This is a genomic window from Ochrobactrum soli, assembly GCF_003664555.1.
GTDB lineage: Bacteria > Pseudomonadota > Alphaproteobacteria > Rhizobiales > Rhizobiaceae > Brucella > Brucella teleogrylli.
This window is the reverse complement of the sequence record NZ_RCHH01000008.1, coordinates 168,818-216,863: the sequence shown is the minus strand read 5'-3', so window position 1 is coordinate 216,863 and position 48,046 is coordinate 168,818. Positions and strand designations below refer to the sequence as shown.

Genomic DNA, 48,046 nt, shown 5'->3' with positions numbered 1-48,046 from the left:
GTCCTCACGCTGTCGCGGCTAAAGCCGCTTCGCTCCGGACAGGGCGCCGGAAAACCGGCGGCACGCAGTCGCGTGCTTATTGTTTATCAGTGCTCTATAAGAGCGTTGATGCCATCAGCACGAAAGACAACCAGCTTCTCAATTTGTGTTCTTCGCCGACCTGGTGGTTATGGCGGAGCGGCTGCACCCGATCCCATTCCGAACTCGGCCGTGAAACGCTCCAGCGCCAATGGTACTTCATCTTAAGATGCGGGAGAGTAGGTCGCTGCCAGGTCTGCAAAGCACACAAATCAAAACATCTTCTCAAATCATACAAAACACCGAAATTAAGCGACATTCGCCAAAAATACCGACTACAACAAATAAGTGAGACAGGCTCGGAGCAGCCCGTTCGGCCTAAAATCGATACTCAATCGATTTTTTAACGGCCTCACCTCATCAGGCTACGCCTGACTTCGCTCCCGGGCCATTGAGGTCTGCACTTAATAACGCGGGGTGGAGCAGCCCGGTAGCTCGTCAGGCTCATAACCTGAAGGCCGCAGGTTCAAATCCTGCCCCCGCAACCAAATCATCACAAAAGCCCCGCATAAACAATGCGGGGCTTTCCGCGTTCTAAGGGCGAACAAATAGTGGAGGGCTCTTTTGGTGTCAAAAAGACCAAAGCCTGAGCCATACCATGGTACTCAAAAGCGCCAGAGAACGCAGTGCCTGGCGTTTATTAAATACATCTAAAGAATTTGATGCCGAGATAGCTATACGGTATCAAGGTCCGTCGCCAACGAGATTTCAGATTGTGCAATGCCCGACGCGGTTAGTACCTCGCAGAGCGCTATAAGGCGCTCGTACTGACCTGAATCAGTACCTATCAACGTACATCAATGACTTGTTGACGAACCATAGTGTAATGACCTTTTTGATTTTTACTTAATAGGGGGCGCGCTCAGATGCGCGCGGTGCAATGCGATCGTTTCAGGGGATGTGCGCCTCTCTACGCTACGGCATGATCAGGGCCGGGCTTGAGGTGGCTGCTGTCCCCTTCGTTCGCTCGATCTTCCCAAATGCCGCCGGACGCGGCGTGATTTTTACCTTGCATCATGTTCGCCCTGCGGTCGCGGAGCCCTTTTCCCCAAATGCACATCTGTCGGTCACACCGGAGTTTCTGGAAGAAGCGGTCAGCGCGGCGATCGGTGAAGGGCTAACGCCCGTTCATTTGCATGACCTGCCAGCTTTGCTTGCTGATAAGGGCGACAGGCGCAAATTTGTGGCGTTCACCCTTGATGATGGCTATCGCAACAACGCCACGTTCGCAGCGCCGATATTCGCGAAATTTTCTGTGCCTTATACGATCTTCATCAATCCCGGGTTTGTGGAACGGCAGCGCAGCGCATGGTGGGAAACTGCCGAAGCCTTGACGCGTAAAGCGTCGCGCTTCGCGTTCGATTTTGGCAGAGGGATGGTCGATGTTCGCTGCGAGACACTCAGTGCAAAGCTAGCAGCTTTTGATCGGCTCACAGACTTTGTTCAGGCTATCGATGAAGATGAAGCTGTGCGCCGGATCGATGCGGCAGCGCAGCTCCATGGCGTGGCACCAATGGCGATTGTCGAAGATCTGGTGATGGATGAAGGCGAGTTGCGCTTACTGGCGAACGACCCGTTGGTTTATTTTGGCGCGCATACGGTCAATCACGTCAATCTGCGTCGTGTGGGTAATGACAGGCTGCATCAGGAGATAGAACGCTCCGCTTCAGCAATTGAACGCTATGCCGGGCAGCGGCCGCGTTCTTTCTCTTATCCCTATGGCTGGCCGACTGCCGTTGGTGAACGAGAGACGTCCGCAGTTGCAGATGCAGGGTTTGCCGTTGGGGTGACCACCCAGCCGGGCGTGTTGAGCTGTGACAGCGTTCAATCCCTTATGAGACTGCCGCGTGTGTCGCTGAACGGCTATTATCAGAAGAAGCGCTATGTGAAGGCGCTCATCTCCGGCGTTCCGTTCAAGTTCCTGAAAAACAACTGAGACAGTGGTTGCGGTTCGAGGCGGACTCAGACCGCTTATAAGCAAAAATCCCGGACGAAGCCGGGATTTTGAAAGCTAGACTGATCAGAAAACTGGAGCGGGCGAAGGGATTCGAACCCTCGACCCCAACCTTGGCAAGGTTGTGCTCTACCCCTGAGCTACACCCGCTCGCGCCAGTTGATTCTATCAAGAACCGATTCTGTCAGGCCCGCGCTATATGAACCAAGCAAACGCAGATTGCAACAGGTCGGCACTGCTAATTTTGCATTGTTTTCAACGCATCCGACTGATCATGCAGTTATCAGGTTGCAGGCGAATTTACCGCACGCTGGATGCACTTCCCTCCATCACAGCCGGTGCATTGGGCGCCAGCACATTGCAGGACGGAGCTGCTTCAGCTGTCTGCGATGTCGAAGCGACAACGTTTTCCTGTTCATATTTGTCGACCTTCATCGACTTGTTTTCGCGCCAGTTGCCGCGAAGATAAAGAACGCCCGCCATCAGCATGGTGGATAGCATGGCGACCGGAAAACTGAGCCAAAGTGCATCGACACCGAGCCAATCGCGCAAGCCAACCGCAACGCCGAGCCGAACCGGATACATTGATACGAACAGAATGATGAGTGGCCAGACCACCTGTCCATTGGCGCGGACCGTTCCGAACAGGACCATGGAGACACCAAAGGCGATGAACCCCCAGGTCGCCATTTTGCCGATATGCTGGCCGATCGGGATCGCAGAACTGTCAGCGCCGAGAAATATCTCCATCGCCTGCCGGTCGGCCATGAGCAGGATAACCACGAGAACGCCGGTCATCAGGATCGCATAGAGCACACCGGTTCGGGTGATGTTGCTGACACGGTCCCAGTTGCCGGCGCCGATATTCTGGGCGGCCATGGCGCTGACCGCCGCGCCAAGCGCCATGGCTGGCATCTGCACATAGGTCCATAGCTGCTGGGTTGCGCCGAAGGCAGCTGTCGTATCGACGCCTTCCTGATTGACCAGCCGCATCATGGTCAGCATAGCGCTCGAAACCACGATCATCTGGATTCCCATCGGCAGCCCTTTGCTGAAGATCAGTTTCAGCACTTTGAGGTCTGGTATGAGAAACCGCAGTTCCTCGCCTTTCAAACGCAAGGGGAGATCCTTGCGATAGATGTAGAACAGCATGGCTGCGAGGCTGATGTAATTTGCAACCGCAGTGGCGAGCGCCGAGCCGGATATGCCCAAGGCCGGGATCGGACCGATCCCGAGGATGAGCAGGGGATTGAGGACGATATCCAGGATGACCGCCAGCCCCATGAAAATCAAAGGCGTGATGGAGTCGCCGCTGCCGCGCAATGCCATCATCAGGATGGTTTGCATGAGAATGGCAGGCATGGCGACGAAGGTGACTTGCAGGAAGGCGCGGGCCAGAGGCGCGATTATGTCCGGCGTGCCCAACAGTGTCAGGACATGCGGCGCCAGAAACCAGCCAGCAATGGAAACAAGTATGCTGATCGGCACGAAAGCGCCAAGCGTGGTGCCCGTGATGGCACGCGCGGTTTCGAGATCGCGGCGCCCGAAAGACTGCCCGATCAGAATGGTCGATGCCATGCCGAAACCGAAGACAAAAGCCGTGAGCAGAAACATGACGAGATTGCCGTTGGTCGTGGCCGCCAGCGCATCCGTTCCGAGCAAATGGCCGATCCAGATCGTATCAATGGAACCGTTTGCGGATTGCAGGATCGACGATCCAAGCGTCGGCAAGGCGAAGAGCAATAGCGCTTGATTAATCGGCGCTGTCGTCAGATCCATCTGTGTCTTCATACGCCCTCAATAATATTATGAATTACGTTTTACGAAATGCAGCGTTTCCAAATTAAACCGAATTATCAAAACTGCTACAGCTTTATTGTTCGGCATTGTCGGGACCGCAAATCTGGCAGCTTTGCGGCAAGATTTTATGTAAGTTTAGCTTTGACGAATACATCGTAACGGGTGCTTTTGCCCGAGATTTGATGTGAGGGCTTGCGCAAGCCCGCCATCGGTTCGGCGCGCAACGGCCACTTTAGCACCACGCGATTAAGCGCTGCTTCCAGCGCCACCTGCATCAGCTTTTCCGCATCGGGATCAGTTCCCACAATCTCGCGGATTTGTCGCATTTCCTTTTTGACGAGAGCCGTGTTGCCGCGCGGCGGGTGCATCGGATCGACCAGCACCACCTGTGGTCGCAACGCTGGCAACAGCTCGCAGGAATCGCCGTGCAGCAAGGTCATGCGCGCCACCGTCTCAGCATATTGACCACCTTCTGCCGCGGCGCGCGCGAGGCCTTCCGCCAGCAAGGCATGCATTTTTTCCGAGCGCTCGATCAAGGTGACGCGGGCGCCAAGCGAAGCGAGCAGAAATGCGTCGCGTCCTAGACCCGCCGTCGCATCGGCAATCTCCGGTGTGACGCTGCCGGTAAAGCCGACGGCTTTGGCAAGCGCCTGCCCGCGTCCTTCGCCGGAGCGAAACCGGTGGCCGACAGCACCGCCGACGAAATCGACAACCAGCTCCGATGTATCTATTTTCTGCGACATCTATGATCTCAACACAGAATCAGAACGGGCAAGGCGCGGTGAATGTCACGTCGCGCCCGTCGGGATGGCGGAAGGCTAGCTGTTCCGCATGCAGAAGCAAGCGGTCGGCTGCTGCCAGTGCCGCGCCGTCCGCATAAAACTCGTCGCCCAGAATGACATGGCCGATTGCCAGCATATGGACGCGCAATTGATGCGTGCGGCCAGTCAGGGGAGAGAGACGCAGGCGCGTGCTGTTTTCACCGCGGCTCAAGACCTGCCAGCGTGTCTGCGCCGGTTTGCCATGCTCGTGGTCCACACGATGGCGTGGCTTGTTGTCGGGATCGATCGCCAGCGGCAGATCGATGAAACCTTCGTCGCTGTCCATGTGTCCCCAGACTTTGGCAATGTAGGATTTTTCGGTCGTCCGGGCCTCGAACTGCGCTGCGACATAGGCATGGGCTTTTTTGTTCAGCGACATCAGGACCAGACCGGACGTGTCCTTGTCCAGACGGTTGATCATCAGCGCGCGGGGAAACTGCTTTTGCACCCGCGTGGCAAGGCTGTCGGAGAGGGCGGGATGCCGACCGGGGACGGACAAAAGCCCGCTTGGCTTGTCCAGTACCAGAAGATCCGCATCGCTATGAATGATGGAGACATAGGGCTCCAGCGGCGGATTATAGATGGGGGCAACGGATGACAACACACTCATGCTGCCTTCTAGCATGGTTCATTGGGCACAGAGAAGTATTGCTGCGGCAGTAGGTTATGGATTTCGATGAAGAAAATGGCGGAGAGGGTGGGATTCGAACCCACGGTGGAGTTACCCCCACGCCGCATTTCGAGTGCGGTACTTTCGACCACTCAGCCACCTCTCCGCATTGTGCAATCCGGTAAAGCGATCTATATAATCGCACCGTCAAACAGCATCAAAAGCGAATGCTAAGTGTGTAGCGGCTCAATAGCGGGCTGATTGCAATTAGACAAGACCTAATTTGCATTCTCTCGTGAAAATTCTTGACTTTTCCCACGTTCCGAACCTATAAGCACCAGACCTTAGGCGTGGGGCAATCCGCGCCTATTGTTTTGATTGATGATTTCCGGGTTTTCCGGGGCGGCAATCAAGGGGCGCAAGCCCTTCACTTAACCGACTGATAAAAAGACGGCCCATCACTTCGGCGCTAATGTCGTGGAAATGAGAGCCGGACCGAACAACCGAAAGGACAACAAATGTTCGCAGTCATCAAGACCGGTGGCAAGCAGTACCGCGTTGCCGCCAACGATCTGATCAAGGTCGAAAAAGTTGCTGGCGAAGCCGGTGACATCGTAGAATTCGCAGAAGTTCTGATGGTCGGCTCGACCATTGGCGCACCAGTCGTCGCAGGCGCTCTCGTGACTGCCGAAGTCGTCGAACAGGGCCGTGCCCGCAAGGTCATCGCGTTCAAGAAGCGTCGCCGTCAGAATTCGAAGCGCACCCGCGGTCATCGTCAGGAACTGACGACGATCCGTATCTCGGAGATCCTCACCGACGGCGCAAAGCCTTCCAAGAAGGCCGCTGAGAAGAAGGCTCCGAAGGCAGAAGCCGCTGAAGGCGAAGCCGCAAAGCCGAAGAAGGCAGCGCCTAAGAAGGCTGCAGCCAAGGCCGAAACGGCTGAGTAAGTAGAGAGATTAAAGGAGAACACCAATGGCACACAAAAAAGCTGGCGGTTCCTCGCGTAACGGTCGCGATTCAGAATCCAAACGCCTTGGCGTGAAGAAGTTTGGCGGCGAAGCTGTGCTCGCTGGCAACATCATCGTGCGTCAACGCGGCACGAAGTGGCATCCGGGCGCCAATGTTGGCCTCGGCAAGGACCACACGATTTTTGCAACCACGAACGGTTCCGTATCTTTCCGTACGAAAGCCAACGGCCGCACGTACGTATCGGTAAACCCGATCGCGGAAGCAGCAGAGTAAGCCGGGCCTCTTAAAACCACCGGCGTCCCATCGGACCCGGTGTATATGGCAGCCTAGCCAAAAGATCGAAGGGAAGATGGGACCACCATCTTCCCTTTTTGCATCTGGAGGACAGAAAAATGGTTGTCGACGTTTTAGAAGAAGATTGTTACGCAGAAAGCTGTATGAGCCGGGATGAGGGTTTTGCCGATCTCTCCCCCGGTCTGGCGGCTGATCTGGAGCCTGAGTTGGCTCCCGTTTTAGATTGCCCCGTCTTGGTCACCGAAAGGCTGGTTCTGCGCCCGCCGCATGTCGAAGACGTAGATGCCATTTCCTATCTTGCCAACAATCTCCGTGTTTCGGGCATGCTCACTCGCATGCCGCATCCATATACGCGTGAGAATGCCGTCGATTTTGTTGATCGCGTGCGAAAAGGCGAGATGGGCAATTGCATCTACGCCATTACACAAGCTGAGACCGGCATCTTTATGGGTTGTTGCGGCATCCATGCGAATAAACATGGCGACGGGCTGGAGATCGGCTACTGGCTGGGCGAACCCTATTGGGGGCACGGCTTTGCAACTGAGGCCGCTCATTCGCTGATCGATCTGGTGTTCCGGGCAACGGCGGTCAACCGGCTGCATATTTCCTGCCGGGCGACCAACAACGGATCGCGCCGTGTGATTCACAAGTGCGGCTTCCAGTTCAGCAGCATGGGCATGTCGGATACGCTTGCCGCCGGAAACGTTCCGGTCGAACGCTATGTTCTCGACCGGCGCACCTGGATCGGCCTGAGAAGCTGGCAGTCATAAGATAATGAGGCCCTGCGGCCTTGTCCGCAGGGTCCGCAATTATCGGAGAGCGAAATGAATGATAAACATGGAAGCGCGCCAGAAAAGATCGTGCTGCGCGCCCTGGATAAGGGCGATCTGCATCGCTATCGCGCCATCAGACTGAGCGCACTGAGCCGCGCGCCACTGGCCTTTGGTTCGAGTTTTGAGGAAGAAAATGCCTATTCCGACAGCGTGTTTGCGCGCCGTCTGGAACAGGTGAATGGCAATATCATCTTCGGTGCTTTCGACGGTGAAAATCTGCTGGGAACGGCAGGCGTGTTTCGTCATGAACGCAAGTCCGAACGTCATCGCGGAACGCTCTGGGGCGTCTATGTGGCGCCGGAAGCGCGTGGACTGGAACTGGGCAAGGCTCTGGTTCAAAAAGTTATCGAACATGCTGCGGCGCATGTCATCGTTCTCGACGCCAAGGTGGTGGCGACGAACGAACCGGCAAAGCGGATTTATGAGGCGCTCGGCTTCAAGACCTATGGGACTGAGCCGAAGTCGCTTTTTGTGCAGGGGCAGTATCTGGATCAGGAACTGCTCTATATCGACTTCAGCGATCCGGTCTGGAAAGACAAAATCGGATGAAATCCGGCTACTGCAACTGTTTGCAGGAAACGGGTTTTGCTGTAATTGCAATTTGGCTCGCGCAATAGGTTGCGCGGGCCCGGGTTTAAGGCGTGAATGCGCCGCAAGAGGTAAGGTTCAATGAAATTTCTCGATCAGGCCAAGATCTATATCCGCTCCGGCGACGGCGGGGCAGGGGCCGTATCGTTTCGCCGCGAGAAATTTCTTGAATTCGGCGGTCCCGATGGCGGCGACGGCGGCCGGGGCGGTAATGTCTGGGTTGAAGGCGTGGACGGTCTCAACACGCTGATCGATTATCGCTATCAGCAGCATTTTCGGGCCAAGACCGGCATGCATGGCATGGGCCGCAACATGACCGGCGGCAAGGGTGACGATGTCGTTCTCAAAGTCCCGGTCGGAACGCAGGTTTTTGAAGAAGATGATGAAACGCTGATCTGCGATATCACCGAAGTCGGCCAGCGCTATCGTCTGGCCAAGGGCGGTAATGGCGGTTTCGGCAATCTGCATTTCACGACCTCGACCAATCGCGCGCCGCGCCGCGCCAATCCCGGACAGGAAGGCATCGAGCGCACCATCTGGCTGCGTCTGAAGCTGATCGCCGATGCCGGTCTGGTCGGTCTGCCCAATGCAGGCAAATCCACCTTCCTGGCCAGTGTGACAGCAGCCAAGCCGAAGATTGCGGACTATCCATTTACCACGCTTCACCCAAATCTTGGTGTTGCGCGCGTGGATGCACGTGAATTCGTGATCGCGGATATTCCGGGTCTGATCGAAGGCGCCAGCGAAGGCGTGGGCCTTGGCGACCGTTTCCTCGGCCATGTCGAGCGCACACGGGTTCTGTTGCATCTGGTGTCGGCGCAGGAAGAAGACGTGGCAAAGGCCTATAAGGTCATTCGCGGCGAGCTTGAAGCCTATGAACATGGTCTCGCTGACAAGACGGAAATCGTCGCGCTGTCGCAGATCGATACGCTCGATTCCGATGCGCGCAAGGCCAAGGCCAAGGCGCTGAAGAAAGCCTGCGGGCGCGATCCGCTACTGCTTTCCGCTGTCAGCCATGAAGGCCTGAACGATGCGCTCCGCCAGCTTGGGGCTGTTATCGATGCAAGTCGCGCACAGGAAGCCGGAACGGCGCAAGTCGAAGAATAAGACTGAATGCGGCGAGAGGAATGAGAGCATGCTGAAGCAATTGAAAGACTATCGCCGCATTGTTGTAAAAATTGGTTCCGCCCTTCTGGTGGATCGCGCCAAGGGGCTGAAGCGCGACTGGCTGGAAAGCCTGGGACAGGACATTGCCGCCCTCCATCACGCAGGCGTCGAGGTGCTGGTGGTGTCGTCGGGCGCGATCGCGCTGGGGCGCACCGTGCTTGGCCTGCCGAAGAAAGCGCTGAAGCTTGAGGAAAGTCAGGCCGCAGCCGCTGCCGGTCAGATCGCGCTCGCCAAGGCCTATGCCGACGTGCTCGGCGGCCATGGCATCAAGTCGGGCCAGATTCTGGTGACGCTTTCCGATACTGAAGAGCGTCGCCGCTATCTCAATGCGCGCGCGACCATCGAGACGCTTTTGAAGCTGAAGGCCGTGCCGGTCATCAATGAGAACGACACCGTGGCGACGACAGAAATTCGCTATGGCGACAATGACCGTCTGGCCGCCCGCGTGGCGACCATGATGGGCGCTGATCTTCTGATCCTGCTTTCTGACATTGACGGGCTTTATACGGCGCCGCCGCACAAGAACCCGGATGCCGCGTTTTTGCCACTGGTGGAAACCATCACGCCGCAGATCGAGGCGATGGCTGGTGCAGCTGCTTCCGAACTGTCGCGCGGCGGCATGAAGACCAAGCTTGACGCGGGCAAGATCGCCAATGCCGCTGGAACGGCGATGATCATCACCTCGGGTATCCGCATGGGGCCGCTTTCGGCGATTGATCGCGGTGAGCGTGCGACTTTGTTTGAAGCTGCCCGCGCGCCGGTCAACGCCTGGAAGACCTGGATTTCCGGCAATCTGGAACCGGCAGGCCGTCTGTCCGTGGATGCAGGTGCCGCGAAGGCGCTGAAATCGGGCAAGTCGCTTTTGCCTGCGGGGGTGAAGGAAGTGAGCGGCCAGTTCGAACGTGGTGACACGGTTGCCGTGCTAAACGAGGACGGTCGCGAGATTGCGCGGGGGCTCATTGCTTATGACGCCGAGGATGCACGCAAGATTGCCGGACATAAAAGCGATGAGATCAGCACCATTCTTGGCTATGATGCCCGGGCGGCTATGATCCATCGCAATGATCTCGTGGTGCGCGGCGCAGCCGTGGCTGCCGAGACCGAAAATGCCTGAACACTGAAAGGCGGGGAGAGGATGCTGAATAAAGTGGAAGCTGGAAGCGACATAGCCGCGATCATGGCCGAAGTGGGCCGCAAGGCGAAAGCCGCCGCAGCACCACTGGCGATTGCGGGTGCGGAACAGAAGAACAAGGCGCTTCTGGCCGCAGCCGACGCCATTCTCCAAAGCCGCGACGTCATTCTCGAAGCCAACAAGCTTGATCTGGCCAATGCCGCCGAGAGCGGAATGGCCGCTTCCTTCGTGGATCGCCTGACGCTGGACGACAAGCGCATTGAGGCGATTGCAGAGGGCATCCGCGCCATTGCAGCATTGCCTGACCCGGTTGGCGCGGTTATTGCCGAATGGGATCGTCCCAACGGTCTGCATATCGAGCGCGTGCGCACACCGCTCGGCGTTATCGGCGTCATTTATGAAAGCCGCCCCAATGTGACGGCGGATGCGGGCGCGCTCTGCCTCAAGGCTGGCAATGCGGTGATCCTGCGCGGTGGTTCGGATTCGGCCCATTCGTCAGCGGCTATTCACAAAGCCCTGGTGGCGGGACTTGAAGCGGGCGGCCTGCCTGTCGATGCCATCCAGATCGTGCCGGTGACCGATCGCGCGGCGGTCGGTGAAATGCTGAAGGGCCTCGACGGCGCTATCGATGTGATCGTCCCACGCGGCGGCAAAAGCCTCGTCGCGCGCGTTCAGTCGGAAGCGCGGGTGCCGGTTTTTGCGCATCTGGAAGGCATCTGTCATCTTTATGTCGACAAAACCGCCCAACTCGACATGGCGCGCAAGATCGCGGTCAATGCCAAGATGCGGCGCACGGGCATTTGTGGATCAGCGGAAACGTTGCTGGTGGATCGCGCCGTCGCTTCGACGCATCTGGTGCCAATCCTTGAGGATCTGGCCGCCAAGGGCTGCGAAATTCGTGGCAGCGAAGAGGTGAGGGCGCTCTATTCGGCAGCGATGGCGGCGACGGAGGAAGACTGGGCCACCGAATATCTGGACGCGATCATTTCCGTGGCGCTTGTGGATGGTGTCGATGGCGCAATCCGGCATATCAATCGCTATTCCTCGCATCACACCGAAGCCATCGTCGCCGAGGATGCGGAAGCGGTTGCGCGGTTCTTCAACGAAATCGACTCGGCCATTTTGCTGCACAATGCCTCGACCCAGTTTGCCGACGGCGGCGAGTTCGGCATGGGTGCGGAAATCGGCATCGCCACGGGCAAGATGCATGCGCGTGGCCCGGTGGGTGTCGAGCAGCTCACCTCGTTCAAATATCGCGTTCGCGGCAACGGGCAGATTCGAAGCTGATGCGCTTTGGCTTCGGTCTTTCCGCATTGAAGGAACAATATCCCGATGTGGGTGCGCATTATCTGCGCATGCCGCATGCCGAAAAAGGCATGGCGGTCGGCCTGTTTGGCGGTTCGTTCAATCCCCCGCATGGGGGTCACGCGCTGGTCGCGGAGATCGCCATCCGGCGGCTGAAGCTCGACCAGCTCTGGTGGATGGTAACGCCCGGTAATCCGTTGAAAGACCGTCGCGAATTGGCGCCATTGGCGGAAAGGTTGCGGTGGAGCGAGGAAATCGCCAGCGATCGGCGCATCAAGGTGACGGCGCTCGAAGCTGCCTTCAACGTGCGCTATACCGCCGATACGCTGGCCCTGATCCGCGACGCCAACCCGGGTGTGCATTTCGTCTGGGTGATGGGCGCCGACAATCTGGCTTCCTTCCACCGCTGGCAGCGCTGGCGCGAGATCGCCAATAATTTCCCGATTGCGGTGATCGACCGTCCCGGCTCGACGCTGGCTTACCTGTCGTCGCGCATGGCGCAGACTTTTTCGCATAGCCGTCTGGACGAGCAATATGCGCCGACGCTGGCGCGCCGCACACCACCGGCCTGGACCTTCATCCATGGGCCGCGTTCTTCGCTTTCATCAAGCGCCATTCGCAAGTCGGGTACACGATCTTGATGGTTTCGTGACTGTCTCAACAAGATATGCGCAAAAAAGAACAAAATATTGAAAAAGTGAACGGCCCTGTAAGGTCCTGACTCTTGAAACAAAACAGGGACTCTGCCTATCTTAGCTATGTACGGTGCTTTTAACTGCCGTAGCAGCTTGTTCTTGTTAGAAAGGCAATACACTGAGAACAGCACTTGAGAAGAAGGCTCACCACGCGCCTTCACCGGTCAGGATGAACGAGACAGATCTCGTGTCCCAGACCTTCGACGCGGCCTTGGCCAGTCTCGAAAACTCCAAGGCAGAATCCATCATCCCCATCGACATTCGCGGAAGATCAACGATCGGCGATTATATGATCGTCGCGTCGGGCCGTTCGCACCGTCATGTGACGGCTGTGGCCGACCATCTTTTGCAGGCGCTGCATCAAGCGGGCTGCAAGAACCTGCGGGTCGAAGGGCTAGAAAGTGGCGATTGGGTTTTGATCGACACGGGCGATATCATCGTGCACATCTTCCGACCGGAAGTCCGTGACTTCTACAATATCGAGAAGATATGGCTCGATGACGATTTCGACGACGAACGCGCGTTGGGAACCGTCCATTGATCTGTCGTCTGCTGCGACCCGGCAGGCTTTAACTCCTGCCATATTGAGGGCGCGATGCGTGTGAGTGTTTATGCCGTGGGCCGGATGAAAGCCGGCCCCGAACGGGAGTTGGTCGAGCGCTATTTCGACCGTTTTTCCAAAGCTGGCCCGCCTTTGGGGCTGGAATTCGCCGGTGTGAGCGAAATCCCGGAAAGTCGTGGCCAGACCGCTGATTTGCGCAAGGCCGAGGAAGCGCAACGCATCCATGAAGCGCTGGATAATGGCGCGGCGCTTATTCTTCTCGACGAACGCGGCAAGGCGCTGGGTTCCGAAGCCTTTGCCGAGCGCATCGGGCGCATGCGTGATGATGGCAAGCGGCAGCTGATCGTCGCCATCGGCGGTCCAGATGGGCACGACCCGGCATTACGGTCGCGCGCCGATCTGGTTCTGGCGCTGGGCGAATTGACCTGGCCCCACCAGATTGCCCGCATTCTGATTGCCGAACAGCTTTATCGCGCTGCAACCATTCTGGCTGGCCATCCTTATCATCGGTCGTGATAATCTTTGTTTCTTTGCTAAAGCGTTTCTTCTTGGGATTGCACTCTGCAACCAGAAGCGTGTAATGGTCTTACACCTTTGTTTTTATTAGAATATTCTGAAATGCACGAGGAAATGAGTAAGCCTACCGTCATCACGCTATCGACCATTCCGCCCCGGTTTGACCTTTTAAAGCCTACACTGCTGTCGCTTCTGTCGCAAAGGCTGAAGGCGGCTGAAGTTCGGCTTTATATACCGCACACATACAGGCGCTTTCCCGATTGGGATGGGCGGTTGCCGGAAGTGCCTGCGGGCATAACGATCGTCCGCTGTGACGAAGATCTCGGCCCTGCGACCAAGGTTTTACCCGCTGCCCGTGATCTCAAGGGGCGGGACGTGGATATCCTGTTCTGCGACGACGACAAGATTTACGATGCCGACTGGCACCGGCGCTTCAAGACGGAAGCTGAGCGCAAGCCGGGTCATTGCATTGTTGAAGTCGGTGAAACATTTCCCGACATTGCGGATGCAGGCAGGCCTGCCGACCGGCTTCCGCGCAGTCGCTGGAGGGTCAAGGACGGCAAATACAGAATGAAGCGCATTGCTTCGCTGTTTTTGCACAAGCCGGACCTAAGCACGCCGGGCTATGTGGATCAGATTTCCGGCTTCGCTGGCGTTCTCGTTCATCCCGATTGGTTCGATGAATTGTTCTACGATATTCCCGACATCATGTGGACCGTGGATGATCCCTGGATTTCCGGCCATCTGGAAAGACGCGGCATTCCCATCTGGATGATCGGTGAAAACAGCCGCCGCGCCGAGGGTAAGGGAAGCAGCGTGAGCGCGCTGCTGAACCATGTCGAAGACGGACAGGATCGCGTGGATGCGGACCTGCTGGTGATCGATTATTTCCGGCAGCAATACGGCATCTGGCAAAAAACCGAAACGGTTGACGAAAAGGCGAGCCATCGCACGGCTTCCATGCGCGAAATGATGCGGCGCAGAAAAGTCGAGCTGGGATTGATGGCTGCTTGATGTCGTTCTGGAAACGAACTCTTTTTTGCTAAGCAGGGTTTGCGATCATCGGGCTTATGGTTGATGTTTCGTTAACGGTATCGGGATAGGTTGGTCCCGATACCGTTTTCGGCTCTGAATTTGGCCTTGTTTCGTCCCGATAGAACACGCATGAGTCCTGTACGTCTTCTCAGCAAGCCCCGGCTGCTCGCTTTTATGCGGGTGGGCTTTTTTGCGACCGTCACTGTTATTGGCGCGGTTTGGTATCCGCTGTCCGGCATTGCGCAGGATGCCTTGCAGCAGCAGCGCGATCAGGCGGCAGGCGAATATGAGCAACTGACCAGCGAACTGACTGTGACCGGAGACAAGCTCAAGCAGCTGGAAGGCGAGGTTGCGAGCCTCAAGAAGGATCAGGACACGATCACCGCTGCCTTGATCCAGTCGGCCAAGACCGACAAGAAATTACAGCAGGACATTGCCGATATTGCCGAAAAGCTGGTCTCCCTGCATGAGCAGGAAGCCGGTATTCGCACATCGTTGCGGGCGCGGCGCGGGGTGCTGGCCGAAGTGCTGGCCGCTTTGCAGCGTATGGGGCTCAATCCGCCGCCTGCCATTCTCGTCCGGCCCGACGATGCGCTTGCATCGGTGCGCAGCGCCGTGCTGCTTGGCGCGGTGGTGCCGGAAATGCGCGGGCAGGTGGAAGAGCTGACCGGCGATTTGAAGGATATGCAGACGGTCACCGCTTCCATCACGCAGGAGCGCGAAAAGCTGCAACAGACCCGCACCACGCAGGCCGAGGAGCAGAAGCGCCAGTCGCTTTTGCTTGAAGAAAAGAAAAAGCTGCAGGCGCAGTCGGAACAGGAAATGGAAGCGCAGCGCAAGCGCTCGGCAGAACTGGCGGCGAAGGCGGGCAGCCTCAAGGAACTGATCGATACGCTTGACAAGCAGATGGCGGGCGTGCGTGACGCCGCCGATGCGGCGCGCAAGGCGGAAGCCGAGCGTCTGGCGTCGGCGCGGGAGCGCGCAGGCGAGGCAACGCCCGATGACAATCATCTGCGTGCGCAGACGAATTTCGCTTCCCTACAGGGAAAACTGGTACTCCCGGCGGCGGGCAAAACTGCACGCCGCTTCGGCGACAAGGACGGTGCTGGCGGCGCGATGATGGGGCAGGTGCTGGAAACCTTGCCTTCTGCCACGATTACGTCACCTTCCGATGGCGTTGTACTTTATGCGGGACCGTTCAGATCTTACGGGCAACTCTTGATCCTCGATGCTGGCAATGGATATCATATCGTGATGGCAGGCATGGGGCGAATCGATGTGGCGCAAGGCCAGTTTGTACTGGCGGGCGAGCCGGTCGCGGCGATGGGCGATAAACTTCTCGCGAGTGTTGCGCCGATAGAGGTGGGCAATGGTGCGCCGTTGCTTTACATTGAGTTTCGAAAAGATGGAAAACCCGTCGATCCGGCCCCATGGTGGACCGAGCGGCTTTCTGGAAGGACGTAAAAATGATACGTAAACTGTCGCTGCTGTTCGCCGGAGCCCTGATGGGAGCTTCCGCCATGGTGATGGTGCAGGGCGCTCCAGCTTCGACGGCTTTTGCAGCCGCCAAGGATGCTGACGTCTATAAAGACCTGGCACTCTTCGGCGATATTTTCGAACGTGTGCGCGCGCAATATGTGACGCCGCCAGATGACAAGAAGCTGACGGAAAGCGCCATCAACGGCATGCTGACCTCGCTCGATCCGCATTCGTCCTATCTCAATCCGGAAGCCGCGCAGGATATGCGCGTGCAGACCAAGGGTGAATTCGGCGGCCTCGGCATTGAAGTCACCATGGACAATGATCTGGTGAAGGTGATTGCGCCGATCGACGATACGCCCGCCTCGAAGGCCGGTGTTCTCGCGGGCGATCTCATCACCAAGATCGATGGTCAGGAAGTGCGGGGCCTCAGCCTCAGCGATGCGGTCGACAAGATGCGCGGTGAAATCGGGTCCTCGATTGAGCTGACGCTCATGCGCCAGGGCGTCGACAAGCCGATCACGCTCAAGATTGCGCGCGCCGTCATCAAGGTGAAGGCCGTTCGTTACCGTGTCGAAAACGATGTCGGTTATGTGCGCGTGATTTCGTTCACCGAACAGACCGCTGAAGATCTCGGCAAGGCGATCAAGGATATCCAGAGCAAGATCCCGGGCGACAAGCTGAAGGGCTTCGTGCTTGATCTGCGCCTCAATCCGGGTGGTCTGCTCGATCAGGCCGTCGCCGTTTCCGACGCTTTCCTCGACAAGGGCGAAGTGGTTTCGACCCGTGGTCGCGATCCGCAGGACGTGACGCGCTTTGACGCCCGCAAGGGTGATCTGACCGACGGCAAGCCGGTGATCGTGCTGATCAATGGCGGTTCGGCCAGCGCTTCGGAAATCGTTGCGGGCGCTCTTCAGGACCACCGCCGCGCGACGGTGCTTGGCACACAGTCCTTCGGCAAGGGCTCGGTGCAGACCATCATCCCGCTTGGCGAAAACGGATCACTGCGTCTGACCACGGCGCTTTATTACACGCCATCGGGCAAGTCGATCCAGGGCAAGGGCATCACGCCGGACATCAAGGTGGAACAGCCATTGCCGCCGGAACTGAAGGGTGAGGACGTCGTTCGCGGCGAATCCGAACTCAAGGGCCACATCAAGGGTAATGCCGAAGATGACAATGGCTCCGGTTCGTCGGCCTATGTTCCTGCCGATCCGAAGGACGACATCCAGCTCAACGAAGCTCTGAAGCTTCTGCGTGGTGAAGTGGCGAATGCCGCATTCCCGCCGGATCCGAAGAAGGGCGTGCTGAACTGATCGTTCCATGCTGGATCTGAACAGCCCGCTCGGACTGGACAAGAAACCGCGAAAGCGCGGGGGCGAACGCTCCCGCGCTTTTCGTTGGTCTTTGCTTGGCTTGGGCGCGGCAGTCGTACTGGGTATCGCGGGCGGTATGATGTTCACCGTCTGGCAGACCAACCGCGATGCTTTTCGCAAACCTGAAAAGGCGGCAATTGCCGAGGCGCAAACGCCGCCCGACGGCGCGGTCAAAACTGGGCAGCAGGCATCGACTGCGACCGGTAACACACCCGCGCCGGGCACCGCGCTGCGCGGAACCGGGGGGCAGCAAACCGGCCCGGCAATCATCAAGGTCACGCCTGATATGCCCAATGTCACTGCCGGGACGGCAGATGGCAATGTCGTCGTCGTGCAGAACCAGCACAAGGCAGGGCAGGACCAGCGGGTCGCGCATCTGCCGGAAAAGGCGCTGGTCGAGCAAAGCCCGACCGGACCATTGCCGGTGCGAGGGGCAGATGGTTTGCGCCCGATGGATGCCTATGCGGCGGGCTGGTCGGGTGCGCGGGGCGCAAGGATTGCGCTGGTTATTGGCGGGCTTGGCCTGTCACAGACCGGTAGCATGGAAGCTGTAGACAAGCTGCCATCGGAAGTGACGCTGGCCTTTGCGCCGCAGGGCAACAGTCTGCAGCGGTGGATGCAGGCGGCGCGCCAGAACGGCCACGAGCTGTTGCTGCAATTGCCGATGGAGCCATTCGATTACCCGCGCATCAACCCGGGGCGCAATACGCTGACGGTGGATGACGGGGTCGCCAAAAACCAGACGTCGCTTTTGTGGGCCTTGTCGCGCATGACCAATTATGCCGGGGTGATGAACTATATGGGCGCGCGCTTTACCGGCGAGGCGGATGCATTCGCGCCGGTGCTGGGCGAGATCGGCAGGCGCGGGCTTTATTATCTGGATGACGGCACGTCAGCGCGTAGTCAGGCCGACCGGATCGCACAAAAGGACGCCGTACCATTTGCTGCTGCCGATGTGCTGATCGACGCGTCACAGGACCGCTCGGCGGTGCTTGACCGTCTCGAAGAGCTGGAACGCATTGCACGCGCCAATGGCAGCGCGATTGGCACCGGCTCCGCTTTTGGCGTGACCGTCGATGCGGTGCGGGATTGGGCCAACGAGGTCAAGAAACGCGGCATCGAAATCGTTCCGGTTTCGGCGCTGGTCCGTGACCCGGAACGTCAGTAAAACTTACATATCACGGAGAATGTCATGTCGAAGCATAAAGGTCCGGTCGATCCTGAAAGCTTGCCATATCGCCCCTGTGTCGGGCTGATGGTGTTGAACAAGGCCGGTCTGGTCTGGGCAGGTCATCGCATCGTCATTCCGGGCGATGAGATGGATGGCGCGACGCAGCTCTGGCAGATGCCGCAGGGGGGTATCGACAAGGGCGAGGACCCGGTCGAAGCTGCATTGCGCGAGCTTTATGAAGAAACCGGCATGAAGTCGGTCTCGCTGCTTGCAGAAGCGCCGGACTGGATCAATTATGATCTGCCGCCGCATCTGGTCGGCCAGGCCCTCAAGGGCAAATATCGCGGCCAGACGCAGAAATGGTTCGCCTATCGTTTCGAGGGTGACGAGAGCGAGATCGCCATCAACCCGCCGCCCGGCGGTCATACGGCTGAGTTCGACCGCTGGGACTGGAAGCCGATGCAGCAACTGCCGGAGCTGATCGTGCCGTTCAAGCGGAAGGTCTACGAGGAAGTTGTCGCCGCTTTCCGGCATCTGGCGCCGTGATTTTTGGGCGCATTCTGTCGTAATTTCAGAGTGTGCTCAAATTTGCGCACCCCTCTTGTGCGTTGGACCAACATATTGTCAACTCACTCCAGTTGCGCCGGGTGACGGCGCTCCAACTGATTGTTTTGACGCACATCTCGCCCGAAAACCGTTTCACACTTTTCGGGATGTGCTCTGGAGGGAGAAAAGCGCATGGATGTTGGAAGTCTAATCGTATTTCTTTTTGTCGGCCTCGTCGCGGGCTGGCTGGCCGGTAAGGTTGTGCAGGGCGGCGGTTTCGGCATGATCGGCAATATCATTGTCGGCGTGATTGGCGCGTTCTTCGCGGGCTGGCTTTTGCCGCGCCTCGGCTTTTCGGTCGGCGGCGGTATCATTGCCTCGATCATCAATGCATTCATCGGCGCGGCGATACTTCTGATCATTCTGCGCATCGTCAAACGCGTCTAGAGTGTCAGCATGTTCTGCAAGGCCCGGCTTGTTGAAGCCGGGTCGTTCCATTCCCGAAGTCACGTGACATGACACCGAATTCCAAACTGTCGCTCGGTCTGGTTCTCACCGCATCGGCTGGTTTCGTTGATGCAATAGCCTTCCTGCAACTGGGCGGGTTCTTCGCTTCCTTCATGAGCGGCAACACCACGCAGCTCGGTGTCGCGCTTGCCGGTCAACCCGGCGTGCAGGGGACGGTGCTGGTCTGGTTTCCCGCCGTGCTGATCGTCCTGTTCTTCAGCGGCGCGTTTCTGGGCACGCTTGCCGTGCGCGCCTATGGTCGCTGGGGCAGCCTTTATGTCATGGCAAGCGTGGTAGTGATGCTCGTGCTAGTCAGTATCCTGCGGCGCGATGGGGCCATGCTCGTCCAGCCGGTGCTGCTGCTTGCCGCCGCCATGGGCGCGCAGAATGCCGCCGTGCAGCCGATCGGCGCGGCGCGTCTTGGCGTTACTTATGTCACGGGAACGCTATTCAATGCTGCCGCAGACCTCGCCGGTGCATTTCGCGGCGAAGTGCCGAAATGGCGCTGGGCGCAGCACGCCGCCGTGTGGCTGGCGCTGATGCTGGGCGCGGTGGGAGGCGGGTTGGGCCATTACTATATCGGCCTCGACGCCTTGTTCGTGCCGGTCGTGATGATTGTCGGTGTGATGGTTGCTTATGTCAAACTCAAGTGAATAGCGATTTTTCGCTTTCGACCAGTTCCGAGATCAAGGCCGATACCGCCGTCACACGGCGCAGCGTTCGGGCGGATTCATGATAGGCCAGCCAATAGGCGCGGCGGATGACCCGGTCCGGCAGAACCGGCACCAGATCGGGATCGGCGCGCGCGATGAAGGCATGCAATATGCCGATGCCCGCACCTGCGCGCACCGCTTCCACCTGGCCCAGCGCGCTCGACACTTCAAAAGCCGGTTTCCAGTCGCGACTGATTTCCGGCGCATAGGCGAGCGACGGGTTGATGACCAGATCTTCCACATAGCTGATCATGCGATGGTGGCTAAGGTCCTCGGCAGTTTCCGGCGTGCCATTGGCTTCCAGATAGCTGCGATGGGCATAGAGGCCGAGCGTATAATCGACCAGCCTGCGCGCGATAAGCCGCCCCTGATCCGGGCGTTCGACGGTGATGGCGATATCCGCTTCGCGCCGGGACAGCGAGAAGGACCGCGGCACCGGCACCAGCTGGATGGTGAGGTCTGGGTATTGCTGCGTCAGGCGGGCAAGGCGTGGCGCCAGAAAGGTCACGCCGAAACCATCCGGCGCGCCGATGCGCACCGTGCCGGATACGGCCACGTCCGCATTGCCCACTTGCGAGCGGGCGGAAAGCATTTCCGCTTCCATGCGCTCGGCGGCGAGCAAAAACTCCTCGCCTGCTTGTGTTAGCGTCGAGCCATTGGTGCGCCGCGTCAAAAGTGTGGTGGAGAGCGCGGTTTCGAGCGCCGTCAGCCGTCGCGCCACGGTGGTGTGGTTCAGACCAAGCCGCTTGGCTGCGCCCAAAATCTGGCCCGAACGCGCCACCGCGAGGAATATTCGAATGTCATCCCAGTTCATAATGTAAGAGTACTATAAAAAATGCACAACGGATACGCTTTTCAGCGTCTTGCAATCACGAATTTGCAGAGTCAGGATAGGGATAACGATGGGGACGATGCGAGTCCTCATAAACGGTAATCAGGGAGGTTTCTCGATGCGCAATATCGGACATTTCATCGGCGGCAAGCATGTTGCCGGTAATAGCGGTCGCACCGCCGACGTTTTCCAGCCGCTCGACGGCACGGTTCAGGCCAAGGTGGCGCTTGCGACCAAGGATGAAGTGCGCGCTGCCGTTGAAAACGCCAAGGCTGCCCAGCCTGCATGGGCCGCGACCAACCCGCAGCGCCGCGTCCGCATCCTGCGCAAATTCCTCGAACTCGTCGAAGCCGAATATGACAGCCTGGCCGAACTGCTGGCGCGCGAGCATGGCAAGACGATTGCCGATGCCAAGGGCGACATTCAGCGCGGTCTTGAAGTGGTGGAAGTCTGCCTCGGCTCTGCGCATATGCTGAAGGGCGAGTTCACCGACAATGCCGGTACGGGCATCGACACCTATTCCATGCGTCAGCCGCTCGGCGTCGTTGCCGGTATCACCCCGTTCAACTTCCCGGCCATGATCCCGCTCTGGAAGGCAGGTCCGGCGATTGCCTGCGGCAATGCTTTCGTTCTGAAGCCATCCGAACGCGATCCGGGCGTCCCGATGCGTCTGGCTGAACTGTTCATGGAAGCTGGTCTGCCTGCCGGCATCTTTAACGTCGTCAATGGCGACAAGGATGCTGTCGATGCGCTGCTCGACGATCCGGATGTGCAGGCCATCGGCTTCGTCGGCTCCACGCCGATTGCCCAGTACATCTACGGTCGCGGCTGCTCGAACGGCAAGCGCGTTCAGTGCTTCGGCGGCGCCAAGAACCACATGCTCATCATGCCCGATGCCGATATGGACCAGACCGTCGATGCGCTTATCGGCGCTGGTTACGGCTCGGCAGGCGAACGCTGTATGGCAATTTCGGTTGCTGTGCCGGTCGGTGAAGACACCGCCAACCGCCTGATGGAAAAGCTCATCCCTCGGGTTGAATCGCTCAAGATCGGCCCGTCCACCGACAATTCCGCCGATTACGGCCCGGTCGTCACGCAGGCTGCCCTTGACCGCATTCGCGGCTATGTCGATCTCGGTGTCGAAGAAGGCGCGAAGCTGGTTGTCGATGGCCGTAACTTCAAGATGCAGGGCTATGAAAATGGCTTCTACATGGGCGGCTGCCTGTTCGACAATGTGACGCGCGACATGCGCATCTATAAGGAAGAGATTTTCGGCCCGGTTCTCTCCGTTGTCCGCGCCAAGAATTACGAGGAAGCGCTCGCACTGCCGAACGATCATGAATATGGCAACGGCGTCGCCATCTTCACCCGCGACGGCGATGCGGCCCGCGATTTCGCAAGCCGCGTGCAGGTTGGTATGGTCGGTATCAACGTGCCGATCCCGGTTCCGATCGCTTATTACACCTTCGGTGGCTGGAAGGCTTCCGGTTTCGGCGATCTCAACCAGCACGGTCCGGATGCATTCCGCTTCTACACCAAGACCAAGACCGTCACCTCGCGCTGGCCGTCTGGCGTGAAGGACGGGGCAGAATTCGTCATCCCGACGATGAAGTAATTAGGCGCTACTCCTGCCTCATCCTGAGCTTGTCGAAGGATTTGGCAGGTGGCTATGGGCACCTTGTCCCCCGTAAAACCCCACCCAAGCGGTGGGGTTTTTGTTTTCCAGTGTTTTGCGGTAGGATTCCTCGTCCGACTGTGCTACGGCGACGCTGTCCCCTTTCCTGAATGCAAAACGCTTCAGCAACGAAGAGACCGTTTCCTATGGCTGTCAGCTCCAAGCATATTCCCGCTCCCGATCTTCATCGGGTGCGCCGCGCCCTCCTTTCCGTTTCCGACAAAACCGGCCTGATTGAATTCGCCAAGGCGCTCCATGCGCATGGCGTCGAAATCCTCTCGACCGGCGGCACTGCCAAGTCCATTGCGGCGGAAGGCATTCCGGTGCGCGACGTTTCCGAAATCACCGGCTTTCCTGAAATCATGGACGGGCGCGTGAAGACGCTGCATCCGGCAGTCCATGGCGGCCTGCTCGCCGTGCGCAACGACCCGGAACACGTTGCCGCAATGGAAGAGCACAAGATCGGTGGTATCGATCTTGCCGTGATCAATCTCTATCCGTTCGAGGAAGTGCGCTTCCAGGGCGGCGATTACGACACGACCGTCGAAAACATCGACATCGGCGGCCCGGCCATGATCCGCGCTTCGGCCAAGAACCACGCCTATGTCGCCACCGTTGTCGATCCGGCCGATTATGCCGAAGTGGTCACCGAGCTTGAAAAGCATGCCGGTTCGCTGCCGCTCGCTTTCCGCAAGAAGCTGGCCGCCAAGGCTTTCTCGCGCACCGCAGCTTATGACGCGGCGATTTCCAACTGGTTCGCCGAAGCCATCGAAGAAGAAACGCCAATCTGGCGCTCGGTTGCGGGCAAGCTGCATTCGGTCATGCGCTATGGTGAAAACCCGCACCAGACTGCAGGCTTCTATCTCTCCGGCGAAAAGCGCCCGGGCGTTGCGACCGCAACCCAGCTTCAGGGCAAGCAGCTTTCCTACAACAACATCAACGACACCGATGCGGCTTTCGAGCTCGTCGCCGAGTTCGATCCGGCGCGCACGGCTGCCGTCGCCATCATCAAGCACGCCAATCCGTGCGGCGTGGCGGAAGGCGCATCGATCAAGCAAGCCTATCTGAAGGCGCTGGCCTGCGATCCGGTTTCGGCGTTCGGCGGCATTGTTGCGCTCAACAAGACGCTGGATGAAGAAGCCGCCGAGGAAATCGTCAAGATTTTCACGGAAGTCATCATCGCTCCCGATGCAACGCCGGGCGCGCAGGCCATCGTCGCCGCCAAGAAGAATCTGCGTCTTCTGGTGACGGGCGGTCTTCCTGACCCGCGCGCCAAAGGCATTGCCGCGAAAACGGTTGCCGGCGGCTTGCTGGTTCAGTCGCGCGATAATGGCGTTGTGGATGATCTCGACCTCAAGGTCGTGACCAAGCGCAGCCCGAGCGAAGCCGAACTGAACGATATGAAGTTCGCCTTCCGCATTGCCAAGCACGTCAAGTCGAACGCCATCGTCTATGTGAAGGACGGCGCAACGGTTGGTATCGGAGCTGGCCAGATGAGCCGCGTCGACTCGGCGCGTATCGCTGCCCGCAAGGCGGAAGATGCAGCCGAAGCCGCCGGTCTGGCAGAGCCGCTGACCAAGGGTTGCGTGGTTGCCTCTGACGCATTCTTCCCGTTTGCGGACGGTCTGCTTTCAGCCGTTCAGGCAGGCGCTACGGCGGTTATTCAGCCGGGCGGCTCCATGCGTGACGAAGAAGTGATCGCTGCTGCCGACGAGCATGGCATCGCCATGGTCATGACCGGAATGCGCCATTTCCGTCATTAATTCATCGACTTAGAAATCTGAAAACGAGCCCCGAAACGAAAATTTTCGGGGCTTTTTGTTTTCATTGAGTTTCGAATTATTTCGTTTTAAATTCGTTTATGAGCGCTCACGTAAATACGGGAGCTGCTTTGCATCAGGGGGAGGACGCGGAGGCATAGCAAGCTTTTTCATACCTGATGTAAACTAAAAGCATTTTACACAAACATATTCGAACGGGAGGATACTGTGAGTACCAAGCAATTTATCGGCTCCATCGATCAGGGAACCACCAGCACGCGCTGCATCATTTTCGATCAACTGGGCGATGTCATCGCTATGGATCAGCGCGAGCATGAGCAGATTTACCCCAAGGCCGGCTGGGTGGAGCATAGCCCGCTTGAAATCTGGCGCAACACGCAGCACGTCGTCGCGGAAGCGTTGAAGAAGGCCAAACTGACGGCAGCGGATATCGCCGCGATCGGCATTACCAACCAGCGCGAGACGACGCTGCTCTGGGACAAGGCGACCGGCCAGCCGCTTTATAATGCGCTTGTCTGGATGGATACGCGCACCGCCGATCTGGTGGCGCAATATACGAAGAATGGCGGTGCGGATCGTCTTCGCGCCCGGACGGGGCTGCCGATCACCACCTATTTCGCCGGACTGAAGCTGCGCTGGATTCTCGACAATGTTCCGGGCGCGCGCCAAAAGGCCGAAGCAGGTGAGGCGCTATTTGGCACCATCGATACATGGCTGGCCTGGAACCTTACCGGCGGACCGGATGGCGGCATTCACATTACCGATGTCACCAATGCCTCGCGCACGCAGCTGATGGATATTGCAAGCCTGCAATGGGATGCGGAAATTCTGGACCTCTTCCATATTCCGCGCGCTTGTCTGCCGGAAATCCGCTCATCGAGCGAGGTTTATGGCGAGATTTCGGTTCGGTCCCTGCGTGGCGTCCAGCTGGCGGGAATTCTGGGTGACCAGCAGGCAGCTTTGTTCGGTCAGGCCTGTCTTGAGCCGGGCGCGGCCAAGAACACTTATGGCACGGGCTGCTTCATGCTGATGAATACGGGTGACAAGCTCGTTTCATCCGATTACGGCCTGCTGACCACCGTTGCCTATAAGATCGGCGATGCCCCGCCGTCTTATGCGCTGGAAGGCTCCATCGCTATTACCGGCGCGCTGGTGCAATGGCTGCGCGACAATCTCGGTATCATCCGCAACAGCAGCGATATCGAAACGCTCGCCCGTACTGTCGATGATAATGGCGATGTCTATTTCGTCCCGGCATTTTCCGGTCTTTATGCGCCGCATTGGGAATCGTCTGCGCGCGGCGTCATTGCCGGGCTGACGCGCTTTGCCAATAAGGGTCATATTGCCCGCGCGGCACTGGAAGCAAGCTGCTATCAGGTGCGCGAGGTGCTGGAAGCCATGGTGAAGGATTCTGGCGTGGAGATCGGTGAACTGCGCGCCGATGGCGGCATGACTGTTAATGAATTCGTCATGCAGTTTCAGGCCGATATTCTGGATGTCCCGGTGGTCCGCCCCAAGATCGTGGAAACCACGGCGCTGGGTGCGGCTTACTCGGCTGGGCTTGCTGTCGGCTACTGGAAATCCATGGAAGATGTTGTCGAAAACTGGCAGGTCGGCCATCGCTGGCACCCGAAGATGCCGAAGAAGGAGCGTGAACGCCTGTTCGCCTCATGGGAAAAGGCGGTTCAGCGCTCCCTGAACTGGGTGGATTAACGCCAATTCGCGGCGCTCTATAAGGCCGCCTTGTCGGCAGGATAGGGCGTCGCTTTCGTCAGACAGAGACCAGCGGCGAAGAAGATCACCAGCACCGCCATTCCAATGGCTGCCGACCCGCTGATGGCGGTGACGGTGGCGACCAGAAATGGCGCGAGGAAACTGGTGGCGCGGCCCGCCAGCGCGTAGATCCCGAAATAGCGTCCCGACTCTTCCGGCTCGATGCTGCGGGCAAACCATGAGCGCGACGAGGCCTGCACAGGGCCGAAGGCCGCGCCGATCATCAGGCCATAGATGAGATAGGCATGTTCGGCGGGCGTCGAAAAAAGCCCCTGCGCGGTGCTTTCCGCAAAGGGTAGCAGCCCGAAGAACGTATAATCGCGCCCTGTCGATACAATGCCGAGCGTGGCGAGCAGCAACAGGATCAGCGATGCGATGACCACGGCTTTTGAGCCGAAACGTGAATCGACGCGGCTGGCGACAAGGCAGCTGAAGATCGCCATCACATTAAGGATCATGCCGAACAGGCCGATCTCGGTAATCGACCAGTGAAACATGGCGGCAGCATAGCCGCCGCCCAATGCCAACAGCGCGTTGACGCCGTCCTGATAGACCATGCGGGCGATGAGAAAGCGCAATATGCCGGAGCGCTGATGCACCTCGCGCAGCGTGGCTTTCAGCTCAGAAAGGCCATGGCGTAGCGCCTTGCGCAGAGGTTCGCCGCGCGCCGAATCCGGGGTGAACAGGAACATCGGCAGCACAAAGATCAGATACCAGAGCGCTGCAAGCGGGCCGGTGATGCGAGCGTCTTCACCGGTGGTCGGATCAAGGCCAAAAAGCGGATCAACGCCGATGATCGTTTTGCCGGTTTGCGGCGACCCGGCCAGAAAAAGCACGACGAAAACCAGCACGATCATGCCGCCTAGATAACCAAGCCCCCATGCGATATTGGAAATGCGTCCGATATCTGCACGTGGCACAAGACGCGGCATCATGGAATCATTGAAGACGATGGAAAATTCAGCTGCCACCGAGGCGATCGCAAAGGCCAGCAGCACCCAGAACAGGCTTGCTCCCGGCTCCGCGAACCAGAGGAGCGACAAGCTGGCGATCTTCAGAACGGCGAAGAAGCCGATCCACGGTTTGCGCGCCCCGGTGCGGTCGGAAACAGCGCCGAGCACAGGCGACAGAATGGCGATGATAAAGCCCGCCGCCGCGATGCCATAGCCCCACGCAACTTGCCCGGCTTCCGGGCTTGCCGCCATGCGGGAGATAAAATAGGGGCCGAAAACAAAGGTCGTGACGACGGTAAAAAACGGTTGCGCCGCCCAGTCGAACAACATCCAGCCCCATATGCCGCGCCGTGACGCATAGCTGCGTTCGCTGACTGTCAGATCGCTCAAATGCCACTCCCTTGCGAATGTGGCCGGAGCTTATACGGCGAGCGACAACCTCACAAATGAAAAGGGCGGCCTTAAGCCGCCCTTCCATTTTTAATTGCCGGGCGCGGATTACTGCGCCAGATCGGACATCAGGCCCGCCGCAACAGCCAGCCGCGAGACGGTGAGGTCGCCGCCTTCGGTGAGCGCGACCATGCGATTTCTGACCTGCTCGATCCGGACGCCGTCCGCATCGAGCCAAGCTGCTGCCGGGTCTTTCTCCTTGGCGAAACGCTTCAGGGCCGCGATGGTGATTCCGCGTGCCGCCTGCGTGATGGTCTCGCTCGCACGCGACAGGGCCAGTCCGTCGTAATAGTCGGTGACGGGGATGGACCGTGCCGCATCTTCGATGCGTCCGATGCGGAAGGCTTCCGACACGCCGAAATAGGCCTTGGCGGTTGCCACCAGATCGGCGTTCGCCAGATGCGCGATCAGCGCGATATCCGGCATGATGCCCGCAAGCTGGAGATTGGCGAGACGCTGGGCCAGCTTTTCCGGTGCGCCCTTTTCCACGAAGGCAGCCTTGTCGGCACGCACCGTGTTGCGCAGGAATTCCGGCATCAGGCCTTCGAAACGCGGTTCCAGTTCGGCACGCGCCTTGACGATGGTGCCGACCAGTTCGGTGAGGTTTGCGCGGGTCGTATCATTGCGCAGTACCCATGCCGTCGTCGCCTGCAACATTTCGCCGACGAGATGGTAGAACTGGTTCTGCACATCGCCCGGCACGCGATTGTCGAGCGCATCGATGGCGTCATAGACTGCGTCGATCTCGAAACCGTCACGCACCGCGATATAGGCGCGAACAATATCCGAAGGCGACTTGCCGGTCGTGTCGGTCAGACGGCTGATGAAGGTGATACCGCCGCGATTGATGACATCATTTGCCAGCAAGGTTGCAACGATTTCCCGCTTCAGGCGGTGGCCCGAGATTTCCTCCGCGTAAGTTTTGGCCATACGCTTCGGGAAATAGCCGAACAGCAGCGACTGGAAGTAAGGCTCGTCTGGAAGCGCGCTTGCCACCAGATCGTCACTGAGCGACAGCTTGGCATAAGCCAGCAGAACCGCCAGTTCCGGACGGGTTAGCGGCTGGCCCGCCTTCTGGCGATCAGCCAGTACGGTGTCGGACGGCAGATACTCGACCTTGCGATCCAGCAGTTTGCGGTGTTCCAGTTCCGCCATGAAGCGGGCCTGATAGGGGAGCTCGGCAAGTCCCAAACGTTCGCTTAGCGAAAGCGCCAGCGGCTGGAGATAGTTGTTGCGCAGCACCAGTTCCGAAACATCGTCGGTCATGCTGACCAGAAGCTTGTTGCGGGCGGGGCGCTTGAGCTTGCCCGAACGCATGGCTGCGGCCAGAGCAATCTTGATATTGACCTCGACGTCCGAGCAGTTGACGCCAGCCGAATTGTCGATGGCGTCGGTGTTGCTGCGACCGCCTGCAAGCGCATATTCGATGCGCCCGCGCTGGGTCATGCCGAGATTGGCGCCTTCGCCGATCACACGGGCGCGAACATCCGAACCGGTGATGCGAATGGCGTCATTGGCGCGGTCGCCCACCTGCGCATCCGTTTCGCTGGACGCGCGGATATAGGTGCCGATGCCGCCGAACCATAAGAGATCAACCTGCGCTTTCAGGATGGTCGTCATGATTTCCTGCGGCGTCGCCGTGGTCTTGGCAAGGCCGATGGCAGCCGCTGCCTCGGCAGACAGGGTGATGGTCTTTTGGCTGCGGCTATAGACACCGCCGCCCGACGAAAGCTTCGAGCGATCATAGTCCTGCCAGCTTGAGCGCGGCAGTTCGAACAGGCGCTTGCGCTCGGCAAAGCCGTCCGCCGGAACCGGGTTCGGATCGATGAAGATATCGCGATGGTCGAAGGCGGCAATGAGCCTGATCTGCTCGGAAAGCAGCATGCCATTGCCGAACACATCGCCCGACATGTCGCCCACGCCGACAACCGTGAACGGCTCGGTCTGTATATCCATGTCGAATTCACGGAAATGCCGCTTCACGGCTTCCCAGCCGCCACGGGCGGTGATGCCCATGCCTTTGTGGTCGTAACCGGCAGAGCCGCCCGACGCGAAAGCATCGTCCAGCCAGAAATCATGCGCCTGACTGATGGCATTGGCCGTATCGGAGAAGGTGGCCGTGCCCTTGTCGGCGGCGACGACGAAATAAGGATCGTCATTGTCGTGGCGCACGACATTTTGCGGCGGCACCACAGCGCTGTCATGGATATTGTCGGTGACCGACAGAAGCGTCGAGATGAACACCTTATAGGCGTCGCGTCCCGCTTCGAAGACGGCATTGCGGTCGCCGCCCACCGGCAGGCGCTTCGGATAGAAGCCGCCCTTGGCGCCGACCGGCACGATCACCGCATTCTTGACCTGCTGCGCCTTGACGAGCCCCAGCACTTCGGTGCGGTAATCCTGCGCGCGGTCCGACCAGCGCAGACCGCCACGGGCGACCGCTCCGAAACGCAAATGCACGCCTTCGACTTCCGGGCCGTAGACGAAAATTTCGCGATACGGGCGCGGATCGGGCAGTCCATCGACCAGCCGCGGATTGAGCTTGAAGGCGAAGGTGACACGCGGCTTGCCTTCGGCATCCAGCGTATAGGCGTTGGTGCGCAGTGTCGCTTCGATCAGATTGCGGAACCGGCGCAGGATCTGGTCGTCGTCGATGCTCGGCACACCGAGAAGTGCGGTTTCGATGGCGTCGATCAGCTTCTTTTCCGCTGCGTCACGGCGCTTGGCCGATGGGTTGAAGCGCAAATCGAACAGCGAATAGAGATCGCTGGCGATTTCCGGATAGCGATTGAGGGCGGCAGCGATGAAGCCTTGCGAATAGGCGATACCCGCCTGCTGCAGATAACGGCCATAGGAGCGCAGGATCATGATCTGGCGCGCGGTGAGACGTGCCGTCTGCACCAGCGCATTATAGCCGTCATTGTCGGCAAAGCCGTCCCAGACAGTGCGGAACACGTCTTCCAGCATTTCGCCGTCATCGGAAAGATCGACGGGCGCACCATAGGCGTTCACAAGCTGCATGTCGTGCATATAGACCGGCGCGCCATCTTGACCGGCATGGGGCAGATCAATGGTCTGTTCGCTGACGACGCGGAAGCCCATATTTTCCAGAAGCGGCACGCGCTGCGACAGCACCACCGGCGCACCGTGATGATAAAGTTTTAGCGAAACCGCATCCGGTCCATCGGTGCGATAACGGTAGAAATCCACGAAAAGCGGTGCTTCCGGGCTGAGACCCGCAATGCGCTCCGCATCGACCAGCGCTTCCGGTGCGGTGAAGATTTCGCGATAGGATGGCGGGAAGCTCGCGGCCAGCGCCACGACACCAGCATCGGCGTTTTCCACGCTTTCACGCACCGCATCTTCCCAGGTGCGGACGATGGAACGCACTTCCGCCTCCAGCGCTTCGCGATCCACATGCGGCGTGGAGCGTTCGTGACGGCGAATGACGAACTGAACGCGCGTCAGGCCGTTTTGAAGGAAGACCGGATGGAATTCAAAGCTGTCGCCGCCATAGACGTCGACGAGATAGCGACCGATCTTTTCACGTACGACCGAGTCGTAACGGTCGCGCGGTATATAGACCAGCACGGTCGCGAAACGGCCAAAACGGTCGAGGCGCGGAATGGCGCGCACACGCGGACGCTCGCCCAGCGCGAGGATGAGTTCGGCATTGGCCGTTAGGCTTTCCGTGTCGATCTGGAAAAGCTCGTCGCGCGGATATTCTTCCAGCACGTTGATCAGCGCCTTGCCGGAATGGTCTTCCCGGTTGAAGCCCAGATGCTTGATCACTGCATCGGCCTTCGAGCGAATGAACGGGATGCTGGCCACCGAGCTTATATAGGCGACCGAGGTGAACAGGCCGACGAGGCGCAGTTCGCCAATGGCTTCGCCCTTCGGTCCGAAAATCTTCACGCCGATATAGTCGAGATAGGAGCGGCGATGCACCAGTGACAGCGTATTCGCCTTGGTGACGATCAGCGGCTCGTTGCTGTCGAGGAATTCGGTAACCTCGCGCGGCGTGACGGTATCGTCGTCGTCCTTGCGCAGCACGCGCACTTCATTGTCGCCAAGGATACCCAGCGGCTCCTTGACGGCGACGAGGCTGCGCTTCTTGCCCGAACCTTCAAAAGCAAGCTCACGCATGCCGAGGAAGATGAAATGATCGTCGCGCAGCCACTCGAGGAAAGCGATGGCTTCCGGCATGGCGGCATTGCCGTTCAGCTCGTAAGCGCGCTTGTAATCTGCGATGGCGTCATCGAGACGCTTCAGCATCGGCTTCCAGTCGCCGACGGCAAAACGCACCTGTCCGAGAACGCGCTTGAGCCCGTCCGTCAGGTCGGCCTTGGCCTGCTTGCCGAGCGCTGGCAGATGAATCTGTACAAGGCTGACGCGCTCAACGCCCTTGGCGGGTGCGAGCTGCGATGCTTCGCCGAGAATAACCAGCCCATCCTTTTCCCGGGTAACATCGAGAACCGGGTGCACGACCATGAAAATCTGGCCGACGTGATTGTTCAGCTCGCCCAGAATGGAATCGAGCAGGAACGGCATATTGTCGTTGACGATGGTGATGACGCTGACCGGGCGACCATGGCGTTCGATACCGTTATCGACGCTGATGATGCTTTTGCCCTTGCGGTAGGATTCAAGAGCCGCATAGCCATGACGGGCTGAACTGTCGAGCGCTTCGGCGTCGTAAGCTGCCAGATCTTCTGGCGGTGCCCACTCGAAGAGAAGCTGCGAGAAGGCTGCCAGCGCCTTGGGCTTCCCCCCCTTTTTGTCCTCTTTGCTTGCCTTGGAATTCTTAACTTTGCTCGACCGATCCTGCTTTGCAGTCACGTCGGATACTCCTGTCATGATGGCAATGCGCGCCAAACTAGCAGATCAGACATTTCTTTCGATGACAAATTGCTGCGACTATCGAAAAAAATCCTGAAAAGTCAGAAAAATGGCATCTAATCCATTTAATTTGGAATAAAATATCGAAAACTTTGGGCGATTTTTCTAAAAATACCGGGGAAATTCCCGGCGCGCTAAAAATTGGCGTCAGCCGACGGCGGAATTGCCACAATTCAGACCAAAGTCGTAGATGATTCTGAGATGCTGGCGCTGTCAGAGCTCGATCAGATGATCGTCCAATTCGTTCATATTATCGGCGCCTGCGGGGAAGTGCTTTTCCAGCAACGTGCCGGCCTGACCAATCGCCATGACGAAGCCCTCCGCCATTTGTGACCGCGATGCGTGATGGATCAGCGTCGCGACAATGGCGTTCCATTCGTCCTGCTCAACGCGGGCATGGATGCCTGCATCGGCAATCACTTCGGCATAATGCTCGGCCATGGAAACAAACAGCAGAATGCCGGTGCGGTTTTCGGTGATGTGAACATTGCGCGCCAGAAACTGTTGCAGCGCATTGAGATGGGCGCGCTTGTAGCGGATGCGGCGCGGCACCAGCAACATGCGGATCGATGGCAGCAGCCAGAGAACCAGCATGGCCGAAATGAACGCGGCGAGAATGGACAGGCCGAACATCGGCAGGCTGATATCAAACCAGTACCAATGGGCGAGGCAGGCTGCGATCACCGAAGCAAGCAGGATGCCGCAGGTTGCGACAAAGCCGGCTGCGAAGAAATAATCGTCGCTGCTGCGCGCCAGCACGGCGTAGATTTCGCCACTGGTGCCTGCTTCCGCTTGCCGGATGGCATCAGCAATGCGGGCATGGTCTTCGGCGCCGATCAGCGTATGGTGCTTCATCGCTACCTCTCCCTACCAGCTTCCAGAGGCGCCGCCGCCCCCCGATGAGCCGCCGCCCCCGCCAAAGCCGCCACCGCCGCCGCCGGATGACCAACCACCGCCACCACCCCAGCCGCCGCCGCGACCGCCGGAGCTGCCGCTTGAATTGGTGTTCAGCGTCATGCCCAGCCATTCATAGCGTCCGGGGCCGAGCTTGCGTCCGAAGATCGGGGCAAGCACTGCGAAGCCGAAGCCGCCGAAGAAAATCAGGCACCAGAAGGTAATGAAGATGACCGCAACCCAGTCCACATCGTCACTACTGGTTTGCGCATTACGCTTGGCGCGCGCTTCCAGTTCGGCGGCGTCGCCGGAGAGAACGGAGAGAATGCCGTCCACGCCCTGCACGATGCCGCCACTATAGTCGCCGGTGCGGAAGGCTGGAATGATGGCGCCATTGATGATGACGCTCGACAGCGCATCGGTCATGGTGCCTTCAAGCCCGTAGCCGACCTCGATGCGCACCTTGCGGTCGTTCGGGGCGACAACGAGCAGGATGCCGTTGTTTTCCTGCTTCTGCCCGAGAGCCCAGCTGCGGAACAGGCGGTTTGAATAGGATTCGATGTCCTCGCCATTGAGGCTCGGCACCGTCAGCACCACCACCTGATCGGAGGATTTAGCCTCGAAATCCGCCAGTTTCTGGGTCAGTTGCTGCCGTTCAGCCGGATCGATGATGCCCGCATTGTCCACGATGCGCCCGGTCAGCGCCGGTGTCTGCTTTGCCGTGTCCTGCGCATAGGCAACCGAGGCCTGTTGCAGCGTCAGGGCAGAGGAAAACAGCAGAACGATGAACGCAAACAGGTATCGCGGCCAGCGATGGCCGCGATGATCACGTGAAAATGCTGCGCCCGCCGCCACGGTAGCGACCGTCAGTTGAACTTGACTTGCGGTGCTGCCTGGCTGCCAGCATCAGCGCTGAAGGTCTGCATCGGTTGCGCGTCGCGATACCAGATCCAGGTCCAGATCATGGTCGGCATGGTCCGCAGCGTGGTGTTGTAGACGCGAACCGCCTCTATATAGTCGCGGCGCGCCACGGCGATGCGGTTTTCCGTGCCTTCAAGCTGCGATTGCAGCGCAAGGAAATTCTGGTTGGCCTTGAGGTCCGGATAGCGCTCGACCACCACCATCAGGCGCGACAGGGCGCTGGTGAGGTTGGCCTGATTGTCCTGAAACTGCTTGAAAAGTTCAGGATTGTTGAGCGTTTCCGGCGTGATCTGCACCTGCGTCGCCTTGGCGCGCGCATCGATCACCGCTTGCAGCGTTTCCTTTTCGTGGGCGGCATAGCCTTTCACGGTCTCGACCAGATTTGGCACGAGATCGGCGCGGCGCTGGTACTGGTTCTGCACCTCGCTCCAGGCGGCCTTGGCCTTTTCCTCATTGGTCGGAATCGTGTTGAAACCGCATGCCGAAAGCAGCGGAACCAGAAGGGTGAGACCAAGGGCGATGAGAATACGGCGGAAAGAAAAAGAAGAGGCAACCGTCGCAGCCGACATGGGTTTCTCCTGAAAAAAGACGCTTTGCGAAGCGCCCGAATACGGATGTCGTGGCCCGAATATTCGCATTCACGAAAATGCGAGCCGTCAAATCAACAAGATAGCGTAATTTCGCGCCTCGTCCAGCCCGTTTGCAACACTGTTCCACCGCTGTCCGGGCACAGAGGGCGGGTGGGCCAGAACAGGCTTCGCGCTTGCAATGGTGCAACTATATGTTGACTCTATCAACATCTTCAATATTGATAGAGTCAACATAGGGGAGGCGCCGAACCACGGCGTATGCAGCAATGACGGAACCGACCAATCAGGCTGACATCGGCGCATTGCGCGCCTTCAATCGAGCCTATACGCGTCGTCTCGGCCTGTTGAACGCGCATCTCGACAAAAGCCCGTTCACTCTGACCGAAGCGCGCATTCTCTACGAGATCGCAAACCGCACCGCGCCGACGGCGGCGGACATCATGCGGGCGCTGGGGCTCGATCGCGGCCAGCTCAGCAGAACATTGAAGCGCTTCACCGAGCGCGGACTGATCGAGACGGAACAGCACCCGGATGGCGGTCGCAGCCGCCCCATTCTGCTGACCCAAGCTGGCCGCAAGACGTTCAGCGCTCTGGAACGCAATACCTGTGATGCAGTGGGCGAACTTCTGGATGGCTTACAGCCCGACCGCCGCCGCGATCTGCTGACGGCTGCCGGGGTAATCATGCGCGCTTTCGACGAGGGGCAAAACGGGCCGGTGCAATTGCGTGATCTCAAAGCCGGTGATCTCGGCTGGATCATCCATCGCCAAGCCATCCTCTATACCGGCGAATATGGCTGGAACAATGAGTATGAGGCGCTTGTCGCCCGCATTCTTGCTGATTTCACGGAAAATTTCGACCCTGCCCACGATGCCGGCTGGGTGGCGGAAATCGACGGTCGCGTGGTCGGTTCAGTCTTTCTGGTCAAGGGCGGTCAGCCCGGACTTGGCAAGCTGCGCCTGCTCTATGTCGAGCCGGATGCGCGGGGCGCAGGTGTGGGGGCGAAACTCGTCAACGCCTGCATCGAGCGCGCGCGGGCCGTCGGTGATGAGCGTCTCACGCTCTGGACGAACAGTGTGCTGACCGCCGCTCGGCGTCTTTACGAGCGCGCCGGATTTCGGCTTGTCGAAGAAGCGCCGCACCATTCCTTCGGTGTCGATCTGATCGGCCAGACATGGGAACTGGACCTTCCGGCAAGCCTTCACGGACAAATGAAGGCCAGCGCATAAAAGAAAAGCGGCGGATTGCTCCGCCGCTTTCTCAAAACGCAAACTGCGCGAAAGATTATTCGCTTGCAGCAGCTTCTTCAGCCGGAGCGGCTGCGGCTTCAGCGGCAGCAGCAGCAGCTTCTGCAGCCTTCGCAGCAGCTTCTTCTTCAGCCTGCTTGGCCAGAGCGATACGCTCCTGAGCCTTCTTGCCCGGCTCACCCTTGGTCGGGTTGCTGCGGGCCGGACGCTTGGCAATGCCAGCCTGGTCGAGGAAGCGCAGAACGCGGTCGGTCGGCTGTGCGCCCTGGGCGATCCAATGCTGGATGCGGTCGGCGTCGAGCTTTACGCGTTCAGCGTCCTTGGCCAGCATCGGGTTCCATGCGCCAACGGTTTCGATGAAACGGCCGTCACGCGGGCTGCGGACGTCGGCAACAACGACGTGGTAGTAAGGACGCTTCTTGGAGCCAGCGCGGGCGAGACGAATCTTGAGGGACATTTTTTCTTTCCTTTAGACAAATTGTTCGGCCCTGACGGGCTATCGGTTGTTCTGCCCATCTGGGCAATGGATCGAGCCGTTATCGGCTATTTATTTTCCGCTGTGGTTGGCAGCGGCATGCTCATGATGCCGAATGACTTCCTTCACGATGAAGTTCAGGAATTTTTCGGCGAAATCGGGGTCGAGATGGGCATCGACAGCCAAAGCGCGAAGACGCTCGACCTGACGCTTTTCGCGAGCCGGGTCAGCCGGGGCGAGGCCCCGTTCGGCCTTCAGCACGCCCACTGCCTTTGTGCAGCGGAAGCGTTCAGCCAGCATATGGATCAGCGCCGCATCGATATTGTCGATGGAGGCGCGCAGTGACAGAAGTTCGGCGGGTGCAGTGTTCTGTTCGTCGCTCATAATGCTCACTTTTTCTTCGGCAGACCCGGAAGGCCGCCACCGAGACCCGGAAGCTTGGGTCCGCCCAAACCGGGAAGACCGCCGCCCGAAAGCCCAGGCAAACCGCCGCCTTTCGTCAGACCGGCTGCTTCCGCCTGCTTGGCAAGCGCCTCAAGCTGCTTCGGGTCCATCTTCGACAGATCCGGCATGCCGCCGAGGCCGCCCATGCCGCCACCCAGACCGCCAAGGCCCATCTTGCTGGCAAGACCGCCCATCATCTGCTTCATCATTCCGCCTTTGCCCTTGCCCATGACTTTCATCATGTCGGCCATCTGGCGGTGCATCTTGAGAAGCTTGTTAATGTCGGCGGCGTTGGTGCCGGAACCCTTGGCGATGCGCTGCTTGCGGCTGTGCTTCAAGAGGTCCGGATTGGCGCGCTCAGCCTTGGTCATGGAACCGATAATGGCAAGCTGGCGGTCGAACACCTTGTCGTCGAGGCCGGCTGCAGCAACCTGATCCTTCATCTTGCCCATGCCGGGCATCATGCCCATGATGCCGCCCATGCCGCCGAGCTTCTTCATCTGGCCCAACTGGTCGGCGAGATCGTTGAGATCGAACTTGCCGGACTGCATTTTCTTGGCCATCGCAGCGGCTTTTTCCGCGTCGATGTTTTCAGCAGCTTTTTCGACGAGCGAAACAATGTCGCCCATACCCAGAATGCGGTCGGCGATGCGCTTCGGATAGAATTCCTCAAGCGCATCCATTTTTTCGCCGGTGGCGATCAGCTTGATCGGCTTGCCGGTGATGGCGCGCATCGAAAGCGCTGCGCCGCCGCGACCGTCTCCGTCCATACGGGTCAGAACGATACCGGTAATGCCGACGCGTTCATCGAAATTGCGCGCCAGATTGACGGCGTCCTGACCGGTCAGGCTGTCGGCGACAAGCAGAATTTCATGCGGATTGGCGGCCTTGCGGATATCCGCCATTTCCACCATCAGCGGCTCGTCGATATGCGTGCGGCCTGCGGTGTCGAGAATGACGACGTCATGGGCGCCGAGCTTTGCAGCCTGAACGGCGCGCCTGGCTATTTCGACCGGCGACTGACCGGCGATGATCGGCAGCGTGTCGACGCTGGTCTGGATGCCCAGCTGACGAAGCTGCTCCTGCGCTGCTGGACGGCGCGTATCGAGCGACGCCATCAGCACTTTCTTGCGCTGGCGTTCGGTGAGGCGCTTGGCGATCTTGCCGGTGGTGGTCGTCTTACCCGAACCCTGCAAGCCGACCATCATGATGACGACCGGTGCCGGTGCGTTGAGATCGATGGAAACGCCTTCGGTGCCGAGCATCTCGATAAGCTCGTCATGGACGATCTTGACGACCATCTGACCGGGCTTGATGCTCTTCAGGATTTCAGCGCCGACGGCCTTCTCACGAACGCGGTCGGTGAAGGAGCGAACCACTTCCAGCGAAACGTCGGCTTCGATGAGCGCACGACGCACTTCGCGCAGCGCCGCCGTCACGTCGCTTTCGGAGAGAGCGCCGCGTCCGGTGAGGCCGTTCAGAATGGAGCCAAGACGCTCCTGAAGTGATTCAAACATCGCGTTTCCTTATATCCGGGAATAGGCGGGAGGCTTCATCCGGGATAGATCGTCCCGCGTGTCTGCCAGTTCAAGAAGCACCCAAAGCGATACAGCACCCGAGGGCGCATCGCGCTGTCGGATGTGGACCTCCGGGATCGTTTTATACCATAATGGGTCCCGGTCGGTGGCTCGCGTTCTGAAGATCGCGGATAGATTGAGGGGTGGATAGGCGTCAAAGAGCCGAATGTCAAGCAAAACTCGGTCAAATTGCCGTTCTTTCACCCAATTTAGCGCATATCCGCCGATGACAATACAGCGTGGTAATGGCAAATTCCCGCATAAGGCGAATCAATTTCGCTAAACAGTTCACAGCTGATCACTTCACAAGGAGAAAAGAATGGCGTTGACTGCCAAGGGCCGGATTTGGGCGGCGACAGTTCTTGCAGCAGGCATGTTTGCGGGTGCAGGCGCGGCTGAAGCCGCACAATGCGGCAACAATGCTGCCGGCTACAATGCGTGGCTGCAGCAGACCCTGAAGGAAGCGCCGTCGCGCGGCGTTGGCAAGGCGGGCCTCAGCGCGCTGGCCAGCACCAAATATGCGCAGGCCACCATCAATGCCGACCGCAACCAGAAGAGCTTCAAGCTCTCCTTCGAAGACTTCATGAAGAAGCGCGGCGCGGATACGATCATCAAGCGCGGCAAGGCCATGAAAGCGCAGAACGCGACTCTCTTCGCCAATATCGAAAAGCGTTATGGCGTTCCTGCCGGTCCGCTGATCGCGATATGGGGCATGGAAACCGGCTTCGGCAACTATCTGGGCAAGCAGCACACGATTTCAGCCGTTGCAACGCTGGCCTATGACTGCCGCCGCACCGAATATTTCACCGGTCAGCTTTATGCGGCTCTCAAGCTGGTCGATCAGGGCGATCTCAGCCCGCAGGCAGTTGGCGCCATGCATGGTGAAATCGGCCAGACGCAGTTCATGCCGGCAAACGTCCTGAAATACGGCGTCAGCGGTTCGGGCAGCGCCCATTTCGACCTGAAGAACAAGGCGGATGCTCTCCACTCGACCGCCAACTTCCTGGTCGGCCACGGCTGGAGCCGTGGTGCAGGCTATCAGCCGGGTGAGTCGAATTACGGCGCGATCCAGGGCTGGAATGCAGCGCAGGTTTACCAGCGCGCCATTGCCGTCATGGGCAAGGCCATCGACGGGAATTAACAGAAACCACGGAGCGCTGCCAAAGCGCTCCGCTCGGTCTGGAAACAAAAAAGCCCCGGTCGGACCGGGGCTTTTTATTGCCGTCTGGCAGGAATTACAGAATAGGCTCACCGGCTTCGGGGCGTTTGAAGTCGCCGCTCTGCTGGTCCATGACCCAAAGCTCGCCGGTTGAAATATCGAACCATGCGCCGTGCAAGGTGAGCTTGCCCTTCTTCTCCAGGATATCGACGCAGGGGAACGTGCGCAGATTATTGATAGAGTAGCGGATGGAAATGCGCTCCAGCGCCGTCTGACGCTCGGTCGGCGTCATCAGGCTGTTGCCGCTGACGGCTTCAGCCGCAGGTGCAATCAGGCTCATCCACTTGCCGATGAAATCACCGGGCGACAGGGGCGCGCTTTCCGTATCGAGCGCAGCCTTGATGCCGCCGCAGCGTCCATGGCCCATGACGACGATGTGCTTGACCTTGAGGCTTTGCACCGCAAATTCCAGCGCAGCCGATGCCGCATGAAACTCGCCGTCAGGCTCGTAAGGGGGAATGAGATTGGCAACATTGCGCAGGACAAACATTTCGCCCGGCGCAGAGTTGAAGATTGTTTCGGGAGCAGCGCGGGAATCGCAGCAGGCAATAACCAGAGTTTCCGGTGATTGTCCTTTTTCCGCCAGTTCGCGATAGCGCGCGGTTTCCCGCGCGAAATGCTCCGTCATGAAGGTTCTGTAACCTGAGAGGAGTGTGTCCGGAAGATCAGCCATAACGTTCCAATATCCCTAACGAAAACCGAGATCAATCAAAATGATCATGCCGCAGAAAGGTCGCTGAGGCGTCAGGCGCGCAATCCCTTGGTCGGGTGCACAAGACGGCGCGTCTGCACCATGGCCATCGGCGAGGCGAGGCTGGAGGCATCGGCTTCCAGCATCAATTCGTCGGCGCCGCGTTTTGCCGACCGCGCCATGATTTCGAACACGGCAGCGGTGGTGCTTTGCAGAGTCTTTTCTTCCGACAATCCTGAAAGGCGGCGCGCAAGAAACACCGCCGATGTCAGGTCGCCGAGTCCGTTGGTGGGGCCGTCTACCTTGCGATGTTCTGCCATCAGCGCCATGGTCGGCGTCAGCAATATATTGCCGATGCTGCCCGCCATCAGCGGGAAGGCGGAGGTGACCAGCATGGTTGCTGGGCCAGCGTCCAGGGCAGCTTCCATCAGTGATTTGTTGTCTTCGAGCGGCACGCCGGTCAGCCAGGATAGTTCAAACCGGTTGGGGGTGGCGATATCCGCAAGCGGCATAAGTTTGTCGCGAATGCCGATGGCGGTTGCCTCGGGCACATAGAGACCCTTTTCATCGCCGATGACCGGGTCGCAGAGATAGACGGCGTTCGGGTTGAGCGCCTTGACGCCTTTGACCAGCTCAGCGACAGCTGCCGCCTGTTCCGGGTGACCCAGATAGCCGGTCAGGATTGCGCCGACTTCGCCCAGCCACGGGGCGCGCTGGAGATCCCCCATCAGGCGGGAAAACTCTTCGGGCGGTGGCACGATGCGTCCGGCAGGACCATGGCCGGGATGCCAGGGCAGGACAACCGTTGGCACCGCCCAGACCGGAAAGCCCAGCGTTTCCAATGCGAAGACGGCTGCCCGGTTACCCACCGAACCGCGCACGACATGGCTTGAAATGACAATAACGGTTGTCGCGTCCGAAGGCGCAGAAAGCGTCATGTTAGACCTAGCTTTGCATGAGATAAAAGACGAGCCAGACGATGATCGCCAGCGTGATGAGAAGGCCAAGCGTCCGCCCGATGCGGGTGGCCCAGAGTTCGATGCGGTCGTTTTCAGGTGTGTCCCCGGCGGCAAGGTGTGTGGCGGTGCGGGCAAAACCACGACGGACGATACCTTCCGCGCCGGTTTGCTCGCGTTCCAGCCGCTCCAGAATACGGCGCGCTTCTTCCTGGCGCTCGCGTCCCGGACCGCCGGCGCCCTCGCCTATGCCAGCCTGCTGGCGCTCACCCATGATCTGCCTGCCTTGCCGAAGTGACTCACATCCGAAACCCGGCATAGCATCGTGCCCGAAATGATGTTCTGCAAGCGGAATAGTTGCATTCTATGTGAGCTTGACGACAAGCTTGCCAAAATTGCCGCCGTCGAGCATCGAAATGAAGGCTTTCGGTGCGTTTTCGAGCCCCTCCACAATGTCTTCGCGATAGCGGATTTGTCCGTCAGCGATCCATTTCGCCATATCGTGATAAAAAGCGGGGCGCTGATCGGCAAAGTCGCGCTGGATGAAGCCGCGAATGGTCAGGCTCTTGGACAGGATATCACGCATCACAAGCGGCAGGCGGTCGGGACCGTCGAATGGGCCGCTCTGGTTATACTGCGCGATAAGCCCGCAAACCGGCACACGGGCAAACTGGTTGAGAAGTGGGAAAACTGCTGCAAAGACCTTGCCACCGACATTTTCGAAATAGACGTCGATGCCGTCCGGGCAGGCCAGCGCCAATTCCTGCGCGAAATTCGGGCTGCGATGGTCAACCGCAACATCGAAGCCGAATTCGTCAATCAGCGCCTTGCATTTATCTGCGCCGCCGGCAATGCCGATGGCCCGCGCGCCTTTCAGTTTGGCGATCTGACCGACCGCAGAACCGACAGGACCTGTCGCTGCCGCAACGACCACCGTTTCGCCTTCCTTGGGCTGGCCGATGGTCAAGAGGCCGGAATAGGCGGTGAAGCCCGGCATGCCGAGAACGCCAAGGGCGGTGGTGAGCGGTGCCTGTTCAGGGTCAAGTTTGCGCAAGGTGGAGGCATTGGCCACCGCATAGCTTTGCCAGCCGGAATGAGACAAGACGAAGTCACCGGGCGCGAAGCCCGCGCTGCGGCTTTCCACCACTTCGCCCACCGTGCCGCCTTCCATGACGGAACCGATTTCCACCGGGGCGGCATAGGATTTGGCAGCGCTCATGCGACCGCGCATATAGGGGTCGAGCGAAAGATAGCGCAGCTTCAGAAGCACTTCGCCTTCGCCAGCGCTCGGAACTGCCGTTTCTTCCAGCCGGAAGTTTTCCGCCGTGGGGCGTCCGTCTGGACGCGATGCAAGCACGATGCGCTGATTGATCTTTTCGCCCATGGGATAAACTCCTGTTGTTGAGGACCGCCTTAAACCGGAACGGCATGCGATGCATCCGGTTCCGCGACGGTTACTCACTTTTGAAGACGGCTTGGTGAAGAACTGCTATGGAATGATGTAACAGTGATTTGTAAATCCATTCGCTTTGAGGCCAAAGCAAAATGACCCAAGATTCGTTGTTTCTTTTGACCCCGGGTTTCAAAGATCCGGCCTATCCCGGACAGGAATTCTATTGCTGGCACTGCGCGCTGATTGAGGGTGTTCTGGCGTCTTTTCCGTCGCTCGGTGGTGATCTGAAGATCGAGCGCGTCGCATTTTCCCGGCCACGTGAGAAGGTGATCCAGCTTGCGGGTGAGGAAAACCAGTCGCTGCCCTTGCTGATCTTGAAGGACGGCGACCGCTCGCCGCTGGAAACGGGCACCTATCTGGGGCGTTCGCTGATTGCCGATCCACACAAAATTCTGGCCGCGCTGACAGAGCGGCACGGTTTCCCAACGCCGCATCCGTGAACGTGTAAAAGCGTTAGACGTAGCTTCCGAGCGCCACGCGGCTGAACTGCCAGTTGACCTCCGGCAATTCGGAGGCCGGGAAGGACAGCACGATCTGCTTGGATGTGACAGGCCCGCGGAACCCAGCGAAGAAGATCGTGTCTTCCAGTTGCGGCACGACTTCGAAACAGGAGAACACCCAGGTGTCGTCCCGGTCGGCAGACAGGACGATCAGGCCGTTCTCATCATAGGAAATATCGACCGACGGGTGCAGGTGGAACCGCACCGCAATATTGTCGCGTCCATTGGCTTTCAGCGGTCGTCCGTCGCCACGATAAAAACGGTCTGCCCCCTGAATGACACTGCCATTGTGCGACAGCACAAGACGGCGCTCATGATAAATGCCGAACAGGCGCGCATAGCCGTCATGGCTCGCAACAAAACCTTGTCGCCCCATTTCTTCGATGCGGTCACGCTGTACGCGCGTCGGTCCGGCAATGATCGGCGTACCGATCATGTTGGAGAGGCCAGCATTGAGGCTGAACCGGCACGACGATGTGTCGTTGATGGTCGCTGTCGAATGGGCAGCCGTGGAGCGTCCCAATGGACGAAATTCCGGCGGGCCGAAACGGTCGATGCCGGAATTGACGATATAGCGCTGGCGTCCGGAGGACATTTCAAAGGCAAGGCAGCCCGCATGGGCGTCGCGCGAGGCAGTGACCGGCGGCGGCAGGCCGGTATCGGCGATGATGGTCGTCGATCCCATGGAAAGCCGTTCATAGCCGGAATAGGGCGCGTGGGTCAGCGGCGAACCGGCGGTTTCGTCATGACGCAGCACGGAAATGATCCGTTCCGGCATGGTCGGGCCCACGCCGTTGAACAGTGCAAGGCTGCCATCCTGATGACGGAAGAAGCGCAGCGCAGGCAGCATGCGCTCGACCGCTTCGATCAGGGCCTTGGGCGGCGATTCCGTGCCGTTGGCATAGGTCTGGCGCAGCGGCAGAAGATCGGCCAGCAGCTCCAGAACGGTTACCGGATTGCGCGAAATATGCCCGCCATCGGGCAAAATCTGGCGCTTCAGCTCATATTCGAGATTGCGTCGGGCGGCGCGGGCAGTCGGCGGTGAGACCGGCAATGCAAGGGCGGCGAAAGCGAGCGCGATACGCGCGCGCAGACGCTCTTCGCCGTCGTCCATCGCGCCTGCAACGGTGCGCAAGTAGCGGACCTGCATGGCGAGAGACCGCATGAATTTGCGATAGGCCGGCATTTCTGCGCCGGAGAGGATCAGGTTGGAATGCTGCAACCAGGCGATGATGCGCTGTGCTGTCACTTCCGGCGCCCATGCGAGACCGCCGATGCGCTTGCCGAACATGCGCATCCAGTCATCGACCAGCGCCCGCGCATTTGCGGTCGCCAGTTCGCTGTTGGCGCTTTTTAAATGGCGCAGCCAGCCGAAGCTTTGAAGCGCTGCTTCCCATTCGGGGGTCGGCGGCTCAACGGCAAATGGCGAAAGCCCGCCGGTTTCGACAAGGCGACCTGCCAGCGCGAAGCGCCCGTGATAGAATTCCTGCGCCAGCTGCGGGTCGGCGACGCGCAGATCGGGCGGTGCAATCAGGATACGGTCGGGCGTAAAGCCGGTGAAGCGCCAGCTGTAAAGCGGCCCCATACGCAGGCGGCGGCTGAACTTGCGCCACGCCTGTGCAACGGCCAGTCCCCAAAGGTGAGGGGTTTCGCTCAGCGCGACTGCCACCCGGTCTTTCTCCGTGTCGTTTGTCATTGTGTCTACGCATTATCCAACGCAAAACCGCTTCGCACTTTTGCTGGAAATGCTCAAATCCTTTAGGCCAGATCAGAATTCCAGCCTTCTTTACAATTCTATAGAATGATGAATCGAGCGTTAACCATAACGGGTATCGCACCCCGTTATGACAATTTTTACGATTTAGTTTGGCTTACGCGCGCCGCTTGAAGCGTGCTGCGAAGAAACCGTCCATGCCCGCCCTATGCGGATCGCCGTTGAAACGCTCGGGCGGAAGATCGGCTGGCGTGGAACGAAGATAGCCTTCGCTGGTGATCAGACCTTCCAGACCGGCGCAATCGTCCACGGTGATCGGGAAAGGCTCCAGCAGCGGATTTTCTGCCGCCTTGCGCGCCATTTCCTCGCCTTCGAGCGGATGCAGCGAGCAATTGGAAAAGACGATCACGCCGCCGGGCTTTACCAAGGTTGCAGCATGGGCCAGCAGCTTGCCCTGAAGATCGGCAAGCTTGGTGATATCCTGTGGCGTCTTGGTCCACGGAACGTCGGGATGACGGCGCACCGTACCGGTGGAAGAGCAGGGCGCATCGAGCAGAACTGCGTCGAAAAGCTCTTCCGGCGCAAAATCCATCAGATTGGTCGCAACGGTCTTCGCCTCGTAACCAAGCCGTTCCAGATTACCGCGCAAGCGCTTCAGCCGGTTCTCGGACATGTCGAGCGCCGTGACGTCTGCACCTTGCTGCACGAGTTGGGCTGTCTTGCCGCCCGGTGCCGCGCAAAGATCAGCGACGCGTTTGCCATTGATATCGCCCATCAGGCGTGCAGGCAGGCTTGCCGCCACGTCCTGCACCCACCAGTCACCCTCGGCGAAGCCCGGAAGGTCGGTCAGCGCACCCTCCACCGTCTGCACACGGACAGAACCGTTCGGCAGCGCAATGCCGCCCAGTTTTTCGGCCCATAGCTCCGGGTCGCTCTTCACGGTGAAATCGATTGGCGGCTCATAGGCATGCATGGCGAAGATGGCCGCAGCTTTTTCCGCGCCGTAAGCATCGACGATGCTCTTGGCGAACCATTCGGGCAGGTTGCCTTCCGGTAGCAACGTGTGTGCCAGCGCGCGTTCCTTGTTGCGCGACAGGCGACGCAGCAATGCGTTGACCAGACCGGCATATTTGCGATTGCGCGGATCGGCATTGGCGGCTTCCACCGCCAGATCCACCGCCGAATGGTCGGGAAGGTTGAGATAGAAAATCTGCGCCACGGCGACATGCAGCAAATGCTTCAGCGCAACGGCATTTTCCGGCAGCGGGCGGTCGAGACGTTTTGAAATGGCCCGTTCGATGGCACCGCGATTGCGCAGGCTTGCACCCAGAATCGCACGTACCAGCGCGCGATCACGCGGTTCCAGTGCCAGATATTGCGGATGGCCATGGCTGTTGTCGGTGAGACCGTCCAGCGAGGTGTTCTTTTCGATCACCGCACCCAGCAGGCGCGCCGCACATTGACGCGCGCTCAAGCCGGGGCGTTCCACCGCGTTGTTCTGCACCGATGGCTTGTTGTTTCCGCGCTTTGGCGCGGGCTTCTTATCGTTCACGCTATTCTGCTTTTATGAGATGATTTTCAGGACCATGGCCCCCGATAACCGGAACCGCCACTGTTGTTATCGCCTGCATTACCACTTCTTTGGCCCCAGGGACCACTGTTTTGTGACGGGGCAGCAGCGCGGGGAGCCATTCCGGTTGAGCGAATGCCCATTTCTCCGGCCAATTGTTCAAGCGCCGCGATGCGATTGTCGGTGTCCGGATGGGTTGAGAAAAGATTGTCGGCACCCCGTCCGCTCAGCGGATTGATGATGAACATATGCGCCGTTGCCGGGTTGTGTTCGGCATTTTCATTGACGGTCGCCTTGGCGCTGCGGGCGATCTTGTTAAGCGCCGAAGACAGCCATAGCGGATTGCCGCAGATTTCTGCGCCACGTTTGTCGGCGGCATATTCGCGGGTACGGCTCACGGCCATCTGAACGATCATCGCGGCAAAGGGCGCGACGATCATCGCCAGAATGGTGCCGATAACACCAATGACACCATTGCCGTTTTCACGGTTGCCGCCGAGGAAAAAGGCGAAATTGCCGAGCATCGAAATGGCACCGGCCAGCGTCGCCACGATGGTCATGGTGAGTGTATCGCGATTTTGCACATGCGCCAGCTCATGCGCCATCACGCCCGCGACTTCTTCCGGTGTCAGGCGCTGGAGAAGACCCGTGGTGGCGGCGACAGCCGCATTTTCGGGATTGCGCCCGGTGGCAAAGGCGTTGGGCTGGTCCTCGTGGATGATGAATACCTTCGGCATCGGCAGACCGGAATTGGCGGCAAGGCCGCTCACCATGCGGTAATAATCCGGGGCCGTGCGCTCATCCACCTGCTGCGCATTGTACATGCGCAGCACCATCTTGTCGGAATTCCAGTAGCCGAACAGATTCATGCCGATAGCGAAGACGAGCGCGATCATCATGCCGCCGCCGCCGCCCAGCAAATAGCCGATGCTCATGAACATGACTGTCATGAGAGCAATCAGCATGGCAGTTTTCGTCATATTCATGCGTCGTGATCTCCAATTCAGCGAGAGTTTATCTCAAACAGGGTTTTGCGTCCCACCTATTCCTGCCTATATGATGGGTATCAAAAGCCTGCGCTTCAATAATAGGACTTCAGCGGATGACCGATAAACGCAACGAAACCGACATCGACGAGAACGCTGCGCCGCGCAAGTTTGACGATCTGCCTCCGGCTGCCCAGCGCGCCCTCAAGGAAGCGGAAGAACGCCGCGCTGCCGAAACCAGTGCCAAGGCTCCGCGTGAAATCGGCGGGCGCGGCGGCAAGGACCCGGCGCGCTT

At 59.0% G+C, this 48,046-nt stretch carries 44 protein-coding genes, 3 tRNA genes and 1 rRNA gene (1 of these 48 only partly in view); 27 read left to right on the top strand and 21 right to left on the bottom strand.

Features of this window, described 5'->3' with window-relative positions; all coding sequences use genetic code 11:
- The first annotated feature begins 159 nt into the window (after window positions 1-159).
- The 3 genes from rrf to D8666_RS15690 all read left to right on the top strand — a co-directional run bounded on the left by rrf (window position 160) and on the right by D8666_RS15690 (window position 2,014).
- Window positions 160-274 (top strand): 5S ribosomal RNA (gene rrf, locus D8666_RS15700).
- A gap of 215 nt (window positions 275-489) precedes the next feature.
- Window positions 490-566, top strand: a tRNA-Met gene (locus D8666_RS15695).
- A gap of 392 nt (window positions 567-958) precedes the next feature.
- Complete coding sequence (locus D8666_RS15690; protein ID WP_121538705.1) at window positions 959-2,014, top strand: polysaccharide deacetylase family protein; 1,056 nt, start codon at window positions 959-961, stop codon at window positions 2,012-2,014.
- Window positions 2,015-2,107: 93 nt separating this feature from the next.
- On the opposite strand, the gene D8666_RS15685 is transcribed toward D8666_RS15690, so the two are convergent.
- The 5 genes from D8666_RS15685 to D8666_RS15665 form a co-directional block, all read right to left on the bottom strand.
- Window positions 2,108-2,182, bottom strand: a tRNA-Gly gene (locus D8666_RS15685).
- A gap of 150 nt (window positions 2,183-2,332) precedes the next feature.
- Entirely contained in the window at window positions 2,333-3,823 is a 1,491-nt protein-coding gene (locus D8666_RS15680) for an MATE family efflux transporter (RefSeq protein ID WP_121538703.1), read from the bottom strand.
- Between the two features lie 134 nt (window positions 3,824-3,957).
- Window positions 3,958-4,575 carry a class I SAM-dependent methyltransferase gene (locus tag D8666_RS15675; protein WP_121538701.1) on the bottom strand — a complete coding sequence of 206 codons (618 nt, stop codon included), beginning with the start codon at window positions 4,573-4,575 and terminating at the stop codon, window positions 3,958-3,960.
- A 19-nt stretch (window positions 4,576-4,594) separates the two neighbouring features.
- On the bottom strand, window positions 4,595-5,263 hold the full coding sequence (locus D8666_RS15670) for a pseudouridine synthase (protein ID WP_121538699.1): 669 nt from the start codon (window positions 5,261-5,263) through the stop codon (window positions 4,595-4,597).
- 76 nt (window positions 5,264-5,339) lie between these two features.
- Window positions 5,340-5,429 (bottom strand) — tRNA-Ser (locus tag D8666_RS15665).
- 352 nt (window positions 5,430-5,781) lie between these two features.
- Here D8666_RS15665 and rplU point away from each other — a divergent pair.
- From rplU to D8666_RS15580, 17 genes are all read left to right on the top strand, one after another.
- Window positions 5,782-6,210, top strand: a complete 429-nt coding sequence (rplU, locus tag D8666_RS15660) for a 50S ribosomal protein L21 (RefSeq protein WP_109369861.1) — start codon at window positions 5,782-5,784, stop codon at window positions 6,208-6,210.
- A 25-nt stretch (window positions 6,211-6,235) separates the two neighbouring features.
- Window positions 6,236-6,505, top strand: coding sequence for a 50S ribosomal protein L27 (gene rpmA, locus D8666_RS15655; protein WP_109369860.1), 270 nt, complete (start codon window positions 6,236-6,238; stop codon window positions 6,503-6,505).
- Window positions 6,506-6,624: 119 nt separating this feature from the next.
- Window positions 6,625-7,296 carry a GNAT family N-acetyltransferase gene (locus D8666_RS15650; RefSeq protein ID WP_109369859.1) on the top strand — a complete coding sequence of 224 codons (672 nt, stop codon included), beginning with the start codon at window positions 6,625-6,627 and terminating at the stop codon, window positions 7,294-7,296.
- Between the two features lie 54 nt (window positions 7,297-7,350).
- Window positions 7,351-7,908 carry a GNAT family N-acetyltransferase gene (locus D8666_RS15645; RefSeq protein ID WP_121538697.1) on the top strand — a complete coding sequence of 186 codons (558 nt, stop codon included), beginning with the start codon at window positions 7,351-7,353 and terminating at the stop codon, window positions 7,906-7,908.
- A gap of 120 nt (window positions 7,909-8,028) precedes the next feature.
- Complete coding sequence (gene obgE, locus D8666_RS15640) at window positions 8,029-9,054, top strand: GTPase ObgE (protein WP_121538695.1); 1,026 nt, start codon at window positions 8,029-8,031, stop codon at window positions 9,052-9,054.
- A 28-nt stretch (window positions 9,055-9,082) separates the two neighbouring features.
- Window positions 9,083-10,228 carry a glutamate 5-kinase gene (proB, locus tag D8666_RS15635; RefSeq protein ID WP_121538693.1) on the top strand — a complete coding sequence of 382 codons (1,146 nt, stop codon included), beginning with the start codon at window positions 9,083-9,085 and terminating at the stop codon, window positions 10,226-10,228.
- A gap of 21 nt (window positions 10,229-10,249) precedes the next feature.
- On the top strand, window positions 10,250-11,533 hold the full coding sequence (locus tag D8666_RS15630; RefSeq protein ID WP_121538691.1) for a glutamate-5-semialdehyde dehydrogenase: 1,284 nt from the start codon (window positions 10,250-10,252) through the stop codon (window positions 11,531-11,533).
- Window positions 11,533-12,192: a nicotinate-nucleotide adenylyltransferase gene (locus D8666_RS15625; protein WP_121538689.1), complete on the top strand. Its 660-nt coding sequence runs from the start codon at window positions 11,533-11,535 to the stop codon at window positions 12,190-12,192. The genes D8666_RS15630 and D8666_RS15625 overlap by 1 nt, the downstream gene beginning before the upstream one ends.
- A 223-nt stretch (window positions 12,193-12,415) precedes the next feature.
- Window positions 12,416-12,787, top strand: coding sequence for a ribosome silencing factor (rsfS, locus tag D8666_RS15620; protein ID WP_109369853.1), 372 nt, complete (start codon window positions 12,416-12,418; stop codon window positions 12,785-12,787).
- Between the two features lie 54 nt (window positions 12,788-12,841).
- Window positions 12,842-13,324: a 23S rRNA (pseudouridine(1915)-N(3))-methyltransferase RlmH gene (gene rlmH, locus D8666_RS15615; protein WP_121538687.1), complete on the top strand. Its 483-nt coding sequence runs from the start codon at window positions 12,842-12,844 to the stop codon at window positions 13,322-13,324.
- Window positions 13,325-13,438: 114 nt separating this feature from the next.
- The gene (locus D8666_RS15610) at window positions 13,439-14,338 is read left to right on the top strand and encodes a glycosyltransferase family 2 protein (RefSeq protein WP_121538685.1); all 900 of its coding nucleotides are present in this window, start codon (window positions 13,439-13,441) and stop codon (window positions 14,336-14,338) included.
- Window positions 14,339-14,488: 150 nt separating this feature from the next.
- A complete protein-coding gene (locus D8666_RS15605; protein WP_121538683.1) occupies window positions 14,489-15,823 on the top strand; it encodes a murein hydrolase activator EnvC family protein in 1,335 nt (444 codons plus the stop codon).
- A gap of 2 nt (window positions 15,824-15,825) precedes the next feature.
- A complete protein-coding gene (locus tag D8666_RS15600) occupies window positions 15,826-17,154 on the top strand; it encodes a S41 family peptidase (protein WP_121538681.1) in 1,329 nt (442 codons plus the stop codon).
- Between the two features lie 7 nt (window positions 17,155-17,161).
- Complete coding sequence (locus D8666_RS15595) at window positions 17,162-18,382, top strand: divergent polysaccharide deacetylase family protein (RefSeq protein ID WP_121538679.1); 1,221 nt, start codon at window positions 17,162-17,164, stop codon at window positions 18,380-18,382.
- Between the two features lie 24 nt (window positions 18,383-18,406).
- Window positions 18,407-18,931: an RNA pyrophosphohydrolase gene (locus D8666_RS15590; protein WP_121538677.1), complete on the top strand. Its 525-nt coding sequence runs from the start codon at window positions 18,407-18,409 to the stop codon at window positions 18,929-18,931.
- A gap of 192 nt (window positions 18,932-19,123) precedes the next feature.
- Entirely contained in the window at window positions 19,124-19,378 is a 255-nt protein-coding gene (locus D8666_RS15585; protein WP_078340905.1) for a GlsB/YeaQ/YmgE family stress response membrane protein, read from the top strand.
- Window positions 19,379-19,446: 68 nt separating this feature from the next.
- Window positions 19,447-20,091 (top strand): YoaK family protein, encoded by a 645-nt coding sequence (locus tag D8666_RS15580; RefSeq protein WP_109369846.1) that lies wholly within the window; start codon window positions 19,447-19,449, stop codon window positions 20,089-20,091.
- Here D8666_RS15580 and D8666_RS15575 read toward each other — a convergent pair.
- Window positions 20,084-20,965 carry a LysR family transcriptional regulator gene (locus tag D8666_RS15575; RefSeq protein ID WP_121538675.1) on the bottom strand — a complete coding sequence of 294 codons (882 nt, stop codon included), beginning with the start codon at window positions 20,963-20,965 and terminating at the stop codon, window positions 20,084-20,086. The two genes, D8666_RS15580 and D8666_RS15575, sit on opposite strands and share 8 nt — an antisense overlap.
- Before the next feature lie 136 nt (window positions 20,966-21,101).
- Here D8666_RS15575 and D8666_RS15570 point away from each other — a divergent pair, with 136 nt between their 5' ends.
- The 3 genes from D8666_RS15570 (at window position 21,102) to glpK (ending at window position 26,152) form a co-directional block, all read left to right on the top strand.
- Window positions 21,102-22,598, top strand: a complete 1,497-nt coding sequence (locus D8666_RS15570) for a CoA-acylating methylmalonate-semialdehyde dehydrogenase (protein ID WP_109369844.1) — start codon at window positions 21,102-21,104, stop codon at window positions 22,596-22,598.
- A gap of 206 nt (window positions 22,599-22,804) precedes the next feature.
- Window positions 22,805-24,421, top strand: a complete 1,617-nt coding sequence (gene purH, locus D8666_RS15565) for a bifunctional phosphoribosylaminoimidazolecarboxamide formyltransferase/IMP cyclohydrolase (RefSeq protein ID WP_121538673.1) — start codon at window positions 22,805-22,807, stop codon at window positions 24,419-24,421.
- 225 nt (window positions 24,422-24,646) lie between these two features.
- The gene (glpK, locus tag D8666_RS15560; protein WP_109369842.1) at window positions 24,647-26,152 is read left to right on the top strand and encodes a glycerol kinase GlpK; all 1,506 of its coding nucleotides are present in this window, start codon (window positions 24,647-24,649) and stop codon (window positions 26,150-26,152) included.
- Window positions 26,153-26,169: 17 nt separating this feature from the next.
- On the opposite strand, the gene D8666_RS15555 is transcribed toward glpK, so the two are convergent.
- The 5 genes from D8666_RS15555 to D8666_RS15535 all read right to left on the bottom strand — a co-directional run bounded on the left by D8666_RS15555 (window position 26,170) and on the right by D8666_RS15535 (window position 34,898).
- Window positions 26,170-27,495, bottom strand: a complete 1,326-nt coding sequence (locus tag D8666_RS15555) for an MFS transporter (protein ID WP_371830830.1) — start codon at window positions 27,493-27,495, stop codon at window positions 26,170-26,172.
- A 168-nt stretch (window positions 27,496-27,663) separates the two neighbouring features.
- Window positions 27,664-32,454 (bottom strand): NAD-glutamate dehydrogenase, encoded by a 4,791-nt coding sequence (locus D8666_RS15550; RefSeq protein WP_121538669.1) that lies wholly within the window; start codon window positions 32,452-32,454, stop codon window positions 27,664-27,666.
- A 273-nt stretch (window positions 32,455-32,727) separates the two neighbouring features.
- Complete coding sequence (locus tag D8666_RS15545; protein ID WP_121538667.1) at window positions 32,728-33,369, bottom strand: TPM domain-containing protein; 642 nt, start codon at window positions 33,367-33,369, stop codon at window positions 32,728-32,730.
- 12 nt (window positions 33,370-33,381) lie between these two features.
- Window positions 33,382-34,206: a TPM domain-containing protein gene (locus tag D8666_RS15540; RefSeq protein ID WP_371830829.1), complete on the bottom strand. Its 825-nt coding sequence runs from the start codon at window positions 34,204-34,206 to the stop codon at window positions 33,382-33,384.
- Between the two features lie 68 nt (window positions 34,207-34,274).
- Window positions 34,275-34,898 carry a LemA family protein gene (locus tag D8666_RS15535; RefSeq protein ID WP_109369839.1) on the bottom strand — a complete coding sequence of 208 codons (624 nt, stop codon included), beginning with the start codon at window positions 34,896-34,898 and terminating at the stop codon, window positions 34,275-34,277.
- A 287-nt stretch (window positions 34,899-35,185) separates the two neighbouring features.
- Here D8666_RS15535 and D8666_RS15525 point away from each other — a divergent pair, with 287 nt between their 5' ends.
- Window positions 35,186-36,148 carry a bifunctional helix-turn-helix transcriptional regulator/GNAT family N-acetyltransferase gene (locus D8666_RS15525; protein ID WP_121538661.1) on the top strand — a complete coding sequence of 321 codons (963 nt, stop codon included), beginning with the start codon at window positions 35,186-35,188 and terminating at the stop codon, window positions 36,146-36,148.
- A gap of 55 nt (window positions 36,149-36,203) precedes the next feature.
- Here the strand turns inward: D8666_RS15525 and rpsP are convergent, their stop codons facing one another.
- The 3 genes from rpsP to ffh form a co-directional block, all read right to left on the bottom strand.
- On the bottom strand, window positions 36,204-36,623 hold the full coding sequence (gene rpsP / locus D8666_RS15520) for a 30S ribosomal protein S16 (RefSeq protein ID WP_109369837.1): 420 nt from the start codon (window positions 36,621-36,623) through the stop codon (window positions 36,204-36,206).
- A gap of 90 nt (window positions 36,624-36,713) precedes the next feature.
- Window positions 36,714-37,025: a chorismate mutase gene (locus D8666_RS15515; protein ID WP_078339573.1), complete on the bottom strand. Its 312-nt coding sequence runs from the start codon at window positions 37,023-37,025 to the stop codon at window positions 36,714-36,716.
- Window positions 37,026-37,030: 5 nt separating this feature from the next.
- Entirely contained in the window at window positions 37,031-38,602 is a 1,572-nt protein-coding gene (gene ffh / locus D8666_RS15510) for a signal recognition particle protein (RefSeq protein ID WP_078339572.1), read from the bottom strand.
- 379 nt (window positions 38,603-38,981) lie between these two features.
- Between ffh and D8666_RS15505 the strand changes: the two genes are divergently transcribed.
- On the top strand, window positions 38,982-39,803 hold the full coding sequence (locus D8666_RS15505; protein ID WP_121538659.1) for a lytic murein transglycosylase: 822 nt from the start codon (window positions 38,982-38,984) through the stop codon (window positions 39,801-39,803).
- A 94-nt stretch (window positions 39,804-39,897) separates the two neighbouring features.
- Here D8666_RS15505 and D8666_RS15500 read toward each other — a convergent pair whose 3' ends face one another.
- The 4 genes from D8666_RS15500 to curA form a co-directional block, all read right to left on the bottom strand.
- Window positions 39,898-40,554 (bottom strand): carbonic anhydrase, encoded by a 657-nt coding sequence (locus D8666_RS15500; protein ID WP_109369835.1) that lies wholly within the window; start codon window positions 40,552-40,554, stop codon window positions 39,898-39,900.
- A 71-nt stretch (window positions 40,555-40,625) separates the two neighbouring features.
- Window positions 40,626-41,510, bottom strand: coding sequence for a pyridoxal kinase PdxY (pdxY, locus tag D8666_RS15495; RefSeq protein WP_121538657.1), 885 nt, complete (start codon window positions 41,508-41,510; stop codon window positions 40,626-40,628).
- A 7-nt stretch (window positions 41,511-41,517) separates the two neighbouring features.
- Complete coding sequence (locus tag D8666_RS15490; RefSeq protein WP_121538655.1) at window positions 41,518-41,802, bottom strand: hypothetical protein; 285 nt, start codon at window positions 41,800-41,802, stop codon at window positions 41,518-41,520.
- Between the two features lie 90 nt (window positions 41,803-41,892).
- Entirely contained in the window at window positions 41,893-42,912 is a 1,020-nt protein-coding gene (gene curA / locus D8666_RS15485) for an NADPH-dependent curcumin/dihydrocurcumin reductase (RefSeq protein WP_121538653.1), read from the bottom strand.
- A 161-nt stretch (window positions 42,913-43,073) separates the two neighbouring features.
- Between curA and D8666_RS15480 the strand changes: the two genes are divergently transcribed.
- Window positions 43,074-43,421: a DUF3088 domain-containing protein gene (locus D8666_RS15480; protein WP_121538651.1), complete on the top strand. Its 348-nt coding sequence runs from the start codon at window positions 43,074-43,076 to the stop codon at window positions 43,419-43,421.
- Window positions 43,422-43,434: 13 nt separating this feature from the next.
- On the opposite strand, the gene D8666_RS15475 is transcribed toward D8666_RS15480, so the two are convergent.
- The 3 genes from D8666_RS15475 to htpX form a co-directional block, all read right to left on the bottom strand.
- Window positions 43,435-45,177: a heparinase II/III family protein gene (locus D8666_RS15475; RefSeq protein ID WP_121538649.1), complete on the bottom strand. Its 1,743-nt coding sequence runs from the start codon at window positions 45,175-45,177 to the stop codon at window positions 43,435-43,437.
- A 175-nt stretch (window positions 45,178-45,352) separates the two neighbouring features.
- Window positions 45,353-46,747 carry an RsmB/NOP family class I SAM-dependent RNA methyltransferase gene (locus D8666_RS15470; RefSeq protein ID WP_121538647.1) on the bottom strand — a complete coding sequence of 465 codons (1,395 nt, stop codon included), beginning with the start codon at window positions 46,745-46,747 and terminating at the stop codon, window positions 45,353-45,355.
- A 26-nt stretch (window positions 46,748-46,773) separates the two neighbouring features.
- Window positions 46,774-47,751, bottom strand: coding sequence for a zinc metalloprotease HtpX (htpX, locus tag D8666_RS15465; RefSeq protein ID WP_121538645.1), 978 nt, complete (start codon window positions 47,749-47,751; stop codon window positions 46,774-46,776).
- A gap of 116 nt (window positions 47,752-47,867) precedes the next feature.
- Between htpX and D8666_RS15455 the strand changes: the two genes are divergently transcribed.
- Window positions 47,868-48,046: the 5' portion of a DUF1674 domain-containing protein gene (locus D8666_RS15455; RefSeq protein WP_121538643.1), read on the top strand. 40 nt of this gene lie beyond the right edge of the window; 179 of the gene's 219 nt are visible here — the first part of the coding sequence; it begins with the start codon at window positions 47,868-47,870; its stop codon lies off the right edge, out of view.

Bases quoted from the DNA above. Each gene is read 5' to 3' on its own strand.
- D8666_RS15690 (WP_121538705.1), top strand. From the start codon at position 959: ATGCGATCGTTTCAGGGGATGTGCGCCTCTCTACGCTACGGCATGATC.
- D8666_RS15680 (WP_121538703.1), bottom strand. From the start codon at position 3,823: ATGAAGACACAGATGGATCTGACGACAGCGCCGATTAATCAAGCGCTA.
- D8666_RS15675 (WP_121538701.1), bottom strand. From the start codon at position 4,575: ATGTCGCAGAAAATAGATACATCGGAGCTGGTTGTCGATTTCGTCGGC.
- D8666_RS15670 (WP_121538699.1), bottom strand. From the start codon at position 5,263: ATGAGTGTGTTGTCATCCGTTGCCCCCATCTATAATCCGCCGCTGGAG.
- rplU (WP_109369861.1), top strand. From the start codon at position 5,782: ATGTTCGCAGTCATCAAGACCGGTGGCAAGCAGTACCGCGTTGCCGCC.
- rpmA (WP_109369860.1), top strand. From the start codon at position 6,236: ATGGCACACAAAAAAGCTGGCGGTTCCTCGCGTAACGGTCGCGATTCA.
- D8666_RS15650 (WP_109369859.1), top strand. From the start codon at position 6,625: ATGGTTGTCGACGTTTTAGAAGAAGATTGTTACGCAGAAAGCTGTATG.
- D8666_RS15645 (WP_121538697.1), top strand. From the start codon at position 7,351: ATGAATGATAAACATGGAAGCGCGCCAGAAAAGATCGTGCTGCGCGCC.
- obgE (WP_121538695.1), top strand. From the start codon at position 8,029: ATGAAATTTCTCGATCAGGCCAAGATCTATATCCGCTCCGGCGACGGC.
- proB (WP_121538693.1), top strand. From the start codon at position 9,083: ATGCTGAAGCAATTGAAAGACTATCGCCGCATTGTTGTAAAAATTGGT.
- D8666_RS15630 (WP_121538691.1), top strand. From the start codon at position 10,250: ATGCTGAATAAAGTGGAAGCTGGAAGCGACATAGCCGCGATCATGGCC.
- D8666_RS15625 (WP_121538689.1), top strand. From the start codon at position 11,533: ATGCGCTTTGGCTTCGGTCTTTCCGCATTGAAGGAACAATATCCCGAT.
- rsfS (WP_109369853.1), top strand. From the start codon at position 12,416: ATGAACGAGACAGATCTCGTGTCCCAGACCTTCGACGCGGCCTTGGCC.
- rlmH (WP_121538687.1), top strand. From the start codon at position 12,842: ATGCGTGTGAGTGTTTATGCCGTGGGCCGGATGAAAGCCGGCCCCGAA.
- D8666_RS15610 (WP_121538685.1), top strand. From the start codon at position 13,439: ATGAGTAAGCCTACCGTCATCACGCTATCGACCATTCCGCCCCGGTTT.
- D8666_RS15605 (WP_121538683.1), top strand. From the start codon at position 14,489: ATGAGTCCTGTACGTCTTCTCAGCAAGCCCCGGCTGCTCGCTTTTATG.
- D8666_RS15600 (WP_121538681.1), top strand. From the start codon at position 15,826: ATGATACGTAAACTGTCGCTGCTGTTCGCCGGAGCCCTGATGGGAGCT.
- D8666_RS15595 (WP_121538679.1), top strand. From the start codon at position 17,162: ATGCTGGATCTGAACAGCCCGCTCGGACTGGACAAGAAACCGCGAAAG.
- D8666_RS15590 (WP_121538677.1), top strand. From the start codon at position 18,407: ATGTCGAAGCATAAAGGTCCGGTCGATCCTGAAAGCTTGCCATATCGC.
- D8666_RS15585 (WP_078340905.1), top strand. From the start codon at position 19,124: ATGGATGTTGGAAGTCTAATCGTATTTCTTTTTGTCGGCCTCGTCGCG.
- D8666_RS15580 (WP_109369846.1), top strand. From the start codon at position 19,447: ATGACACCGAATTCCAAACTGTCGCTCGGTCTGGTTCTCACCGCATCG.
- D8666_RS15575 (WP_121538675.1), bottom strand. From the start codon at position 20,965: ATGAACTGGGATGACATTCGAATATTCCTCGCGGTGGCGCGTTCGGGC.
- D8666_RS15570 (WP_109369844.1), top strand. From the start codon at position 21,102: ATGCGCAATATCGGACATTTCATCGGCGGCAAGCATGTTGCCGGTAAT.
- purH (WP_121538673.1), top strand. From the start codon at position 22,805: ATGGCTGTCAGCTCCAAGCATATTCCCGCTCCCGATCTTCATCGGGTG.
- D8666_RS15555 (WP_371830830.1), bottom strand. From the start codon at position 27,495: ATGTTGTTCGACTGGGCGGCGCAACCGTTTTTTACCGTCGTCACGACC.
- D8666_RS15545 (WP_121538667.1), bottom strand. From the start codon at position 33,369: ATGAAGCACCATACGCTGATCGGCGCCGAAGACCATGCCCGCATTGCT.
- D8666_RS15535 (WP_109369839.1), bottom strand. From the start codon at position 34,898: ATGTCGGCTGCGACGGTTGCCTCTTCTTTTTCTTTCCGCCGTATTCTC.
- D8666_RS15525 (WP_121538661.1), top strand. From the start codon at position 35,186: ATGACGGAACCGACCAATCAGGCTGACATCGGCGCATTGCGCGCCTTC.
- rpsP (WP_109369837.1), bottom strand. From the start codon at position 36,623: ATGTCCCTCAAGATTCGTCTCGCCCGCGCTGGCTCCAAGAAGCGTCCT.
- D8666_RS15515 (WP_078339573.1), bottom strand. From the start codon at position 37,025: ATGAGCGACGAACAGAACACTGCACCCGCCGAACTTCTGTCACTGCGC.
- ffh (WP_078339572.1), bottom strand. From the start codon at position 38,602: ATGTTTGAATCACTTCAGGAGCGTCTTGGCTCCATTCTGAACGGCCTC.
- D8666_RS15505 (WP_121538659.1), top strand. From the start codon at position 38,982: ATGGCGTTGACTGCCAAGGGCCGGATTTGGGCGGCGACAGTTCTTGCA.
- D8666_RS15500 (WP_109369835.1), bottom strand. From the start codon at position 40,554: ATGGCTGATCTTCCGGACACACTCCTCTCAGGTTACAGAACCTTCATG.
- pdxY (WP_121538657.1), bottom strand. From the start codon at position 41,510: ATGACGCTTTCTGCGCCTTCGGACGCGACAACCGTTATTGTCATTTCA.
- D8666_RS15490 (WP_121538655.1), bottom strand. From the start codon at position 41,802: ATGGGTGAGCGCCAGCAGGCTGGCATAGGCGAGGGCGCCGGCGGTCCG.
- curA (WP_121538653.1), bottom strand. From the start codon at position 42,912: ATGGGCGAAAAGATCAATCAGCGCATCGTGCTTGCATCGCGTCCAGAC.
- D8666_RS15480 (WP_121538651.1), top strand. From the start codon at position 43,074: ATGACCCAAGATTCGTTGTTTCTTTTGACCCCGGGTTTCAAAGATCCG.
- D8666_RS15475 (WP_121538649.1), bottom strand. From the start codon at position 45,177: ATGACAAACGACACGGAGAAAGACCGGGTGGCAGTCGCGCTGAGCGAA.
- htpX (WP_121538645.1), bottom strand. From the start codon at position 47,751: ATGAATATGACGAAAACTGCCATGCTGATTGCTCTCATGACAGTCATG.